The organism is Sediminimonas sp. (genome assembly GCF_024637375.1).
In the GTDB taxonomy this organism is placed as follows: Bacteria; Pseudomonadota; Alphaproteobacteria; order Rhodobacterales; family Rhodobacteraceae; genus Sediminimonas.
In genome coordinates, this window is the sequence record NZ_JAGXFK010000002.1 from 1 (window position 1) to 50813 (window position 50813).

Sequence of the window (50813 nt, forward strand, 5' to 3'; positions counted from 1 at the left end):
CCTCAATCCTGCCCCTGTAACAACCAGACTAACCAACCAAGGCCGAAACCAAAGTGACCGTCAGGCCAACCACCAACACCTCAGCGCCGCCGGTGAAACGCTGTCTACCCACCACAACAACGCTCCGCAACCCCTTTCTAAAAGAAATGTCACTTTTTCTTCATCAAGGCTGAAAACAGCGTGTTCCCATTGCCTTAGGGAAATCCCGCTGCGGCATGACGGACACCCCGGCAGGAGTGCTGCGCCACCTTCGGGCATCACCCGGCTCCCCTCGGCGCCGGGCTGACGCGGCGCCGACGTTCGCGAATCTTGCGTTTGGCGACCACATCGACAAGTATTGGAATATTCTTATTTTTGGGAGGATCCACATGAAACGCCTTTTGACCGCTGCACTTTCCCTGCTGGCCCTGGCGGGCGCCGCCGTGGCCGAAGAAATGGTCACCTACAGCACCGAGCAAAGCTTCGACGATGTGGCGTTCGGGCTGGAAAACGCCATCCTCGACGAGGGGTTGGTGATCGATTCCACCAGCCATGTGGGCGCCATGCTGGAGCGCACGCGCGAGGATGTCGGATCGGACGTGGTGCTGTTCGAGGCGGCCGATGCCTACAGCTTCTGCTCGGCCAAGCTATCGCGGGAGGTGATGGAAGCCGACCCGATGAACATCGCCTACTGCCCTTATGACATCTTCGTGGCGCGCATTGCCGGCAGCGACGAGACCCTGATCGGCTATCGCGCATTTCCCGAGGGCGAGATGCAGAAAATCCAGGCGCTGCTGGACCGCATCGCGCGCAACGCGATCGGCCTCGACTGAGGCACCAACCACGCCGGTCACGAAGACGGCACTGGAAATCCGGCGCGGGCGCGGCTTGGCCGCGCCCGTTTTCGTCAAACCCATAACGCCGGATTACACCCTGAACCGGTGCCCCCTGTCCTTGCGCAGGTCTGACTGCATCGCCCGACAACGGGGGATGAATGAAGACACAGCAAGGTGGCAAACCGACGGTCCGCAGAACCACGCCCTGAGCGCAGCGACGCTGACGCCCGGCCCGGCGCTGGCTGACGGGCATTCCGGGGATATCGTCGAAACCGGCGTCGAGGGCAGCGAAGTTGCCATCGGCACCATGGCCGGGGTCACCGTGGATGACGCGAACGTGGTGCGCGCAGATATCGAGGCCTCGAACGGCGTGATCCATGTCATCGATGGCGTGATCATGCCCGAGTGACCGATTGGCTTGACGGCTTGCATCAAGAAACGAACAAGGCCCGCCGGATCGCTCCGGCGGGCCTAGCTGCTGGCTATCCGCACCACGTCAGTGCAGAACGGCCTCTTCGGAGGGCCGACGCTTGGACGACCCCTCGCGCCCCCCGATGATCAGGCCGTCGGGCCCGGCGGTCACCGCGATGACGTCGCCGTCCTTGACGTCGCCCGAAAGCAGCATCTCGGCCAGCGGGTCCTGCAGGTGGCGCTGGATCACGCGCTTGAGCGGACGCGCGCCGAACACCGGGTCGTAGCCCTCGTCGGCCAGCCACTGCCGCGCGGCATCGTCCAGATCCAGTTGGATCTTGCGCCCGGTAAGCCGCTTGGCCAGCAGCTCCAGCTGGATATCCACGATCCCGCCCATGTCCTGGCGCTCGAGCCGGTCAAAGATCACCGTCTCGTCCAGCCGGTTCAGGAACTCGGGCCGGAAGTGGGCACGCACGGCCTCCATGACCTCGGCCTTGGCCTGGTTCGCATCGGCGCCCTCGGGCAGTTGGCTCAGCGCCTGGCTGCCGAGGTTCGAGGTCAGCACGATCAACGTCTGCTTGAAGTCCACCTTGCGGCCATGACCATCGGTCAGCACCCCGTCGTCGAGGACCTGCAACAGCACGTTGAACACGTCGGGGTGCGCCTTTTCGACTTCGTCGAACAGAATCACCTGGTAAGGACGGCGGCGCACTGCCTCGGTCAGGACACCACCCTCTTCGTAGCCCACGTACCCCGGCGGCGCCCCGATCAGGCGGGCGACCGAGTGCTTTTCCATGAACTCCGACATGTCGATACGCACCATGGCGCTCTCGTCGTCGAACAGGAACTGGGCCAGCGCCTTGGTCAGTTCGGTCTTGCCGACGCCCGTGGGCCCCAGGAACAGGAAGCTGCCCAACGGGCGGTTCTCGTCCTGCAGGCCGGCGCGCGCCCGGCGCACGGCATTGGCCACCGCCCTGACGGCGGTATTCTGGCCGACGACGCGCTTGTGCAGCCCCTCCTCCATGCGCAGCAGCTTGTCGCGCTCGCCTTCCAGCATCCGCGACATCGGAATGCCGGTCCACCGTTCCACGACGCTGGCGATTTGCTCGGTGCGGACGGTCTCTTCGACCATCATGCCCTCGTGTTCGGCCTCTTCGGCCTCGGCGAGCTGCTTCTCCAACTGCGGGATGACCCCGTAACTCAACTCACCCGCCTTGCCCAGATCGCCGGCGCGCTTGGCGTTTTCTAGGTCGATGCGGGCGCGGTCAAGCTGCTCCTTGAGGTCGCGGGCACTGGCCAGCTTGTCACGCTCGGCCTGCCATTGCGCCGTCATCTCTGCCGATCGCTCCTGCAACTCGGCCAGTTCCTTTTCCAGCTTGTCGAGTCGGTCCTTGCTGGCGGCGTCGTCCTCCTTGCGCAGGGCTTCGGCCTCGATCTGCTTTTGCAGGATGTCGCGGTCCAGCGCGTCCAGTTCCTCGGGCTTGCTGTCGACCTCCATGCGCAGGCGCGCGGCCGCTTCGTCAACCAGGTCGATCGCCTTGTCGGGCAGGAACCGGTCGGTGATATAGCGGTTCGACAGCGTCGCCGCCGCCACCAGCGCGTTGTCGCTGATGCGCACACCGTGGTGCAACTCGTATTTCTCCTTGATGCCGCGCAGGATGCTGACCGTGTCTTCGACGGTGGGCTCTTCCACCATCACCGGCTGGAACCGGCGGGCAAGGGCGGCGTCCTTTTCGATATACTTGCGGTACTCGTCCAGCGTCGTGGCACCCACGCAGTGCAATTCGCCCCGCGCCAGGGCCGGCTTGATCAGGTTCGCCGCGTCCATGGCGCCCTCGGTCTTGCCGGCGCCCACCAGTTGGTGCATCTCGTCGATGAACAGGATGATCTCGCCAGCGGCAGCGGTGATTTCGGACAGAATCGCCTTGAGGCGCTCCTCGAACTCGCCGCGATACTTGGCACCCGCCACCAGCGAGCCCATGTCGAGCGTCATAAGACGCTTGTCGCGCAGCGATTCGGGAACGTCGCCGTTCACGATCCTGAGCGCCAGCCCCTCGGCGATGGCGGTCTTGCCGACCCCTGCCTCGCCGATAAGCACCGGGTTGTTTTTGGTACGGCGGCTGAGCACCTGCATCGAGCGGCGGATTTCCTCGTCGCGCCCGATGATCGGGTCGATCTTGCCTTCGCGGGCGGCCTCGGTCAGGTCACGGGCGTATTTCTTGAGCGCCTCGTAGCCTTCCTCGGCGTTGGCACTGTCGGCGGTACGCCCCTTGCGCAGGTCGTTGACCGCCTCGTTGAGCTTCTGCGCGCTTACCGCGCCGGCCTCAAGCGCCTCTTTCGCCGGGCTCTTGACGATGGCCAGGGCCATCAGAACCCGCTCGACCGGGACGAAACTGTCGCCGGCTTTCTTGGCTATCTTCTCGGCCTCGTCCAGCACCTTGCCGGTGGCGCTGTCCAGATAAACCTGGCCGGCATCACCGCTGACCTGCGGGAGCTTGGCCAGCGCCACATCGACGGCCTGGGCCACCTGATCGGGTGCGCCGCCCGAGCGGCGGATCAGGTTGCTCGCCAGCCCCTCTTCGTCATCCATCAATGCCTTGAGCAGATGCTCGGGGGAAAGCCGCTGGTGGTTTTCGCGCATGGCGATAGTCTGCGCCGCCTGAATGAACCCGCGCGACCGTTCCGTGAACTTCTCCAAGTCCATGGTTATTCTCCTTTTCTCAAAGCGCCCGACTATCGGCTGGCGCCCGCTTCGCGGCACGCCCCTTACGGGCCTCATATCACAGATTGTGATGGCCCCCGGCCCGTTCAAGCCCGCCGAGCTAAGAAATCCCGGCAGGCATGCGACGGATCCGCGGCACTTTATCGACAACCGGCTTTTGACGGTGACGGACAAGACTACCACCACAACTTCTGGAGCCACACCATGTACTTCACCCGAATCGACATGCCCGAATTCGCCCTCCCCGCGCAGCCGGGGGCAGCCCTGGCAGGGGTTGGTCGGGGGATCAGCGGCGGCTGTGTGCACCTGCACTGCACCGCCCGAAGCACGGATCGTACCGCGCGCTGCGAGGCGCTTGTGAACGACGCGCTGCGCCAGTTGCAGCGCATGCCCGAATTTCGGCGCGGCGGCCACGACATCACGCTTGCACCGGGGCTGCGGCGAAGGGGCGACATGGCTCGCGCTTGACCCCCGGCGCGCGGCGGGGGATGAAGGGGCGCACAGTGGCCCGGAGACACCCATGACCGCCGATGACCGCCTGATCGTTGCCCTGGACGTGCCCGACGCGCTGGCCGGGCTGAAGCTGGCCGAAACCCTGGGCGATACGGTGGGGTTCTACAAAATCGGCCTGGGCATGCTCACCGGCGGCGGGCTGGCACTGGCAAGCGAACTGAAGCAGAAACACGGCAAGCGTATCTTCCTCGATCTCAAGCTCTTTGACATCGGCGCCACGATCGAGGCGGCCGTGCGCGGGCTGGCGCAGCACGATATCGACTTCCTGACCGTGCACGGCGACCCGCATGTGGTGCGCGCGGCCTGCCAGGGCGCGGCCGGCTCATCGCTACAGATCCTCGCGGTAACCATCCTCACCTCGCTGGACCGCTCCGATCTCGACGACGGGCTGATGCGCGCCGGCAGCGTGCCGGAGCTAGTTGTCGAACGCGCTGCGCGCGCCTTCGACGCCGGCGCCGACGGGGTCATCGCCTCGCCACGGGAGGCCGCCGCCATCCGTGCCCTGCCCGCCGCCGCCGGGCGCCGTATCGTCACCCCTGGCGTGCGCCCCGAAGGCGCGGCCACAGGCGATCAGAAGCGCATCGCCACCCCGGCCCGCGCCATCGCCGATGGCGCCGACCACATCGTGGTTGGCCGGCCGATCCATGCCGCCCCCGACCCGCGCGCCGCCGCCCAGGCGGTGCTGGACGAGCTACCGCCGCGACGCCACTGAAAGGGGAGCGCAACAACGCGGTCGCGCCCGCTGACGTACATGTTATGATGGCCGCATGCCCGCCCTGTGCCGCGATTGCCTGACCACCTTTGATGCCGGCCGGCGCTGTCCCGCCTGCGCCAGCCGGCGTGTGGCCGCACACCCCGAGCTGTTTTCGCTGTCGATCGCACACATGGATTGCGACGCCTTCTATGCCAGCGTCGAAAAGCGCGACAATCCCGACCTGGCCGACAAGCCGGTTATCATCGGCGGCGGGCAGCGCGGCGTCGTCTCGACCGCCTGCTATGTCGCGCGCATCCGCGGGGTGCGCTCGGCCATGCCGATGTTCCAGGCGCTGCGGCTATGTCCCGAAGCGGTGGTCATCCGCCCCCGGATGGAGCTTTACGCCGCCATCAGCCGCGATATCCGCGCCATGATGGAAGATCTTACCCCGGCCATCGAGCCGCTATCGCTGGACGAGGCATTCCTCGATCTGTCGGGCACGGCCCGCCTGCATGGGGCACCGCCGGCGGTGATGCTGGCGCGGCTGGTGCGGCGGATGCGCGACGAGCTGGGTATCACCGGCTCGATCGGGCTCAGCCACAACAAGTTCCTCGCCAAGATCGCCTCGGACCTCGACAAGCCGCAAGGTTTCTCGGTCATCGGGCAGGCCGATACCGATGCCTTCCTGCGCGACAAGCCGGTCAGCCTGATCTGGGGGGTCGGGGCGGCCGCGCGCGCGGCGCTCGAACAGGCCGGCATTCATACGTTCGCCGATCTGCTCCGCTGGGATCGCGCCGATCTTCACGCGCGTTTCGGCAGCATGGGCGAGCGGCTGTGGTCGCTGGCACGCGGGCAGGACAGGCGGCGTGTTTCGCCCGATCACCCGGTCAAGTCGATCTCGAACGAGACCACCTTCGCCACCGACACCGCCGACGGAGACGTGCTTGACGGCCACCTGTGGCGGCTTTCCGAAAAGGTCGCCGACCGCGCCAAGGCGCGCGATCTGGCCGGGCGGGTGGTGACGCTCAAGCTCAAGACCAGCGACCATCGCCTGCTGACCCGTCGCCACAGCCTGCGCGAGGCCACGCAGATGGCCGACACGGTCTACCGCGCGGCACGGGCGCTTCTTGACCGCGGGCGCGCCACCGAAGGCCCGTTTCGCCTGCTGGGGGTGGGGCTGTCCGATTTGTGCCCCGCCGACCAGGCCGATCGCGCGGCAGACCTGCTCGACCCGTCCGCCACCGCCCGCCACGCCGCCGAGCGCGCCACCGACGCCATCCGCGGCCGCTTTGGCGCCGATGCGATCCGCAAGGGACGCGCCCTGCGCTGAGACCGGGCACCGCTACTCGGCGGCCAGCGCGCCGGGCTTCGCCGCGCCGATGGCGGCAATATCGACGACGACGCGGCGCATGAGCTTGGCAAAGTCCGCGAAATCGGCGCGCGGGCGCAGCCGCGCCTCGTCCATGTAAAGACTGCGGTCGATCTCGACCTGGACGACGTGCTGCCGGCACGCGGGGCGGCCGTAATGCTGCACCGTGTAGGCGCCGGCAAACGGGGTGTTGCGCACCACCGTCAGCCCCGCCGCCACGAAGGCTGCCTCGACACCATCGACGATCTCCGCCCCCGCCGATGCACCGAACCTGTCGCCCAGCACCACGTCGGGGCGCGGCACGCCGGCGCGCGCGATGCCGTCCACCGCCTCGTGCGGCATCGAGTGGCAGTCGATCAGGATCGCCTCGCCGAACTCGGCATGCGCGCCCTCCACCAGCCCCGCCAACGCCGCGTGATAGGGGTGCCAGCAAGCGGTGATACGGTGATGCGCCTCGTCTAGCGGGATCTTGCCGCGGTAAATCGCCCGCCCGCCAGCCACCACGCGCGGCACCACGCCCAACCCCGAGGCGATGCGCGGATTGTGCCCGTGCGCGCGCGCGCCCACGATCACCGCAGGGTCAAGCTCATCAGCACCACGGTTGAGGTCGACATACGCGCGCGGCACCCCGGCCAGCAGCAGCGGCGCCCCGCAATCGGGCGCGGCGGCAAACAGCCGGTCGACATAGGCATCCTCGGACGAGCGCACCTCCTCGCCCCGCAGTACCGTGCGGCGCAGAAATTCGGGCGGGTAGTCGCGCCCGCTGTGAGGCGACGCGAAAACCACGCTCGTGCAGCGGCACGCGGGCCGGAGCAAATGAAAGGCTGGGCTGGGCATTCGTCCTCCTGACAGCAAGGTTATAGCGCGATAATCCGCGATGCCAAAAGCCCTTGATCCCTCCGTCGACTCCTTTTATAGGAACCCGACCGGCGCGGGATATCCGCGCCCCTCTTCGTTCGAGGGGCAAGATCGTGTCGGGATCATGGGCGGTTAGCTCAGCGGTAGAGCACTTCGTTGACATCGAAGGGGTCACTGGTTCAATCCCAGTACCGCCCACCATGATTTCACGGCCCCGCCCGCGGGGCACCCGCAACCCAAGGCGCAAGGCCCGCGCCGCGACAGACAGGAGATGACCATGAAGGTCAAGAACTCGCTCCGCTCGCTGAAGAACCGGCACCGTGATTGCCGTGTCGTGCGCCGCAAAGGCCGCGTCTACGTCATCAACAAGACCCAGCGGCGTTTCAAGGCCCGCCAGGGCTGAACCGCCCCGGACAGCTTTTCGGCAGGCCGTCGCCCCCGTGGCGGCGGCCTGTTGCTTTGCGGGCTGTTGCCGTGTGACGGTGCGTCGTCGGGACACACTGTTTTCTTGCCGTCATGGCCCCGACATATGCGCAGGGCACCAATGCCCCGCAAGACAGACCTGGAAAACCGGATACCATGTCCCGACCTGACGACGAAACCGATCCCTTTGCTGCCTTCGACCGCAAGCTGCACGCCGCGTCCGCCAAGCTGACCCAGGGCCTTTCCCCCCATGCAACAGCCGCCGCATGGGCGGACTGGATGGGGCATCTGGCCACCGCGCCGGGGCGGCAGATGGCGCTGGCATTGCGTGCGGCCGAAAACGCATGGGCCGTGGCACACGACAGCGCGCAGGGCACGAAAGCCGGGGAACCACCGTTCAGGCCGTCGCGCACCGATCACCGTTTCACGCATCCCGGCTGGGCCCGACCGCCTTTCCGCGCCTTCGCGCAATCCCACCTCGCGATGCAGGACTGGTGGCAAGCCGCCGCCTCCGACCTGCCCGGCGTGCAACCGCGCAATGCCGAGCGTGTCCGCTTCATGCTGCGCCAGATGCTGGACGCCACGGCGCCCTCCAACCTGCCTGTGCTGAATCCCGAGATCATCGAGGCGGCGACCGACAGCCGCGGAGGCACCCTGCTGCGAGGCATGGCGCACTGGATGCGCGACTCAGGCACCATTGGCCGTGAAACACCCGCCGCCGATGCGGCCGACGAACACCTCGGCCGCGATATCGCCTGCACCAAGGGTCAGGTGGTGTTCCGCAATCACCTGTTCGAACTGATCCAGTACGCCCCGCAAACGGAAACCGTCCACCCCGAGCCGGTGCTGATCGTGCCGGCGTGGATCATGAAATACTACATCCTCGATCTGAGCGCCGAGAACTCGCTGATCAACTGGCTGGTCGGCCAGGGGCACACGGTGTTCTGCATGAGCTGGATCAACCCCACCGCCGAACAGTCCGACCTGTCGCTGGACGACTACCGCCGCGACGGGGTCATGGCGGCGCTGGACGCGGTCACCCGGATCGTGCCCGACACCCCGGTGCATGGATGTGGCTACTGCCTTGGCGGCACCATCCTGTCGATCGCCGTCGCGGCGATGGCGCGCGAGGGCGATACGCCGCTGGCATCGCTGACGCTGCTGGCCGCGCAGACCGATTTCAGCGAAGCCGGCGAACTGCTGCTTTTCCTCGACGAAAGCCAGCTTGCCTTTCTCGAGGACATGATGGCCGAACAGGGCACCCTGAACGGCAAGCAGATGGCCGGCGCCTTCCAGGCGCTCAGGGCCGAAGACCTGATCTGGACGCGCGCGGTGCGCCGCTATTTCCTGGGCGAGGCCGACCAGACCGCCGACATCGCGCTGTGGAACGCTGATACCACGCGCATGCCGGCGAAGATGCATTCGCAATACCTGCGCAGCCTGTTTCTTGAAAACCGCCTCAGCGCCGGGCGGTTCGCGGTTGACGGGCGGGTCGTGGCGCTGCGCAACATCCGGGTGCCGATCTTCGCTCTCGGCACCGAAAGAGACCACATCGCGCCGTGGCACTCGGTCTACAAGATCGCCCTGTTCACCAATGACGATCTGACGTTCTGCCTGACCAGCGGCGGCCACAACGGCGGCGTCGTCAGCCCGCCGGGCCACCCGCGCAGGCACTACCGGCTGGGACACCGCGACGCCAACGCCCTGTATCAGGGTCCTCACACTTGGGCTGACACGCACGACCCGCAAGACGGGTCATGGTGGCCGCAATGGCACGACTGGCTGGCGCGCCACAGCACGGCACCCGCCGCGCCACCCGCCATGGGCAACGCCGATGCCGGGCTTGCGCCGCTCTGCCCGGCGCCGGGCGAATACGTGCGGGTGCGGTAAGCCGGCTCAATCGTAGCTGCGCCGGTCCTCGATCACCTTGCCATCGTTGGGCAGCGTGCCGGGCGCGACCAGTTTGACCGCGCCTTTCAGCTTGAGCACGTCGCGCACGCTGTCGGCATAGTCGCCGGGCTGGCCTTCGGCCACCTCGATTTGCACCGTCATCACATCGCTTTCGCCCTCGCGTGTGGCGATGACGCGCGCGCGTGTGACCTCGTCGTGTCGGGCGACCAGTTCGGCCACCTGCTCGGGGCGCACGAACATGCCCTTGATCTTGGTCGTCTGATCGGCACGGCCCATCCAGCCCTTGATGCGCATATTGGTGCGCCCACAAGGGCTCGTGCCTTCGAGAACCGCGCTCAGATCGCCGGTGGCAAAACGGATCAGCGGGTAATCGGGGTTGAGCGTGGTCACCACCACCTCGCCCACCTGCCCCGGCGCGACCGGGTTGCCGGTGCCGGGGGTGACGATCTCGACGATCACGTCCTCGTCGACGATCATGCCCTCCATCGCCTCGGACTCGTAGGCGATGTTGCCCAGGTCGGCGGTAGCATAGCATTGCAGACACCGGATGCCGCGATCTGCGTATTCCTGGCGCAGCGACGGAAACAGCGCCCCACCCCCGACCGCCGCGCGGGTGATCGACAGCGCGACGCCCATCTCGTCGGCCTTGTCCAAGATCACCTTCAGGTAGTCCGGCGTGCCGGCATAGGCGGTCACGCCGATATCCGCCGCGGCCCGCACCTGCAGTTCGGTCTGGCCGGTGCCGGCAGGCACCACCGCCGCGCCGACCGCGCGCGCGCCGGATTCGAAGATCATCCCCGCCGGCGTGAGGTGATAGCCAAAGCAGTTCTGCACGATGTCGCCCTTGCCGATGCCGCAGGCATGCAGGAACCGCCCCATCCGCCACCAGTCGTGGCTGATGCCGCCGGGTTCATAGATCGGACCCGGCGACTGGAAAACATGCGCGAAATCGCTGGCCGGGCGCGTCGTCAGGCCGCCGAAGGGGCTGCTGTCGGCCTGGGCGCGGCCCAGGTCGGACTTGCGCAGCACCGGCAGCGCGGCCAGGTCCGCGGCGCTGGTGATCCGCTCGGGATCGATCCCGTCCAGCGCGCCTTTGTAGCCAGGCAATTCGCTGGCGCGGGCGATCTGGGCGGGCAGGTCCGACGCGATCGCGCGGGCCCGGTCATCGGCAGAGCGGGCTTCCTTGTCATCGAAATAATGGCTCATGGAAAGAACTCTTCCAGCAGGGGACAAGACGGAGGCGTCTGATCGTGATTCGGGTGACCGGTGGCATGACGGGCGGGCGCGCCGCCTGCGGAAGTCAGCTCAGCCAGCGCTTGCGGCGACGGTAGCTGCGCACGTCGCGGAAACTCTTGCGGCCCTCGTCGGACATGCCAAGGTAGAATTCCTTCACGTCCGGGTTTTCGCGCAAATCGTCGGCGGGGCCGTCCATCACCACGCGACCCGATTCCAGGATATAGCCATAGTGCGCGAAACGCAGCGCCACGTTGGTGTTCTGCTCAGCCAGCAGGAAGGTGTTGCCCTCTTTCTCGTTGAGGCTTTTCACGATGCCGAAAATCTCTTCCACCAGTTGCGGGGCAAGACCCATGCTGGGTTCGTCAAGCAGGATCATCGTCGGTCGCGACATCAGCCCGCGCCCGATGGCGACCATCTGCTGTTCCCCGCCCGAGGTATAGCCGGCCTGACTCTTGCGGCGGTCGCGCAGGCGCGGGAAATAATTGTAGACCATCTCCAGGTCGGCCTCGATCGCAGCCTTGCCGTCCTTGCGGGTATAGGCGCCGGTCAGCAGATTTTCCTCGACGGTGAGGTGTTCAAAGCAGTGACGCCCCTCCATCACCTGCACCACGCCCTTTTCCACCAGCGCGGTCGGGGTCTGATCCTGGACCCCTTCGCCAAGATACTTGATGTTGCCCTTGGTGACCTCGCCGCGCTCGGAATGCAGCAGGTTCGAAATCGCCTTGAGCGTCGTGGTCTTGCCCGCGCCGTTGCCGCCCAGTAGCGCCGTGATACCGCCCTTGGGAACCTTGAGGCTGACACCCTTGAGCACAAGGATGACGTGATTGTAGATCACCTCGATGTTGTTGACCTCGAGAAGGGTCTCGTCTGTGTGACCAGCATCCAGCATGGGGTTCTCTTTCCAAATCTGTCGGGGTGACCCCGGCCGCGCGGACGCGGCCGGGATACGTGTCTGGCTCAGTCGCAGCGCAACTCGATGTCGTTCTCTTCGGCATAAGCCATCGAGTCTTCCTCGATCAGCGGCGCCAGAACCTCCTGGTCCGACTGGTAGTAGTCGGTGATCAGCTCGAACTCGCCCGCTTCGGCATCCCACTGCGACACGGCGCCATAGCCGTTACCGCCGTGGTTTTCGCAGGTCACCTTGAATTCGGGCCCGAAGTTGGGAAGGCCAAGATCGGCCATCTTTTCTTCGGTCATTTCAAGGTTTTCCATGCCGTCCCGCAGCTGTGCCCTGGTGATCTTGGATGTGCCGGCCATTTCCTGCGCGGTCTTGATCGCCTCGGCGGCCAGCATCGCGGCGTACATGCCCCGGTTATAGAGCACCGTGCCGATCTGATCTCCGGCTCCGGCAGCCTTGCCCGCGTCGACGACGTATTCCTGGATATCGTCATAGATCGGGTAGTCGGTGCCGAAGTTGTGGAAGGCCAGCGCCTTGTAACCGTCGGCCTTCTTGCCCGCCGGCTTGACGTCGTTTTCCGACCCCGACCACCAGATGCCGATGAAGTTTTCCATCGGGTAGCGGATGTTCACGGCTTCCTGGATGGCGACCTGGTTCATCACGCCCCACCCCCACATGATCACGTTGTCGGGGCGTTCACGGCGGATCTGCAGCCACTGCGATTTCTGCTCCTGACCCGGGTGATCGACGGGCAGCAGCATCAACTCGTAGCCATGCTTTTCAGCCAGATTTTCAAGCGTGCGGATCGGCTCCTTGCCGTAGGCCGAGTTGTGGTAGACCAGCGCAATCTTCTTGTCGCTGATGTCGCCGTCGTTCTCGTTCAGGATATGGGTGATCGCAATGCTGGCCCCGTCCCAGTAGTTGGCCGGGTAGTTGAACACCCACTTGAAGACCTTGCCGTTCTTGGCCGAAGTCCGGCCATAGCCCAGCGTGTGCATCGGGATGCCATCGGCGGTCACTTTCGGGATCAACTGGTAGGTGATCCCGGTCGAAAGCGGTTCATACAAAAGCGCACCGTCGCCCTCGCTCCTGGTCGCCTCGTAGCACTCGACACCCTTTTCGGTATTGTAGCCGGTTTCGCATTCGGGCATGCGGATCGTTTCGCCGCCGATGCCGCCGTCGCGCTCGTTGAGCAGGGTGAAGTAGTCGGCGTAGCCATCCGCGAACGGAATCCCGTTCGCGGCGTATGGCCCGGTGCGATACGACAACGACGGCAACACCAGTTCCGCCATCGCCGGTGCAGCAGCCATGATGGCAGCGGCAGTGGCCGTGATCAGTTTCAGTTTCATCGGGTATATCCTCCCTTGGTTTTTTCCGATGGTGGTATCGGGGTCACCCCCGAATCGTCAGCCACCCCCGCGCGTCAGTGCGGGAAGGGCCAGAGCCTGAGTTTCTGCTTGGTGACACGCCACAGTTGCGCGATGCCGTGCGGTTCGGCCACCAGGAAGACGATGATAAGCGCGCCGACGATCACCAGTTCGAGGTGTGCGGCCAGGTCGGTCGGCCAGCCCAGGCCGCCGACCAGCGTGTTCTTGAGCAGCACCGGCAGCAACACCAGGAACGCCGCGCCCGCGAACGACCCGAAGATCGACCCCAGCCCGCCGATGATGACCATGAACAGCACCAGGAACGACTTGTCGATCCCGAACGCCTCGCCGACCTCAATCGCGCCCAGGTAGACACCAAAGAAAAGCGCGCCGGCAATGCCCACGAAGAAAGACGACACGGCAAAGGCGCTCAGCTTGGCCTTGAGCGGATCGACCCCGATGATCTCGGCGGCGATGTCCATGTCGCGGATCGCCATCCACTTGCGGCCGACGCTGCCGCGGGTCAGGTTGCGCGCCACGATCGCCGACAGGAACACGAACACGAGGCAGAACATGTAGGGCGCCCACGCACTGGTTTCGGCGCCGGTCACGGGCACGCCGAACACGGTGCGTTCCGGGGCGCTGATCTGCCCCGAAGCCGAGTAGTTGTAGAACCACGGCACCCGGTTGAACAGCCACACCAGAAAGAACTGCGCCGCCAGCGTGGCAACGGCAAGGTAGAACCCCTTGATCCGCAAGCTTGGCAGGCCGAACAGCGCACCGACGACCGCCGTGATCGCGCCGGAGACGATGACCAGGAAAAAGATGTTCACGTCCGGAAAGGCCGTCATCAGCTTGTAGCAGGCATAGGCACCCACGGCCATGAAACCCCCGGTGCCCAGGCTGACCTGCCCGCAATAGCCCACCAGGATGTTCAGCCCGATCGCCGCGATGGCATAGATCAGGAACGGCAGGAAAACAGAGTTCACCCAGTAGTCGTCGATGACGAACGGAACCACCAGGAACGCCGCGAACAGAACGAGATAATACCCGTAGCGGTCGAACTTGATCGGAAAGGTCTGGCTGTCGGCCTGGTAGGATGTCTTGAAATCCCCAGCTTCACGATAGATCATCTGTTCTTACCCTTCCTGTGTGGTATCGGCGTGCCGCGCCGCTTTGTTCGGGGTGCCGCCCGGCGGCACCGAGAGCTTCAGATAGGCGATGATCCCGGTCAGGAACCCGCCACCGGCCAGAACGGCGGCGATGATGATCTGCCTGTCGCTCAGGTCTTGCGCGGTCAGCGCCAGATACCCGAAGGCCCAGAACCCCGACCAGGCGATCACGTTGATGATGGCAATGAGCTTGCGCACGCTACACCCTCTCGATGATCTTTTCGCCGAACAGGCCCTGCGGCCGGAACACGAGGAAGATGAGCGCCAGCACATAGGCGAACCAGTTCTCGGTCGCGCCGCCGACCATCGGGCCGACGATGAATTCGAACATCTTTTCGCCGACCCCGATGATAAGCCCGCCGACGATGGCGCCGGGGATCGAGGTGAAGCCGCCCAGCATCAGCACCGGCAGCGCCTTGAGCGCGATCAGCGACAGCGAGAACTGGACCCCCGACTTGGTGCCCCACATGATGCCCGCAACCAGCGCCACGAACCCGGCCAGCGACCACACCATGACCCAGATGAACTTGAGCGAGATACCCACGCTTAGCGCCGCCTGATGGTCATCGGCCACCGCACGCATGGCGCGACCATGCTTGGAATACTGTGCGAACAACACCAGCGCGATCACCAGAAGCGTGGCGACAAATGTTGCCCACAGGTCAAGGTTGTCGATGAAGAACCCGTAGCCAAACAGGTTGTAGGTGAACTCGTCGATGGTGCCGTTGATCCCCTGTGGCAGACCGACATCAAGTTCCTTGATGTCGCTACCCCACATGATGTCCCCGAACCCTTCGAGGAAATAGGCCAGCCCGATCGTGGCCATGAACAGGATGATCGGCTCTTGCCCCACGAGATGCCGAAAGATGAAGTGGTTCACCAGCCAGGCCAGCGCAACCATCACCCCCATGGTCAACAATATCGCCCCCACCGCCGGGACATTCCATCCGAAATCGTGGACAGAAGTGCCGAAGGTCGCATTGATCATATGGGCGAACGGCACCTGCCCCTCCATGATGCCCACCAGCGTCAGCGCCGCGAACAGCGCCATCACGCCCTGGCTGAAGTTGAAGATGCCGCTGGCCTTGAATATCAACACGAAACCCAGCGCGACCAGCGCATAGAGCACGCCGGTCATGAGGCCGTTCAGGAAGACCTCCATTCCCCAAAGAACCTGTTCAGGCATGGTGCGCGTCCCCCGGATTGAATTGCTTGCATGCGGTTTGTTCAGTCATGGGCGACCCCCAGATAGGCGTCGATCACCGCCTGGTTGTTGCGCACCTCGTCGGGGCTGCCATCGCCGATCTTCTTGCCGTAATCCATCACCACGACCCGGTCGCTCAGGTCCATGACCACGCCCATGTCGTGCTCGATAAGGGCAATAGTGGTGCCGAACTCGTCGTTCACGTCGAGGATGAAGCGGCTCATGTCCTCTTTCTCCTCGACGTTCATTCCCGCCATCGGCTCATCGAGAAGCAATAGCGAGGGCTGAGCGGCCAGCGCGCGGGCCAGTTCGACCCGCTTTTTCAAACCGTAGGGCAACCGCGATACCGGCGTCTTGCGGATATGCTGGATTTCGAGGAAGTCGATGGTTTTCTCTGCGACCTCGCGGTTTTGAAGTTCTTCCGCTTCGGCCTTGCCCTTCCAGATCGCCTGGGAAAACAGCCCCGTCGTCATGTGGTTGAGACGCCCGGTCATCACGTTGTCGAGAACGGTCATCCCCTCGAACAGGGCGATGTTCTGGAAGGTACGTGCGATGCCCTGGCGCGCCACTTCGAAGGGGCGCATCGGCGGGCGCTTCTCGCCGCGAAACCACACTTCGCCCTCTTGCGGCACGTAAAATCCGCTGATCACGTTGAGCATCGAGGACTTGCCCGCCCCGTTGGGCCCGATGATCGCGCGGATCTCGCCCTCGCGGATGTCGAAGCTGATATCGGTGATCGCCTTGACGCCGCCGAACCGCAACGAGATGTTGCGCATCTCCATCAGCGTGCCGCCAATGGTGCGGCCGTCCTCGGTGACGTAGCTCTGTTCTGTCATCTGGTTCATTCCGCTGCCACCTTTTGCGGGGTCACCGGCACAACGGCCGCGTCTCTGATCTCGAGCGTCGCGCTGATCGCGCCCTTGCGGCCGTCCTCGTAGGTCACCTCGGTCGTGGTCGAAACCTCGGTCGAGCCGTCGTAGAGCGCGGTGATCAGGTCGTTGTACTTGTCCTCGACGATGCGGCGGCGCACCTTGCCGGTGCGCGTAATCTCGCCATCGTCGGCGTCCAGTTCCTTGTGCAGGATCAGGAACCGGTGCACCTGGCAGCCCGACAGCATCGAATCTTCGGCGATCGACGTGTTGGCCTCTTCGACATGGCCCTGGACCATCTCCATGACCTTCGGATGGCCGGCCAGCTCCTGGTACGACGAATAGGAGATGTTGTTGCGCTCGGCCCAGTTGCCGACGGCGCTGAGGTCGATGTTGATGAAGGCCATGCACTTCTCGCGTTCGTTGCCGAACACCACCGCCTCAAGGATGTTGGGGTAGAATTTAAGCTTGTTCTCGACGTACTTCGGCGCGAACAGGCTGCCGTCGGACAGCTTGCCGACGTCCTTGGCGCGGTCGATGATCCGCAGATGTCCGCTTTCGGGTTCGATGAATCCGGCATCCCCGGTGGCGACCCAGCCTTCGGGGTCCTTGGTGTCGGCGGTGCTCTCCGCGTTCTTGTAGTATTCCTCGAACACGCCGGGGCTGCGGTAATAGACCTCGCCATTGTCGGCGATCTTCAACTCGACACCCGGGGCCGGCACGCCCACCGTATCGCTTCGCACCTCGCCGTCGGGCTGCACCGTGATGAACACCGTCGCCTCGGTCTGGCCGTAGAGCTGTTTCAGGTTGATCCCCAGCGAGCGGTAGAAATCGAAGATCTCCGGCCCGATCGCCTCGCCTGCGGTATAGCCCACACGCACCCGGCTAAGGCCCAACGTGTTCTTCAGCGGGCTATAGATCACCAGGTCACCCACCATGTATTTCAGGCGATCCCACAGGCCGACCGGCTTGCCGTCAAGCAGGTCCGGCCCCACGCTGCGCGCGTGCGCCATGAAGGTGTCGAACAGCCATTTCTTGACGCGGCCTGCATCCTCCATCCGGATCATCACATTGGTCAACTGCGTCTCGAAAACGCGCGGCGGCGCGAAATAATAGGTCGGCCCGATCTCGCGCAGGTCGATCATCATCGTGTCGGGGGACTCGGGGCAGTTCACGCAGAACCCGCACCAGCAAGCCTGCCCGATCGAGAAGATGAAATCCCCGACCCAGGCCATCGGCAGGTAGGCGAGCACCTCCTCGTTGGGGCCGAGGTTGTCGAACGCGGCGCTGTTCTTGGCGCTTTCGATGACGTTGCGGTTCGACAGCACCACCCCCTTGGGCTTGCCCGTCGTCCCCGAGGTGTACAGCATCACGCAAGTGTCGCCATAGCCCAGCTTGGCACGGCGCCTTTCCAACTCGCGCGTGAACTCGTCGCGCGCGGCGTGGCCCTGTTCCTGGATGTGCTTGAATTCGTGCAGGCGGGCGTGGTCGTATTTGCGCAGGCCCTTCGGATCGAGGTAGATCATGTGTTCGAACTGGTGCAGTTGGTCCTGCACCTCGATCACCTTGTCGACCTGCTCCTGGTCCTCGGCGACGACGAAACGCGCGCCGCAATGATCCAGGACATAGGCCATCTCCTCGGCGGCCGCGTCCTGGTAGACCGGCACCGGCACCGCGCCGACCGACTGCGCGGCGATCATCGACCAGTAGAAATGCGGGCGGTTGCGCCCGATGATGGCGATGAAATCGCCCTCGTCCACGCCCAGATTGATCAGGCCAAGCGCCAGTTTGTCGATTTCTTCGGCAGCCTGTTTCCAGGTCCAGCTTTGCCAGATGCCGAATTCCTTTTCCCGGTAGGCGGCCTTGTGACCGAACTCCGCGACGTTACGCTGCAGCAGCGCCGGAATGGACGCCAGCCCATCCGCCGCCTGTGACGACTGTGCCAAATCTGTTCCTCCCCAGTGCCCGGTCTTGTCGGCCGGGTGCACTCTCGTTGGCGATTCTCCCCCCATCAAGGGTGCAGGTCGCACCGTCGGCGTCAACTTTTTCCTGATCATTTCGCAATTCTTACAAATTGTAACAGGCGCCATGCCCCCTTTGCCTGCCCTGCGCGCGATGATAGCCATGATCCGTCGCGAGAGGCAGAAATGGTCACACGGCTCACCGATACCGCCGCCATGACGATGGCGGGGCTGAACCTGATCCAGCAGGCGCTGTCGATTTATGACAGCGACCTGCGCCTCGTGGTGTGCAACCGTCCGTTCCGAGAAATGTTCGACCTGCCGGAAAAGCTGACACAGCCCGGCGCCGGGTTCGAGGAAACGATCCGCTTTCTGGTCGACCGCGGCGAATACGGCGAGATCGCCGATATCGACGCTGCCGTTGAGATGCGCGTCGAACAGGCGCGCGCGTTCGAACCGCACTACATGGAGCGCACCCGCCCCGACGGACGCACGATCAGCGTCGAGGGCTCGCCCCTGCCACAGGGGGGCTGGGTGACCGTCTATACCGACATCACCCACACCAAGCAGCAGGAGGCGCTGCTGCGCGCGCGTTCCGAAGAGCTGAGCGACCGCGTCCTGTCCTATGCCGAGAAGCTGGCCAGCACCAACCGCAAGCTGGAGTCGACCATCACCGCGCTGGAAGAGGCCAAGCGGCAGCTTACCGAAACCGAAGCGCGCACCCGCCTGACGACCGAGATGATGCCCGCGCACATCTCCCACGTGGACCACGATCGCATCTATACCTTTTCAAACCGCCGCCTGAACACGGTGATGCCGGGCCGCCCGTCGAGCATCGTCGGCTTGCACATCGCCGAGGCGCTCGGGCACGCCGCCCATGCCGCGATACGCCCGCACCTGGACGCGGCTTTTGCCGGCCGCGCGTCGGTCTTCGAGTTCACCGACGAGGACAGCTCGCGCCGCATCCGCGCGGCGTTTACCCCCGACCGCGACCCGGAAGGCGCCGGCATCAATGGCGTCTACATCCTGTCGATGGACGTGACCGAGGAAACCCAGGCACGCACGGCGTTGCAACAGACCCGCCGGCGCGAGATGGCCGCGCAACTGACCAGCGGCATGGCGCACGATTTCTCGAACCTGCTGACCATCATAATGGGCAGCCAATCGCGCCTGCAACGCATGGACCTGCCGGGCGAGGCGCGCGACCTGATCGCGGCCACACTGTCGGCGGCCAATCGTGGCGGCGGGCTGCTCAACCGCATCGCCGACATCACCGGCGCGCGCGAGTGGCACCCCGCGCCGACCGACCTGCCGGCGCTGCTGGCCGACCTGGAAACGCTGGCGACGCCGGCCCTGCCCGCCGACATCACCCTGCGGATCAGCAACGAGATCGCCCACGGCGCGCTGCTGCTCGACAGCGGCATGGTGCAGGATTCGCTGCTCAACCTGATCCTGAACGCCCGCGACGCGTGCGCCGGCGCGGGCGAAATCACGCTGCGGGTTCGCCCGGTGCAGGACACCTGGGCGGAATTCACAGTCACCGACACCGGGCCGGGGTTTTCGCAAACCGCGCTCGACCACGCGTTGGAGCCGTTCTTTTCCACCAAGGGGGGCGAGGGCTCGGGGCTGGGTCTGGCGATGGTCTACGACATGACCAAGCTCGCCGGAGGGCATGTCAGGCTCAGCAACGCAAGCGGCGGCGGCGGGCGGGTCACCATGCGCCTGCCGCTCAGGCCGGCGCCGGCCGCCACCCCCGCAGCGCCGGGGCTGGTGCTGCTGGTCGAGGACAGCCCCGACCTGCGCGAAGGCGTGCGCGCCATGCTGACCGAAGCCGGCCATGCCGTGATCGAGGCCACCAGCGTGGACGAGGCCAGGGTGCTGCTGGCCGAGGTGCCGGGGATCACGCTGGTGCTCTCGGACATCCAACTCGAAGGCGACGCCACCGGTATCGACCTGGCCGATGCGCTGGCCCGGTTGGAGGCGCCGCCGCCCTGTCGGCTGATGACGTCGCTGCCCGCCGAAAACCCCTTGCATGCCGCCGCGGCGGCCCGCGCCCCGGTGCTGCACAAACCGTTCACCGCGGCGGCCCTGTCGAGTTTCCTGCACCTGTCGGATCCGCGGCCATGACCGCACCGCTCGTCACCATCCTCGACGATGAACCGGCGATACGCGCGATGCTGTCCGACGCGCTGGAGGAAGCCGGTTTTCGCACCATGGCGTTTGCCCGCGCGACCGAGTTCGAGGCCGCCCTGCAAAGCGCCACGCCGGATGTCTGCCTTGTCGATCTGTCGCTGCCCGACCGCGACGGGCTGACGCTGGTGCACCGGCTGGCGCTGGAACAGGGCGCGAGCGTGATCATCATCTCGGGGCGCGCGCAGGTGCAGGACCGGGTCACCGGGCTGGAACTGGGCGCCGACGACTACATCATCAAGCCCTTCGACCCGGCCGAGGTGGTGGCCCGCATCCGCGCCCGCCTGCGCCGCGACCGGCCCGCGCAGCAAACCGCCCAAACCGCCCGCTTCGCCGGCTGGACCGCGCATTTCGACAGCTACATCCTGGAAGACGACGCCGGGCGGGAAACCCCGTTCTCCCACGCCGAGGGCGAGGTGTTGCGCCTGTTCCTCGACCGACCCAAGCGCCTGATCAGCCGCGCCATGATGCAAGAGTCGCTTGGCGGGGCGGCGGGCGAAAGCTTTGACCGGGCGATGGACGTGCGTATCTCGCGGCTGCGCACCAAGTTGCGCGAAGACCCTCGCAACCCGCGCCTGATCAAGACGATCTATGGCGCCGGCTATATCTTTCTGGGCGACGTGCACTGGGGCTGAGGGGCCCGCGCGGGCCGCAAGCTTTGTCTTGCCCCGGGCGCGGATTGGCTGTCATATCGAGGCGACTTTCCAGGGCACGGGGCGACCATGACGACAAAGCGCAAGCGCATCTGGGGGTGGTTCTTTTTCGACTGGGCCAGCCAGCCCTACAACACCCTGCTGCTGACCTTCATCTTCGCGCCCTACATCAAGGAATTGATGCAGGACGGCGCGGCAGCGCAATCGGCATGGGGCTTCGGCATCGGTGCCGCCGGCGTCGTCATCGCGCTGCTGGCGCCTGTTCTGGGCGCACTGGCCGACATGTCGGGCAACAGGATGCGCTGGATCTGGCTGTTTTCCGGGGCTTACGTGGTCGGCTCTTTCGCGCTGTGGTGGGCGGCCCCGGGGAATTTCAACCTCTACGTCATCCTCACGTTCTTCGCCCTGGGCATGATCGGGATGGAATTCGCCACCATCTTCACCAACTCGATGCTGCCCGACCTGGGCACGCGAGAGGAGATCGGCCGCATCTCGGGCAACGGCTGGGCGTTCGGATACCTCGGCGGGCTGGTATCGCTGGTGGTGATGCTGGTGTTTCTCGCCGAAAGCGGTGACACTGGCAAGACGCTGGTCGGGATGGATCCGATATTCGGGCTCGACGCGCAGGCGCGCGAGGGCACGCGCGCTGTCGGGCCGCTGACCGCGATCTGGTACGCGGTGTTCATGATCCCGTTCTTCGTCTGGGTGCGCGACCCGAAACCCGCCGGCGCGCCGCCGGGCGCCGTCAAGCGCGCGCTGGCCGAAGTGCTGACAACCCTGCGCGCGCTGCCGCGCACGCCGTCGCTGTTTGCCTACCTCGCCAGTTCGATGTTCTACCGCGACGCGCTCAACGGCATGTATGTCTTCGGCGGTATCTACGCCGCCGGCGTGCTGGAATGGAGCGTCGTCGATACAGGGGTGTTCGGTATCCTGGCCATCATCGCCGGGGCGCTGTTCGCCTGGATCGGCGGGTTCGCGGATGCCCGTTTCGGCCCGAAGCCCGTCATCACGGCCTCCATCCTGGTTCTGACCTTCGTGGCGGTCTCGATCATCTTCGTGTCGCGCGACAGCGTCTACGGCATCCCGGTCGGGCGCGACTCGTCCCTGCCCGACATCACCTTCTACCTGTTCGGCGCGATGATCGGCGCCGCCGGCGGCATCATCCAGGCGGCAAGCCGCTCGATGATGGTGCGCCAGGCCAACCCCGACCGCATGGCCGAGGCGTTCGGCCTCTACGCATTGGCCGGCAAGGCGACCTCGTTCATCGCGCCGCTGTCGATCGGCGTCGTGACAAGCTGGACGCAAAGCCAGCAACTTGGGGTCACACCGTTGATGGTTCTTTTCCTGCTGGGTCTTTTCCTGCTACTATGGGTCAAACCCGATGGAGACAGCAAAGCATGGGACGCCGCGGCCGACTGATCGCTCTTACCGTCCTTCTGGCCGGGTGCACAACGCCCGGCGTATCACCCGAAAGCGCGCAGCTTTCCACCCGGCAGGAGGTTCCGCAGCAATGGCGCGACGTGCCGGCCAAGGCCCTCTTCGGCAAGCAATCGACCGGATCCGAGCACACCCCGGCCGCCTATGGCGGGTATGCCGGCGGGTGCGTGGCAGGGGCGGTGCAACTGCCCGAAACCGGCCCCACATGGCAGGCGATGCGCCTGTCGCGCAACCGCAACTGGGCCCACCCCGACACGGTTGATTTCGTCAAGATGCTCAGCGCCAAAGCGGCGCGGCAACCCGGCTGGGCGGGGCTCTACTTGGGCGACATGAGCCAGCCGCGCGGCGGGCCGATGCTGTCGGGGCACCGCAGCCACCAGTCGGGGCTTGATGCCGATATCTGGATGCGCCCGCCAACGACCCTGACGCTGTCGCGGGCGGAGCGTGAAAGCATCTCGTCCATCTCGATGCGCCGGGCGCGCGGCGCCTATGTGAACGACAACTGGACCGGCGCCCATCACCAGGTCATCAAGGCTGCGGCACAAGACCCGCGCACCGCGCGGATATTCGTCTTTCCGGGCGCCAAGGTGCGCATGTGCCGCGATGAAACCGGCGACCGCGCCTGGCTGCGCAAGATCCGGCCATGGTGGGGGCATCACTACCATTTCCATGTGCGGCTTAAATGCCCCGAGGGCGCGCGCGGCTGTGTCAACCAGCAACCCCCGCCGCCCGGCGACGGATGCGCGGCGGCGCAGCAATGGGTGGACAATATCCTCAACCCGCCGCCACCGGACCCGGACGCACCCAAACCCAAACCGCGCAAGGAAAAGACCCTGGCCGACCTGCCCGGGCAGTGTGTCGGCGTGCTGCAAGGCAACTGAGCGGCAACGCGCATCCGTGCCCACTTGCCAAGCCGTCCCGCGCGGCGTAAACGCCGCCCACCCGGTTCGCACCGGAATCAAGTCGCCGTAACCTTGTCAAAACGGGCACAAAACATCATGCGTAAACACCATATTCCAGGCATCCTTGCCATGGCCGCGATCGTCGTGGCCTCGAACATCCTGGTGCAGTTCCTGTTCGGCCAGTGGCTGACATGGGGGGCGTTCACCTATCCGTTGGCCTTCCTGGTGACCGACGTCATGAACCGGGTCTATGGCGTCACCGCCGCGCGCCGGGTGGTTGTGGCGGGGTTCATCACCGGGGTGGTGTGCTCGCTGATCGGCACGCAGATCGAGGGCGCCTACGGCCCGTTGGTGACATGGCGCATCGCCGCCGGCTCGGGGCTGGCGTTTCTGACGGCACAATTGGTTGATATCGTTATATTCGACCGCCTGCGCGATCAACGCTGGTGGCGCGCACCGCTGGCCTCGACGCTGGTGGGGTCGTCGCTGGACACGGCGATTTTCTTCACCATCGCCTTCTCGGCCAGCCTTGCGTTTCTCGAGCCGGGCAACGACACCGGCTGGGCGGCCGAGGCACTGCCGCTTCTGGGCTTGGGGCCGCAGGTGCCGCTATGGGTGTCACTGGCGCTGGCCGACTGGATGGTGAAGCTGGGCCTCGCGCTGCTTGCTCTTGTGCCGTTCCGCATCATCGTGCGGTCCTTGACCAGGCAGCCCACATGATTTTGTTTTGACTTGTCCGAAATCTGTGGCAAGATTCGAACAGGTTCAACAACGAAAGGAGGTGGTCCAGTGTCTAAAGAGATGTTGGAGAGAGGTATCGGAACAGTTTGGGAGACCGCCGTCTGAGGCAGCCCTTTGACGGGTGGACCCCGAATTGGTGAGAGCCTGACCGGCCCGCCTCCGAATGATCTCATGAGGGCCGCCCGGCGCACGGGCGGCCCTTTTGACTGCCCCGCCATCGTGGCGCAAGAGGCCATCGTGGCGCAAGAGGGACGACATGCTCAGGATCACCGACGACATCGGCATCGAGGACTGGGAGCTGACCGAGCAGTTCGTTCGCGCCTCGGGCCCCGGCGGGCAGAATGTCAACAAGGTGGCCTCGGCGGTGGAACTGCGCTTCGAGGCGGCGCGCTCGCCCAACCTGCCGGGACCGGTGAAGACCCGGCTGAAGCGCCTGGCCGGGCGGCGCTGGACGCGCGACGGCGCGGTGATCATCCAGTGCGACGAAACCCGCAGCCAGGTCCGCAACCGCGAGATCGCGCGCGAGCGACTGACCGAGCTGATCCGCCAGGCGACCAAGCGGCCCAAGCGGCGCATCGCCACCCGCCCCACGCTGGGGGCGAAAAAACGGCGGCTGAAGGCCAAGAAGGTGCGCGGCGAGGTCAAGGCACTGCGCGGCCGTGTGGAAGGCGACGATTGACCGGCGCGGGGCCTTGACACGCCCGTGCACGATGCCCCGGCCCACGGCGGAACTGTCCCACGGGCAGGCCCGCACAACAGCGGTTATCGCCCGGCTTCACCCACCTGTCCGGGCCATCGGACATTCCACGACAATTCGCGCAAATTGCGAACATTAACGCGTTGTTAGCGGCTGCGCGCGACTCTCGTCCCGTCCGGGAAAAGGAGGGCAGCATGGCAGGCGGGGGCAAAAGGAAATGGGCGGATGTGCCGCCGGGGCAGGACAGCCCGCTCAACCACGCGGTTTCGGCGCGCGATCGCGCCAGCCTCGACATGGTCGCCGCGGCGATCCGGCATCGCGAGGTGTTGCTGGCCTTCCAGCCCGTGGTGCGCGCCGACCGCCCCAACATCCCGGCGTTTTACGAGGGCCTGATCCGGGTAATGGACGACACCGGCCGCGTCATCCCCGCCAAGGACTTCATCGACGCCGTCGAGGTGACGGAACTGGGCCGCAAGATCGACTGCCTGGCACTGGAAATGGGGCTGCGGACGCTGGAACGCGAACCGGGGATTCGCTTGTCGATCAACATGTCGGCGCGGTCTATCGGGTATCCGCGATGGATGCAGGCACTCAAGCAGGGGCTCAGGCGCGATCCGACTTTGGGCGAACGGCTGATCCTGGAAATCACCGAACGGTCTGCCATGCAGGTGCCCGAACTCGTGACGCGATTCATGGCTGATCTGCAAAGCCACGGCGTCACCTTCGCGCTGGACGATTTCGGTGCCGGTTATACGTCGTTCGCCTATCTGCGCGATTTCTACTTCGACATCATCAAGATCGACGGGCAGTTCATCCGCGGGGTCCATGCCGACCCCGACAACCAAGTACTGACGCGGGCGCTGGTCGCCGTCGCGCGACAGTTCGACATGTTCACCGTGGCCGAAAGCGTCGAGTCGGGCGCCGATGCCGCCTGGCTGGCCGCGAACGGTGTCGATTGCCTGCAAGGATATCATTTCGGCGCTCCGGCGATGCGGGCGCCCTGGGACGCGGCCGCGTATCGTCGCCGCGAGACGGGGTGAGGGATCGCGCAGTTGCCGCAATGCGGCATATCCACTATGCTCGCGCCAAATCCGCGGGGGCGTCATGCTCCCCGGGCAATCTGGTGGAGGAAAACCATGACCAACGTAGTAATCGCCTCGGCAGCGCGCACGCCTGTCGGCTCATTCGGCGGGGCATTCGCCAACACGCCGGCGCACGACCTCGGCGCGGCGGTGCTGGAGGCGCTGGTGACGCGCGCCGGGATCGAGAAATCCGAGGTGTCGGAAACCATCCTGGGCCAGGTGCTGACCGCCGCACAGGGCCAGAACCCGGCCCGCCAGGCGCACATCAATGCCGGCCTGCCGATCGAATCGGCGGCCTGGGGCATCAACCAGGTCTGCGGCTCGGGGCTGCGGTCTGTGGCGCTGGCGGCGCAGCACATCCAGCTGGGCGACGCCGACATCGTCGCCGCTGGCGGCCAGGAGAACATGTCGATGTCGCCCCATGCGGCCAACCTGCGTCAGGGTCACAAGATGGGCGACATGAAATACATCGACACGATGATCCGCGACGGCCTGTGGGATGCCTTCAACGGCTACCACATGGGCAACACCGCCGAAAACGTCGCCGAGAAGTGGCAGATCAGCCGCGAGGCACAGGACGAGTTCGCCGTCGCCAGCCAGAACAAGGCCGAGGCGGCGCAGACGGCCGGCCGCTTCGACGACGAGGTGACCCCCTTCACCATCAAGGGCCGTAAGGGCGACACGGTGGTGGACAAGGACGAATACATCCGCCACGGCGTCACCCTGGAAGGGATGCAGAAACTGCGCCCCGCCTTCGCCAAGGACGGCACCGTGACCGCCGCCAATGCCAGCGGCATCAACGACGGCGCCGCGGGCGTTCTGCTGATGAGCGCCGACGAGGCCGAGCGGCGCGGTATCGCGCCGCTGGCGCGGATCGCCTCTTATGCCACGGCCGGGGTCGACCCGTCGATCATGGGCGTCGGCCCGATCGCGGCCAGCCGCAAGGCGCTGGAAAAGGCCGGCTGGAAGGTCGAGGACCTCGACCTTGTCGAGGCCAACGAAGCCTTTGCAGCGCAGGCGCTCGCCGTCAACAAGGACATGGGCTGGGACCCGTCGATCGTGAACGTCAACGGCGGCGCCATCGCCATCGGCCACCCGATCGGCGCCAGCGGCGCGCGCATCCTCAACACGCTGCTGCACGAGATGAAGCGCCGCGATGCCAAGAAGGGGCTTGCCACGCTGTGCATCGGCGGCGGCATGGGTGTCGCCATGTGCGTCGAACGCGACTGAGCGTCACGCGCGCGTCATCGGAATGGGGCACCCTGCACGGCCAGCCCCTCGTAGTAAATGTTGAAGCGCCGCAGGAATAGCCTGCGGCGCTTTTCTACAACAATCGCCAGAGACCTATCTGGGAGATATTATCCCATTTGGCCGCTGAGCGAGTAGTAGCATGAAAAACAAAGAGACGCTGACACCAAAAGAAATCGGCGAGGGAATCACTGGCCTCCTGATGATGGGCTTTTTGGTATGGGGCGCCTATGCAGTATGGTCATGGTCAAGCACAGATGATGGGGTCGAAGAGGGAACAGCAACCGAGTCGGAAACCGTTGAACCGACTGAACCAGAAGTCGAATGTGGGCGAGATTTGCAATGCCTCGATAAAGAGCATGGCACAATAGCAAGCCTCAGATGTGAACCCCTGATCGAGGACCTTGCAGAGTATTCACATCGTTGGACGGATACTTGGTTGGAACCCAAGTTTGATCGGATCTCCTGGGCGAACATGCAAGAAAATCAGATCGTCATCATCGGAGACAAAATCGAGTTTCAGAATGGTTTTGGTGCGTTTCAGCGCGTCCTCTACAAATGCGTTTACGACTTCGGGAATGAGACCGTGGTGGAAGCTACTGTCGAGCCATACTCGATCTATAAATGATCACATGAAGTCTCTCTCGTAGATTCTTCCCCGAGCCAGCCCGAGCCGCATGGCCGGCGTCTTCTTGTCCTCCCCAGGGTCGCACCAGTTGTGGTAGAAGCGGTAGATCTCAGCGAGCTTCACCATGGTGTCGGGCTTGTAGAGATACTGGCGCTTCCATGTCTGGCCCACGCTTCCTGAAGATATTGCAGGCCGGGATGCGAAACGCACGTTGCTCCGGAACTTGTGGAAGTATGAGTCGACGCTACGAAGTGTCGCCAGTCGCAACATGCGGGCCGATGACCTGGGTGAGCGACTCGGGCGATCCGTGAGGATCTTGACCTGCTTGTTGGGTTCGGACTTCCGGGGGAATGGATAGTGGAAGCCCATTTCGAGGGGCCGCTGACCGAGGACCTTCATGATGGCGACCTCTTTATCAACGAGATCGGCATAATCCTGATTTGAAAGGTTGCGGAGTTGCGCATGGCTGACCCCTGTCAGGCCAGACAGGAAAGCCTGGCCCGCAGCGACAACCTGGTTGCGTCTGTCATTTGTCATGCCCTTGTCAAAGCTGACAACCGCGAGGTCGGCGCGCCGTTCGCGGATCTCGTTCGCGAAGGCCGACGAGAACGCTTGTTGGAGGCCACGATCATCGTCCATGACGAAGTAGAGAGGCGCATCTGTCGAGGACAACAAGTCCCGTAGCCAGAGAGCATGGGCGTGCTGCAGGATGTCATAACGCACCAGGACACCACGCTGCGGAAGCTGGTAAAGATTGGTAATCTTTACGCTTTTCTGTTTCTGAAGCTTAACCAGATAGGCATCGAACTCGGTCTGGGTCCAAACCCGTGCGTGGTTGCGAAACGCGATGGAGGCATGCTCTTCGTTCGCGTTTTGGGCAATGTCTTCGGCTTCTTGCATGGACATCGACGGGTCAAACTGAAGGCTTGCTTCCATGATATATCCGGATCGCGCATGCGCGGTGCAAAGGTGCTGGATCGCGACGGATGTGCGCTGCCTCCGTGTCGGCCAGTTGATCATGAGGGTTTGGCTGTCGGTCGCGAACCGGGACCCCGACCGGTGGAAATCGACTTCCGAGAAGTCCTCGCGCTCAACGAGGAAACCTCGAACTTGATCATGGAAGAAGTCGATCCTCTTGTAGAGGTCCTGGTATGTCATGCCGGTGATCTTGCAGATCTTGGCAAACGACATGTCGTTGCACAGCATCTGGAAAAGCATCCGGTTCTTGTCGCTGCGCTTCTGCCTGCGTGCCGGCCTGCCCGCGGAAAAGGTCTTCTGGCACAATCGACATTGCCACCGTGGATCTCCCTTGGCCGTCTTTCCGAAGCGCCGGTAGAACTCCGGGTGGTCATGCGTCGGCATCCCTTGTGCGAAGCACCCGGAGGTTCCGCACGCCGGCGCCGAGGGATCTTGAGAACGGAAGCACTTGAGCCGCTTGAACTCCTCCACAACTGCCCGATTGTTCTTGAGACGGGATGTCTTGTTGCATGTCGGGCATTGGAAATACTCTTCATGCTTTTTTCCCGCGACCACGCCTCGCAAAACGCCGGGAGGCGCCGGCGGCGCTCCCTTAGGCCGCTTGAAAGGGTCGGGCTTTATCCCGTATGATGCGCATGTAGGATTTCGACAGAAGTTTAGATCCAAGCCTTCACATGGCTCGGGTATCCTGAGTTCCAGGTCGTATTCTTCTGTCGCAGATATTTTCGAGGCACACGTCACCCGACATCTCCTTCTGAGAAAGCGTCAGGTGTCTTGTTTCAAAGGGAATGTTGGCCGCAATGCGGCCAACAGAAGTGATTATTTCAACATTTTCTACGAGGGGCTGGCCCTGCACGGTGCCCTTTTTCGTTTCGTGATCGCGCTGCGGGTCGACTCGCGGAAATTTCTTCAAGTAACAATGTTGCGCACCACTCTCATACAAAGTAACAGAGTTGCCGAAGCATTCGACCAAATTGGAGGACACCATGGCCAGAACAGCACTCGTCACCGGCGGAACGCGCGGAATCGGCGCCGCCATTTCCAAGGCACTGCGCGACGCGGGTTATACCGTTGCCGCCACCTATGCCGGAAACGACGAGGCCGCCGCCAAGTTTACCGAGGAAACCGGCATCAAGACCTACAAGTGGAACGTCGGCGATTATGACGAGTCCAGGACCGGGATTGAAAAGGTGCAGTCCGATCTGGGCGCCATCGACGTGGTGGTGGCGAATGCCGGAATCACCCGCGATGCACCGTTTCACAAGATGACACCCGAGAAGTGGCAGGAAGTAATCGACACCAACCTCACCGGCGTGTTCAACACCATCCACCCGGTCTGGCCCGGCATGCGCGAGCGCGGCTTCGGCCGGGTCATCGTGATCAGTTCGATCAACGGGCAGAAAGGCCAGTTCGCGCAGGTCAACTATGCCGCCACCAAGGCCGGCGACCTGGGCATCGTCAAGAGCCTCGCGCAGGAAGGCGCCGCCAAGGGCATCACCGCCAACGCTGTCTGCCCCGGCTACATCGCCACCGAGATGGTGATGGCCGTGCCCGAGAAAGTGCGCGAGAGCATCATCGCGCAGATCCCCACCGGCCGCCTGGGCGAGCCCGAGGAAATCGCGCGTTGCGCGACCTTCCTGGCCTCCGACGACGCCGGCTTCATCAACGGCTCGACGATCTCGGCCAATGGCGGGCAGTTCTTCGTCTGACCCCCCACCGACCTGGAAAACCCAAGGCGCCCCTTGCCGGCAGGGGGCGTCTTTTTCGTGCAATTGCGCACAAACTCCGCGCCTTGATGTGTGTTTACTGCGGCAACGCACGCTCCTATATAGGGCACAACCAAGGAGGCACGCCATGACCTACCACATCAACGGGTTGCACCACGTCACCGCGCTGGCCAGCGATGCGCAGACCAACAACGATTTCTTCACCCGCACGCTGGGCCTGCGCCGGGTGAAAAAGACGGTCAATTTCGACGCGCCACAAGTCTACCATCTGTATTACGGTGATCGCACAGGCACACCCGGAACGGTGATAACCCATTTCCCCTTCCCCCATACCCGGCGCGGCCAGCCCGGCACCGGCGAGGTGGGCGAGACGGCCTTTGCCGTCCCGAAAGGCGCACTGGACTACTGGCAGGCACGGCTGTCGCAAAGCGGGGTCGCCGGCCTGACCCGCAGCGATCGGCTGGGCGAGGCGCGGCTGTGTTTCGCGGGCCCCGATGGCGAGGCGCTGGCACTGGTCGAAACCGATGACGCCCGCGCGCCCTGGACCGGGGCCGACGTGCCCGAAGCGCACGCGATTCGCGGATTTCACTCGGTCACCATGTGCCTTGCCGAGGCGGACGCCAGCGCCGCGCTGCTGGCGCGGCTGGGATACGTCGAAACGGGTCGCGAGGGCGCCGTGACGCGCTATGCCCTGCCCGACGGAGGCAACGGTGCCGGGCGCATCGACATCGAACACGCGCCGGATACCGACGAGGCCCGGCAAGGCGCCGGATCGGTTCATCACATCGCGTTCTCGGTGCCCGACCGCGACGCGCAGGATGCCGCGCGGCGTGACATGCTTGACGCCGGCTACCAGGTGACGCCGCCGATCGACCGGGATTATTTCTGGGCGATCTATTTCCGCAGCCCCGGCGGGGTGCTGTTCGAGATCGCCACCGACGTGCCCGGTTTTGACCGCGACGAAGACATCGCGCACCTGGGCGAGGCGCTGAAACTGCCGCGCCAGCACGCACATCTTCGGGCGGAACTGGAACAGCGCCACCTGGCGCCACTCAGCGACTGAGCCACGCGCCGGTGCCTGAAAGCGCGGCCAGCGGCGGGTTGGCGCCAACCCGCCGCGCGCAATTACTCGGCTTGGGCCGTCAGGCGCTCGATCTCTTCCTTCAGGCGCAGTTTCTGCTTTTTCAGCTCGGCGATGTGCGCATCGCTGGTGCCGGGCGCGCGCTGCGCCTCCTCCACCTGATCCGAGAGGGCATGGTGTTTCCTCTTCAGTTCCTCGACATGCGAACTCAAGCTCATGGGCAGTCTCCTCTCATTTCAATGCGTCTGATGAGTGCATCACAAAACTGTCACGCTGTCACGCCGCGGCTGCATTCATTGAGCGGAATTCCCCGCGGCATTTTCAACGCTCAACGCGGCGCCGGCCATGGCAAGGGCGCGGCGTTGCGCAGCACCGCGCGCAGGTCAGCGGTATAGTCCTCGCCGTCGCCCGCGTGGTGGGGGCCGGTGTGCAGGACAAGACCGTCGTGCAGGCGCAGCGCCGCGCGCCCGCCCTTGCGCGCCCTGAGCAGCACCAGCCTCGCCGCGCGCCCGGCGCGCGGGATAAGCGGCAGCACCTCGACACTGCCCAGCCGCGCCTCGACCAGCGGCAGAAGCGCGCCCAGCCGTTCGGCCCGGTGAATCAGCGTGACCTGCCCGCGCGGGGCGGCGCGGCGGCTGGCGGCGTCGATCCAGTCGGCCAGCGGCGTGGCCTCGGCATGGGCGGCCTCGCGGCCCGTGTCTTGCGCGGCGGTGCGCGTGGCAGGCAGGTAATAGGGCGGGTTGGCGATGACGTGGTCGAACTGCCGCTGGCGCAGCGTGGCGGGCATCTGGGCCAGGTCGCCGGTCATCACCTCGAACGTGACACCGGCCTGCGCGGCATTGTCACGGGCCAGTTGGGCATAGCGCGGCTGCATCTCGATCCCGGTCAGGCTCAGCCCCGGCACCCGTGCCGCCAGGGCCAGGCTGGCCACGCCCACACCGCACCCCAGGTCGAGCACGCTTTGCCCCGTTTGCGCCGGCACCGCCGCGGCCAGCAACACCGGGTCGGTCCCGGCGCGATACCCGCGCGCGGGTTGCCAGACCCTGATCCGCCCGCCAAGGAAGGCGTCATGGGTCAGGTCACGGTTGCTCATCCGGCTCCAGCCCATTTTCGCGCAGGGCGCGGGCCGCGGCGGCGTGGTCGGCGTCGGCCACCATCAGGCGGCGCGGCAATATGCCGATCGAGCCTTCCAGCACGCTCATGTTTACGTCCATTTCAAAGCAGTCTATACCCTCGCCCCGAAGCAGCACCTTGGCGAATGCGATCGCGGTTGGGTCGTTTGATCTGAGAAGCTGTTTCATGATGGGGACATAAGAGCATGGCGCCGGCATTGTCGAGCCATGTTGCAGGGGTGTGATGAGCTTGGACAAAGCTGAAAGCAAGCCGCACGAGCAACTGGCCGCCCACCTGGCGGACGGGATGGAGGCGGTGAACGCTCTGATCCGGGCGCGCATGACCTCACGTCACGCGCCGCGCATCCCCGAGGTGACCGCGCACCTGGTCGAGGCGGGCGGCAAGCGCCTGCGCCCGATGCTGACGCTGGCGGCGGCCGATCTGTGCGGCTACGAAGGCGAGCACCACCTGCGCCTGGCAGCGACGGTCGAGTTCATCCACACCGCCACGCTGCTGCACGACGACGTGGTCGATGAAAGCGGCCAGCGCCGCGGACGGCCCACGGCCAACCTGTTGTGGGACAACAAGTCGAGTGTGCTGGTGGGCGACTACCTGTTTTCGCGCGCCTTCCAGTTGATGGTGGAAACCGAAAACCTGCGCGTGCTGGACATCCTGGCCAACGCCTCGGCCACGATCGCCGAGGGCGAGGTCCTGCAACTGACCGCGGCGCAAGACCTGGCCACCGACGAAGACATCTACCTGGCCGTGGTGCGTGGCAAGACCGCGGCGCTGTTTGCCGCCGCCTGCCAGGTCGGCGGCGTGATCGCCGGCGCCGAGGAGGCGCGCGTTCAGGCGCTTTACGACTATGGCGATGCGCTTGGCGTGGCATTCCAGATCGCCGATGACCTGCTTGATTACCAGGGCCAGGCACAGAGTACCGGAAAGAACGTGGGCGACGATTTCCGCGAACGCAAGCTGACCCTGCCGGTGATCAAGGCGGTGGCACAGGCCGACCCCGAGGAGCGCGCATTCTGGGCGCGCACCATCGAGAAGGGGCAGCAGGAGGCGGGCGATCTGGACCACGCCATCGCCCTGCTGCACCGGCACGGCGCGCTGGAGGCCACCCGAGCCGATGCGCTGGCCTGGGCGAGCAAGGCCAAGCACGCCTTGCGGGCACTTCCCGACCATCCCTTGCGGCTGATGTTGACTGAACTGGCCGACTACGTGGTCGCGCGGGTGACCTGAGCCTGCACGCCCCGGCTCAGCGCAGCGTCACCGCCCGCACCCACCATTCGGGGCGCGCCAGCGCGGCGGCGGCGGCGCGGGCCGCGGCACGGCTGGAAAAGAGGCCGAAACAGGTGGCTCCCGACCCCGACATCCGCGCCAGCATGCACCCCGGCTGCGCCCCGAGCGCCGCCAGCACCGCGCCGATCGCCGGAACTTGTACCATCGCCGGGGCCTGCAAGTCGTTACGCTGCGCCGTCAACCAGCCGGTCAGTACCCCGGCATCCGGCCAGCGCGGCAGTGACGCCGGCATCGGCGCGTTGTCGGCGCGTTCCATGGCGGCAAAGACCGGCCCGGTGGGCACGGCGACGCCGGGGTTGACCAGCACCGCGGCGAGCGGCGGGAATGCCGACAGGGGCGCGACAGCCTCACCGATTCCGCGCATCCGCGCGGCGCGCGCGACAAGGCACACCGGCACGTCGGCGCCGAGGCTGGCAAGCGTGGCGGCGTCGGGCACCGGCCGGCCGGTCAGCCGCGCCACCGCGCGCAAGCAAGCCGCCGCGTCGGACGAGCCGCCGCCTATCCCGGCCGCGGCGGGCAGGTGCTTGTCCAGTGTGACATGCACCGGCGCCGCCATCATCCGCACCGCCCGCAACACCAGGTTGTCGCCGCCCGTGGGCACGCCCGCTGCCATCGGCCCGGTCACCGACAAGCCGGGCGTATCGGCCAGCGAGACGGTCAGGCGGTCGCCCACATCGGCGAAAGCCACCAGCGAATCGAGCAGGTGATAGCCGTCGGCGCGGCGCCCGGTGACGTGCAGCGCAAGGTTGATCTTTGCCGGGGCGAACGCCTCAGTTGCCGCCATTGGCAACCTTGAGGGGGGCGGCGCCTTCCTCGGCCAGCACCTTGTCCAGCCCGACCGCGAGCTTGCGACGCACGCGGTCGGCATCGACCTCTTCCGAGGCATCGCCCTGCTCGATGAACGACAGCGCCCGGCGCCACTGGAACTCGGCCTCGCGGATGCGGCCCACGGCCCAGAGCACGTCGCCGAGGTGATCGTTGACCACCGGGTCGACCGGCATCAATTCGACCGCGCGCTCCATGTGTGGCACGGCCTCTTCGTAGCGGTCGAGGCGGTAGAGCGCCCAGCCGAGGCTGTCGACGATATAGCCGCTTTCGGGTTGCGCCGCGACCGCGCGTTCGATCATCGACAACGCCTCGTCCAGCTTGATGCGCCTCTGGACCAGCGAGTAGCCGAGGTAATTGAGCACCTGCGGTTGGCCGGGGTTAAGCTCCAGCGCCTTGCGGAAATCGGCCTCGGCCTCGGGCCACTGGTCAAGGCGTTCATGGGCGATGGCACGGGCATAGAGGATGAACCAGTTGTCCTTGCGCATGTCGTCGTAAAGCGCCAGCGCCGCGTCATAGGCCGCCACCGCCTCGTCGAAACGTTCGAGCTGGCGCATCAGGTCGCCCCGCGCCACATGCACCGAGGGCAGATCGCCGTTGGTACGACCGAGCTGCGCAAGCACTTCGGCAGCGGCATCGGTGCGCCCGGCGTGGCGCAGCGCCTCGGCGCGGCCCAGCTCGGCGCTGGCAAAGGCAGGGTGATCGCGAGGCACCTCGCGATAGGCCTCGACCGCCAGTTCATGGCGACCCATTTCTTCGAGCAGCGCCGCGCTCATCAGCAGCGCGCCGGTGTGATCGGGGCGCAGGTACTGCGCGGCGCCGGCATAGACCAGCGCATATTCCGGTTCGGCCTGTCCGGAGATCGCCATGGCGACGGAATGGAATACTTCGGCCATGCCGTCGCGCGCCGATTGCAGATGCGTGAACGGCAGTGCCTCGCCCGCGGCCAGCTTGGCACGCAGGACCTTCATCTCGGGGTCGGCCTCGCTGCCGGTAGCCCGGTCGATCAACGCCAGTGCGTCATCGTTGCGCCCCAGCTGGCTCAGCACCTGCACCCGCGCGGTGATGCCGCGCCGGGTCGATTGCAGGGCACCGCCATCGCTTTGGGCAAAGATCGCCTCGGCGCCTTCGAAATCGCCGACCGAGGCCAGGGCCAGCGCCTTGTGATAGGTCCCGAACCCGGCCAGCCCGTCTTCCTGTGCGACGGCATCGAAGGCCTTCAGTGCGGCCTCGACATCACCGCCGCCCAGCAGTGCCCAGCCGCGCGCCAGGCCGTCCACCAGCGGGCCGACGCCACGATCCTCGTCGATGCGGGAGATCACCGCCGCGGCATCGCCGATGCTGGCCTCGTGCGCCAACAGCGCCAGGCTGGCCAGTTGGCTGGTGAGGCCGTCGGCCTCGATCTTGCGGGCGATCGGCACCGCCCTGTCCATGTTGCCCAGGGCCAGTTGCGACAGCAGCGCCTGCTCCAGGATTTCGGGGTTGGAGGGGTCGCTGACCAGCGCCCGCGTGAAATACTCGGCCGCGCTCGGGAAATCGCGTGCGGCAGCGGCCTGCCGGGCGGCCAGATAGGCACCCGTATCGGCGCCGGCGTACAGCGGTTCAGCCCCGGTCATGGCCAGCGTGGCCGCGACAGCAAGACCTGCCATTTTCAGTTTCCCGGTCACGCGGTTGCCCCCTTCAGAAATAACCGTTTCGGCGATGCACCCTAGCGCAGACAGCGCCGGATGCAATGCACGGACGGGCGCAGGCGCGCCGCGGGCGGAACGTTGCTGCCCCGGACACGCCTACATGTTGGGGTAGTTGGGCCCGTCGCCGCCCTGCGGAGTGACCCAGTTGATGTTCTGGCTGGGATCCTTGATGTCGCAGGTCTTGCAGTGCACGCAGTTCTGGAAGTTGATGACGAACTTGGGCTCCTTGCCCTCTTCACGGACCACTTCGTAGACACCCGCCGGGCAGTAGCGCTGCGCCGGCTCGTCGTATTTCGGCAGGTTGACCTCGATCGGCACCTCCGGGTCTTTCAGGTGCAGGTGGCAGGGCTGGTTTTCCTCGTGATTGGTCATCGAGAACGACACGTTGGTCAGCCGGTCAAAGCTGAGCCTGCCATCGGGCTTGGGGTAGTCGATCTGCTTGAACTTGTCGGCGGTGCCGGTAGCCTCGGCATCGGTCTTGCCGTGCTTCATGGTGCCGAAGAGCGAAAAGCCCATGGTGTTGGTCCACATGTCGAACCCGCCAAGCGCGAGGCTGGGCAGCAGCCCCCATTTCGACCACATCGGCTTGACGTTGCGAACCCGTTTCAGGTCGCGGCCGATGGCGCCGGTGCGCACCTCTTGCTCGTAGGCGGTCAGCTCGTCGCTGGCGCGGCCTGCCTTGATGGCCTCGTGCGCCGCCTCGGCCGCGGCCTTTCCAGACAGCATGGCGTTGTGGTTGCCCTTGATGCGCGGCACGTTGACCATGCCCACCGAACAGCCCAACAGGGCCACGCCGGGAGCGACCATTTTCGGCATCGACTGCCAGCCGCCCTCGGAAATCGCGCGGGCACCGTAGGCCACGCGCTTGGCCCCCTTCAGCAGGTCGGCCACCATCGGGTGGTGCTTGAATCGCTGGAATTCCATGTAGGGGTAGAGGTGCGGGTTCTCATAATTCAGGTGCACCACGAAGCCCACGTAGACCTGGTTGTTTTCCAGATGGTAGATGAAGCTGCCGCCGCCCGCGTTCGAGCCCAGCGGCCAGCCCATGGTGTGGGTGACCTCGCCCTCGTTGTGCTTGTCGGGGTCAACCTCCCATATTTCCTTCATGCCAAGGCCGAACTTCTGCGGCTCCTTCCCCTTCGACAGGTCGTATTTCGCCATCACCTCCTTGGCGAGGCTGCCGCGCACGCCCTCGGACAGGAACACGTACTTGCCGTGCAGTTCCATCCCCGGTTCGGTGTTCGGCCCGATCGTGCCGTCGGGTTCCAGCCCGAAGACCCCGGCGACCACGCCCTTGACCTCGCCATCGTCGCCATAGACCATTTCGGAGCAGGCCATGCCGGCAAAGATTTCCACCCCCAGTTCCTCGGCCTGCTCGGCCATCCAGCGGCAGACATTGCCCATGCTGACGATGTAATTGCCGTGGTTCGACATCAGCGGCGGCATCGGCCAGTTGGGGACGCGCACATTGCCGCCCTCGCCCAACATGTAGAAGTTGTCCTCGCGCACCGGCGTGTTGAGGGGCGCGCCCTTGTCCTTCCAGTCGGGGATCAGCGCATCCAGGCCGCACGGGTCGAGCACCGCACCCGAGAGGATGTGCGCCCCGACTTCGGAGCCTTTTTCCAGCACCACGACATCCAGATCGGCATCGAGTTGCTTGAGCCGGATCGCCGCGCCGAGTCCCGCGGGCCCCGCGCCGACGATCACCACGTCGTATTCCATTGCTTCGCGTTCAATCTCGGCCACGTCCTGTCCTCCGCCGTTGGCGCGCTGCGCCCAAAAGTTCAGCGGAAACTAGACCAGCTTGCAGGGCGGATCAATCGCTACGCGGCGGCGCAGAATGGAATTGGTGCGCCGCGCCGGGCTGCCCGCGCTCGGGCGCAGGCGGCGACAATCTGCAGACACGGCGACGGCAAAGCGCCGCGCGCGCACCACGGGGCCTTGACTTTGCAAGGTCTAAGCGGATTTACACGGTTTGGTGACAAATCCCGACTTTCATCACGACGCAGGGTAGCCATGGAAAAGATACCGATGACACGCGCGGGGCATTCCGCGCTTGAGGCCGAGCTGAAACAGCTCAAGTCGGTCGAACGGCCGGCGATCATCCGGGCGATTTCCGAGGCCCGCGAACACGGCGACCTGTCGGAGAACGCCGAGTATCACTCGGCGCGCGAGAAGCAGTCGTTCATCGAGGGGCGCATCAAGGAACTGGAAAGCGCCATCTCGCTGGCCGACGTCATCGACCCGGCCAAGTTGTCGGGGCCGATCAAGTTCGGCGCGACGGTCACGGTCGTGGACGAGGACACCGACGACGAAAAGACCTGGCAGATCGTGGGCGAGCACGAGGCCAATATCGAGAAGGGTCTTCTCAACATCAAGTCGCCCATCGCGCGCGCCCTGATCGGCAAGGACGAGGGCGACAGTGTCGAGGTGCGCACCCCCGGTGGGGAAAAATCCTACGAGATCCTGAAAATCGTGTATTCCTGATAGGCGGGTAATCGGGAAGACGGGCGCATGTCCGACAAAAGCGACAGCCGCCCGGCATTGCCGGGCATCCATGACCGGCCCGTGCAGGGCCGCATCACCGGGATCGAAATCACCGCGGTGGTGATGTCGGTGCTGTGGCTGGGCGGCGCGGGTTACTATTTCCTTTTCGCGGGGGACGAAGCCGCGCCGGCGACAGGCGGCGGTTTCCTTCTCACGATGCTGGTGGTGTTCCTGCCCGTGGCGATGATCTGGGTCGCGGCCACGGCGGCGCGCGCCAGCCGCGTGATGCGCGAGGAAAGCCATCGCCTGCAAGCCGCCATCGACGCGATTCGCCACGCCTATGTCGCCCAGAGCCAGATGAACGGCGCGCGCAGTGACAAGACCCTGGCGGCCAAGCTGGAAGAGATCGCCGAGGCGCAGAAAAAGACCGAAACGGCGCTGGCCGTGTTCACCACCACGCGCGAACGCAGCGCCCCGCTGCGCGACGCGCCCCGGCCGGCGGCGGATGGTAGCGGCGACGGCGAAGCGGGCGACGACCAGGCACCGCTGCCGCTGGGAACCCCGGTCGAGGAAATCGGCCCGGCGCTGTCGCGCGCGGATTTCATCCTCGCGCTCAATTTCCCCGAGACAACCGAGGACGAGGCCGGTTTCGCCGCCCTGCGCAAGGCGCTGCGCGACCGCGAGGCGGCGCAGCTTATTCGCGCCAGCCAGGACGTGCTGACGCTGCTCAGCCAGGACGGAATCTACATGGACGACCTGCGCCCCGACATGGCGCGCACCGAGGTCTGGCGCCGCTTCGCCGCCGGCGAACGGGGCGGCGCCGTGGCTGCGCTTGGCGGTATCCGCGACCGCTCGTCGCTGGCGCTGACGGCGGGGCGGATGAAACAAGACCCGATCTTTCGCGATGCCGCGCATCACTTCCTGCGTCGCTTCGACCGGATGCTGGTGGAGTTCGAGCAAACCGCCACCGACACCGACATATCGCAGCTTGCAAGCACACGCACGGCGCGCGCCTTCATGCTGGTGGGGCGCGTGGCGGGTATCTTCGGCTGAGGCCCCCGCCCCTTTCCGGTCACCCGCCCCACATGGCAGGGGGCGTTGCATCCCCTGCGCATCGCGGCTAACCCTTTGCCCGACCCGGTGCATTCCCCGTCTGAGAGGCCGCGCGCATGCCGCTTGAAACCCAGCGATCCGCCTATTGGCGCGGCGTCCGAGACGGGGCGCCGTTTCTGCTGGTGGTCACCCCGTTCGCGATGCTGTTCGGCGTCGTTGCCACCGAGGCGGGCCTGAACCTGGTCGAGACGATGGCGTTCTCGATCGTAGTGATCGCCGGCGCGGCACAGTTCGCGGCGGTACAGTTGATGGTCGACAACGCGCCGACGGTGGTGGTTCTGGCCTCGTCGCTGGCGATCAACCTGCGCATGGCGATGTATTCGGCCTCGTTGACGCCGCACCTGGGGCGTGCACCGCTGTGGCAGCGCGTGCTGGTGGCCTATTTCATGGTCGACCAGACCTATGCCTGCTCGATCGCCAAGTACGAGACCGAGCCCGACTGGGGCGTCGGGCAGAAGATCGCCTATTTCTTCGGCACCATGACACCGATCTGCCCGATGTGGTACGCGATGACGCTGGCGGGGGCGCTGATCGGGTCGGCCATGCCGGCGGGGCTGGCACTGGATTTCGCGGTGCCGATCACCTTCATCGCGCTGATCGCGCCGATGCTGCGCACCGCCGCGCACAAGGTGGCGGCACTGGTCGCGGTGGCGCTGGCGCTGGTGCTGGCGGGACTGCCGTATAACCTGGGCCTGATCCTGGCCGGGATGGGCGGCATGATGGCCGGCGCGCGAGTCGAGATGTGGCTGGAAAGGCGCGGGTTATGGAGCTAGACAGCACACAGGTCTGGGTTGTGATCATCCTGCTGGGGCTGGGCAGTTTCGGGCTGCGCTTCGTGTTCCTCGGTCTGATCGGCGACCGGCCGATGCCGCCATGGGTGCTGCGCCACCTGCGCTACACGGCGGTGGCGGTGTTGCCGGCGCTGGTCGCCCCGATGGTGGCCTGGCCCGGCGCCACCGATGGCCAGCTCGATGCGCCACGCCTGGCCGCGGCGCTGGTCACGCTGGGGGTGGGGTATTTCACCAAGAATGTCCTGGCAGCGATCGGCCTTGGGGCCGCCACGCTTTACGGGCTGCTCTACCTGTTGGGGTGAAGCGCGAAGAGCGACAAGGCCGCAGTGCCGGTGCGGCTGTACGCGCACGCAGGCCGCGCCCTTTTACGCGCGAACAACGCCCTGTGACGACCAAAGCATGGCGTACTGAACGCGCGGGCCGAATGTCGGAAGGCTGTTGCCCTCAGCCCTCTTTTTTCGCGGTATTCCTGTCGGCCCTGGCACGGTCGGCGGCGACGGCCCCGGGGTTATAGGCACGCAGAGCCTTGGTCTTGTCGGCGTCGTCGTATTCGTAAAGCTTGCGCGAGGTCGCTCCGGGCAGGCGACCGAATTGCTCGGCCAGATTGCGCGGGTACCATGTCTGTCTGAAACTACTGCCGACGCCGTCAAGTTGGGCGAGGATGCGCGAGGTGCTTACCGAGCATTGCGCATCGGGCACCTCGCCATAGGCCGTGGCGATCTGAAGTGCCTTCTCCGCGGTGTCGGCCGACACTGGCACCTCCTGCACCTGGACGTGGTACGTCTCGCGGGCGTGGAAGCGGGTGTAGACATCGGCGACCTGTGGTGTCACGCCATAGACGACATCACCGCGCGCCACGATCTTGCCGGCCTTTCGGAACGTTCCGGCCGGGTCGAAGATCACCCGCTGCGAACCGTTGATCATCAGCGACGTGTGTGCGCCCGAGCCGGTGTCGTTCGAAATCATCGTGAACAGTGTCAGCTTCGGCGGGCCGTTGTGGCGGTAGGCGGCGCGTGTCACTGCCTCGTCGCTGACCGGCGGATCGGTCTTGACCGCGCAGCCCGAGACCAGCGTTATCGCGACAAGCGCGGCAATCCAGAAACGCATCGCGATGCCCTTCCCCGTATGTCGGCCCGGCGCGGGAGCCGGTGCTCAGCTATTGAAGATCGCCAGGAAGATCAGCACCGCGATGGCTATGCCGCCCACCCAGGTAGAGGCCTTTATGAAGCCTTCGAAGGTCTTTTCCTTCTCGGTGATGTCCATGTTGCCGTGCTCGTGGTCTGCCATGTTCGCGGTCCTTCCCCTGTTGCGGTTTGCGCGTCGTCCTACCTTATTGCCCAAACCCTGTCACCGGTCAATTTCCCGGGTGTATTTCCGGGTCCGGGCAGTGCCAGATCCATGCGCCGTCGGCGCGGCGGGTGCGGGTGACGAACCCGCCCCCGTGCAGGTGGTTGAGATGCGCCACCGCCTCGACCATGGCCAGCCCGTAGGTGCCGCTGTCGATGCTGCGCTTGAACAGCGGGGCAAAGCACTCCACCGCCGTGCGCGGGGTGGCAAGGTGACGCGCGAGGCGCCCAAGTGCGCCATGGTGATTGTCCTGCAACTGGCGCATCCGCAATGGCAGCCCGGTGAACGGCAGCTTGTGCCCGCCCAGCACCAGGTGATCGGGCCGCGCCAGCGCCTCCAGCCGCGCGCAGGCCTCCAGCCAGTCGGCCAGCGGATCGGCGTCGGGTTCGGTCGGGTGGACGCCGATATTGGGGCTGATCGACGGCAGCATCTGGTCGCCCGCGATGACAAGCGCGTCGTCGCGCGACCACAGCGTCAGGTGTTCGGGCGCGTGGCCGGCGCCAATATGCACGTCCCAGTCGCGCCCGGCGGCGCGGATCACGTCGCCCTGCTGCACCCGGGTGTACCCGACCGGCAGCGGATGCGCGATGTCGGCGAAGTTGAAGGGCCGCTGCGACAGCCGCTCTTGCAGGATGTCGGGGGCCATCCCGGCGGCGCGCCAGAACGCCACCGCCTGCGGGCTGGGGGCATCCTCGGCGTCGAGGATCAGCATCCGCGCCATCAGCCACGCAGTGCGCGTGGTCCACAGCTCGGCGCCATGGTGATCCATGAACCAACCGGCCATGCCGACATGATCGGGGTGGTGGTGGGTCAGGATCACCCGGCCCACCGGCTTGCCGGCCAGCGGGCCGGCCAGCAGATCATTCCACAACTCGGTGCTGCGGCGCGATTTCACGCCGGTGTCAATCAGCGTCCAGTGGTCGCCCTCGTCGAGCGCGTATATGTTGACGTGATCCAGCGCGAAGGGCAGCGGCAGGCGCAGCCACAGCACCCCCGGCGCCACCTCGATCGCCTGCCCCGCCTCGGGCGGGTCGGGCCACGGGTACCGGATGCCGGTGAGCGCCCCATCCATCAAACCGCCAACTCCCGCGTGACAAAGGCGTAGAGGTCGTCGGCCCCGGCGGTGGCATGGGCCAGCAGGCCGGAATGCTCGGGCAGCAGGCGGTTGATATAGAACCGCGCGAGCCGGGTGCGCGGGCCGTCGTCGACGCCTTCGGCCATCGCCGCGCGCAAGTGGTAATGCGCGCCAAGCACCCGCGCGAAGCCTTGCAGGAAAGGCACCGACCCGGCAAAGCGGTCGGGCATGTTGTCCTGTGCCGTCAGCCATTCCACCGCTTCGCGCAGGGTTTCGCCCGCCTGCCAGACCGATTCGGCCATGTCGGGCAGCGCCGCGCGCGCGGTTTCGGCGAGCGATTCGATCTCGTCCACCAGGCGCGCAGCGGCCTCGCCGCCATCGGCCATCTTGCGACCGACCAGGTCCATTGCCTGGATGCCGTTGGTGCCCTCGTAGATGGCAGTGACGCGGGCGTCGCGCAAGAATTGCGCGGCGCCGGTTTCCTCGATGAACCCCATGCCGCCATGCACCTGAACGCCCATCCCGGCCACCGCGATGCCGGTGTCCGAGCCGAATGCCTTGGCGATCGGGGTCAGCAGCGCGGCGCGGGCCTGCCAGTCGGCCTGGCCGGTGGCGCGCGCCATGTCCAGCGCCGCGGCGCAGTTCAGCACGATGGCGCGGGCCGCGAACGTATCGGCCTTCATGGTCAGCAGCATGCGCCGCACGTCGGCATGTTCGATGATCGGGCCCATCTGGTTGCGCTCGGCGGCGTAGGCCAACGCCTGTTGGGTCGCCCCCTCGGCGATGCCCACGCCTTGCGCGCCAACGGCAAGGCGGGCGTTGTTCATCATCGTGAACATCGCGGCCATGCCCTTGTTCTCGGCCCCCACCAGCCAGCCGGTGGCGCCGTCGAACTGCATCACCGCCGTGGGGCTGGCGTGAATGCCCAGCTTTTCCTCAAGGCTGACTACCGACAGCGCGTTGGCGGGCCCAAGGTTCCCTTCGTCGTCGGGGATGAACTTGGGCACCATGAACAGGCTGATCCCCTTGGTGCCGGGCGCCGCGTCGGGCAGACGCGCCAGCACCAGATGGCAGACATTGCCGCCGAAATCGTGATCGCCCCAGGTGATGTAGATCTTCTGCCCGGTGATCGCGTAGGTGCCGTCGTCATTGGGCACGGCGCGGGTTTTCAGCGCGCCAACGTCGCTGCCGGCCTGCGGCTCGGTCAGGTTCATGGTGCCGGTCCATTCACCGCTGATCAGCCGCGGCAGGTAAAGCGCCTTGATGGCGTCGCTGGCGTGGTGTTCCAGCGCCTCGATCTGGCCCTGGGTCAGCAGCGGGCACAGGCCCAGCGACAGGTCGCTCGCCGACATCATCTCGTTAAATGCCGTGGTCAACGAGATCGGCAAGCCCATGCCGCCGTAGTCGGGATCGGCCGAGATGGCGACCCAGCCGCCCTCGGTCAGCGCCTTGAATGCCTCCGGGTAGCCCGGCGGCGTTCGCACCACCCCGTTTTCCAGCACCGAGTGGGTCTCGTCGCCGACCCGGCGCAGGGGCGCGATGACCTCTTCGGTCAGGCGCCCGGCCTCGGTCAGGATGGCATCGGTGACGTCCGGGGTGGCCTCGGCAAAGCGGTCGGTCGCGGAAACGGCCACCATGTCCGAAACGTGGGCGAAGATGAACTTGTAGTCCTCGACGGGGGCGCGGTACGCCATGGCATCCCTCCTTCATGCGAAACGGCTTGGCATCGGACCCGGCCGCTTGTATGCACTGGCTCCTGCCGTGCAACAGTATAAGCACGCGCAGCCCCATCAACCCGGAACGCGGCGTCACGACGAAAATGCCCAGCACCGCCACCCGAACGCTTGCGCCCGACGCGAACGGAATCGCGCAGGCCGCCGCCATTCTGGCACGGGGCGGGCTGGTCGCGCTACCGACGGAAACGGTTTACGGGCTGGGTGCCGACGCGCGCCAGGGCCGCGCCGTGGCGCGCATATTCGAGGCCAAGGGCCGCCCCCGGTTCAACCCGCTGATCGTGCATGTCGACAGCGCCGAAACGGCGCGGCGCTACGTCGCGTGGCCGGCGCAGGCCGAGGCGCTGGCGACGGCGTTCTGGCCCGGGCCGCTGACGCTGGTGCTGCCGCTGCGCGACGACGCGGGCCTGTCGCCGCTGGTGACGGCGGGGCTGGATACGCTGGCCATCCGGGTGCCCGCGCACCCGCTGGCGCGGCGCCTGCTGGCGGCGTTCGGCGGGCCGGTGGCGGCGCCCTCGGCCAACCCGTCGGGGCGCATCAGCCCGACGACGGCTGCGCATGTGCTGGCCGGTCTGTCGGGGCGGATCGAGGCGGTGCTCGACGGCGGGCCCTGCCCGGTAGGCGTGGAAAGCACCATCGTGGGGCTTTCGGGTACGCCGGTTCTGTTGCGCCCCGGCGGCCTGCCGGCCGAGGCGATCGAGGCGGCGCTTGGCACGCCACTGGCCGCGCCGGGGGGTGATGAAACCGCGCCGGACGAAGCCGCGCCCACGGCGCCCGGGCAACTGGCATCGCACTACGCACCGGCGGCAACGCTGCGGCTGGAGGCGCATGCCCCGCGCGCAGGCGAGGTCTACCTCGGCTTCGGGTCCGGCGCTTGTGATCTGAACCTGTCGGACACCGGCGATCTGACCGAGGCGGCGGCAAACCTGTTCGGCCACCTGCACCAACTGGACGCGGGCGGCGCCCGCGCCATTGCCGTCGCCCCCATCCCCCACCACGGGCTGGGCCGTGCGATCAACGACCGCCTGGCCCGCGCCGCAGCACCGCGCGGCTAAGCCGCGGCTCAGGCGCGCCCGGCCGACGACGACAGCGTCATCGCGTCGATGCCCAGCGAGGCCAGCGCCGCTTCCCACTTGCGCGCGTCGGGCGTGGCGAACACCAGTTCCTGCGTGGCCTCGCAGGTCAGCCAGCCGTTCTGCGCCACCTCATCCTCCAACTGCCCGCCGCCCCAGCCGGCATAGCCCAGCATCACCAGCGCGCGTTCCGGGCCCTGCCCATGCGCCATTGCTTCCAGCACATCCTGCGTGGCGGTCATGCCGAAACCGCCGGGAATATCCAGCGTGTTCAGCGGCGAACTGTAATCGGTGCCGTGCAGCACGAAACCGCGCGCGTGTTCCACCGGCCCGCCGATATGAACGGGCTGATCGCAAGCGTCGTCGGTGCGAGCGATGGAAAGCTGATCGAACAGGTCGAACAGGCGCACGTCGGCGGTCGGCTTGTTGACGATTAGCCCCATGGCGCCATCGTCGGAATGGGCACAGATCAGGATCAGCGAGGCCTGAAACCGCATGTCCCCCATCCCCGGCATGGCGATCAGAAGCTTCCCCGTCAGGTCAAACGATTCACTGGTACTGGATGGCATGGCTCGGACTCGGCTCGGGAACAACGTGGCAAACATGGAACGAAGGCCACGACAGTTCAAGCAAAGCCTGCGCAAGAAAGCGCTGGCCGGCGCGTCGCCGCGCATCGCTCGCATGAATGTGAGTTGGCTTTTTCGGCGCGATATCGCATGTCCGGGGGATGACCGGATACCGCCTCGCCCCCCTGTTTCGACTGTTTTCGGTGCTGTCCCTCGTCCTTGCGCTGCCCGCGGTGGCGGCAGCGCAGGAGAGCATGGCGCGCCTCAGTGTCCTGCCCGGCTGGCGGGCCGGGCCGGGGGTGCACGTCGCGGCGCTGCGGATCTCGCTGGCGCCGGGGTGGAAGACCTACTGGCGCGCGCCGGGCGATGCCGGCATTCCGCCCGAGCTTGACCTGCGGGGCGCGCGTAACCTGACGGGCGCGCAGCCGTTGTGGCCAACCCCGATTGTGTTTCGTCAGGGCGGCATGCGCTCGGTCGGCTACAAGGGCGAGCTGGTGCTGCCGTTGCGCGTGGCGGCCAAGGCCCCCGGCAAAGACATCCGCCTGACCGGGCGCTTTGCCATTGGCGTGTGCCAGGATGTCTGCGTGCCGGTGACGCTGGACTTCGACAAGGTGCTGCCGGCGGCCAAGGCGCGCCCCGATCCGCGCATCCAGCAAGCGCTGGCCGACATGCCGCTGACCGCCGCCGAGGCCGGGGTGGGAAAGGTATCGTGCCGCGTCCGGCCGGGCCACGACGGCATGGAGGTAACCGCAACGATCGAGATGTCGCAGGCCGGCGGCGCGGAAATCGTGTTGCTGGAAACCGACGACCCCGAAATCTGGGTCGCCGAAGGCGAAAGCACGCGCCAGGGCGACACCCTGCGACTGCATACGCGGATGGCGCATGTGCTGGGCGACGCCTTCGCCATCAACCGCGCCGGGCTGCGCCTGACAGTGCTGGGCCGCGATCGCGCGGTCGATATCAAGGGCTGTCCGGCGCCCTGAGACCCCCGCGAGGTTACTTGCGCTGCTTGTGTTCTTCGAGCCGGGGCATGATCTCGACGAAATTGCAGGGTTCGTGGCGGTAATCCAGTTGCGGCGCGAGGATCTCGTCCCAGGCATCCTTGCAGGCACCGGGGCTGCCCGGCAGCGCAAACAGGTATGTGCCCTGTGCCACCCCGGCGGTGGCGCGGCTTTGCACCGCGCTGGTGCCGATCTTGTTCATGCTGATGATGGCAAACAGGGTGCCGAAGGCGTCGATTTCCTTTTCGTAGACATCGCGGTGCGCCTCGACGGTTACATCGCGTCCGGTCAGTCCGGTGCCGCCGGTCGAGATCACCGCGTCGATGGCCGGATCGGCGCACCATGCGCGCAGTTGCGTGGCGATCTGGTCGCGCTCGTCGCGCAGGATGCGGCGACAGGCCAGGTGGTGGCCGGCCGCCTCGATCCGGGCGGCAAGGGTGTCGCCCGAGCGGTCCTGCGCAGCATCGCGGCTGTCGGAGACCGTGAGCACGGCGATCCGCACGGGTATGAAATCCTTGGTCATGTCATTTTCGGTCATCCGTTTTCACCCCTTTTGAAAAACTGCCAGCCGCACCGCCAGCGCCGCGAAGATTCCCGCGCTCAGCCACCCCGCGCCGCGCGCGAAGGCGGCGCTGCCGGCCATGCGGCGACCCAGCCCCCCGGCCGAAAGACCAACGCCCGCGTTGACCGCGAAACCGCCCAGGGCAAGCACCGCGCCCAGCCCGGCGAACTGCGCCATCACCGGGCGCGCCGGGTCGACGAATTGCGGCACGAAGGCCAGCACGAAGAGAATCACCTTGGGGTTGGCCAGGTTCACCGCCAGACCCTGCCGGAACGCGGCGCGCGCCGACAGGGCGTCGCCACCACCGGTGACCAGACCGGCGCGCAAGGCGCCGAACGCCAGCCACAGCAAGTAGGCCACCCCGGCCCATCGGATCGCCTCCAGCGCGCCGGGCAGCGCGGCGATCAGCGCTCTCAGCCCCAACCCCGCCGCCAGCGCATGCACGAACACGCCGGCGGATATCCCGGCGCTGGCGGCCAGCGCCGGGCGGGCGCCGGCGCGCATCCCCTGGCCCAGGCAGAACATCATGTCTGCCCCCGGCGTCAGGTTGAGCGCCAGCGCGGCCGGCACGAATGCCAGAAGGGTGGCCGGCTCGATCATGCGCCCGCGCCTTCCCTCAACCTGGCCTGCAAATCCAGAAGATCGGCCCATGCCGCGCGCTTGGCGTGCGGCTTGCGCAACAGGTAAGCGGGGTGGAACATCGGCAGCGCCGGCAGGCCGTAGGCCTGCGTCCACTGCCCGCGCAGCCGCGTGATACCGCGCCGGCCCAACCCCGCCTGGCAACTGATATTGCCCATCAAAACCACCACCTCGGGTGCGACCAGCGCGACGTGCCGGCGCATGAACGGCACCATCATGGCGATTTCCTGTGGCGTCGGGTCGCGGTTCTGCGGCGGGCGCCAGGGCAGGATGTTGGTGAGGTAGACCGCCGCTTCGGGCGTCTCGGCCTTGCGCGACAGCCTGATCGCGTCAAGCATCCGGTCCAGCAATTGCCCGGCACGACCGACGAAGGGCAGACCGGCGCGATCTTCGTCGCGGCCGGGCGCCTCGCCGATGATCATCACGCGGGCGGCCGGGTTACCATCGGCGAACACGAGGTTGCGGGCACCGCGGCGCAGGTCGCAATGGGGGAAATCCGCCAGCGCCGCGCTCAGCGCCGCGAGGTCGGGCGCCGCCTCGGCGCGCTGGCGGGCCTCCTCGACCGGGTCCGCCGGGGCCACGACCTGCGGCGCGACGGGGGCCTGTGGCGCGGTCGCAGTAGCGGCAGAGGCGGCCGTGTGCGGCGCCGGGGCGGTCGCGGCCCCAAGCGCATAGCGGTTCACCGGCGCGTCGCCGATCGCCTCGGTCGCGCCAAGTTCGAGCTGCCATTCCAGCAGCGCCCGCGCGGTTTGATGTTCGAGCCCCGAATCCATGCCCGCAGGCTACTGCGTCTGCCGCCGCCATGGAACACGGTTTGCCATCGCGGTCGCGCGCCTAGCAGCGGCAAACCCGCGGCGACGCTTGCCCCGATGGCCGTTGGTTCCTATAACCGCGCCAGAGCGAGCGGGAGCAGGCCATGTCATTTCCACACCGTCACCTGCTGGGGATCGAACCGCTGGGACCGGCGGCGATTACCGAGATCATCGACCTGGCCGATACCTATGTCGATTTCAACCGCCGCGACATCAAGCACGGCGACGCGCTGGCCGGTCTGACCCAGATCAACATGTTCTTCGAGAACTCGACCCGCACCCAGGCCAGTTTCGAACTGGCGGGCAAGCGCCTTGGCGCCGACGTGATGAACATGGCGATGCAGGCCAGTTCCATCAAGAAAGGCGAGACGCTGATCGACACCGCGATGACGCTCAACGCCATGCATCCCGACCTGCTGGTTGTGCGCCATCCGCAATCGGGCGCGGTGGACCTGCTGGCGCAGAAGGTCAACTGCGCGGTCCTCAATGCCGGCGACGGGCGCCACGAACACCCCACCCAGGCGCTGCTGGACGCGCTGACGATCCGGCGCGCCAAGGGCCGGCTGCACCGACTCAACATCGCCATCTGCGGCGATATCGCGCACAGCCGGGTGGCGCGGTCGAACATGATCCTGCTGGGGCTGATGGAAAACCGCGTGCGTCTGGTCGGCCCGCCCACGCTGATGCCCTCGGGCGTCGGCCACATGGTCGCCGAGATGACCGACGACATGGCCGAGGGGCTGAAGGATGCCGACGTGGTGATGATGCTGCGCCTGCAACGCGAGCGAATGGACGGCGGTTTCATCCCCTCGGAGCGCGAATACTATCACCGCTTCGGGTTGGACACCGAGAAACTGGCTTATGCCGCCGACGACGCCATCGTGATGCACCCC

The 50813-nt window shown here is 66.0% G+C and carries 51 protein-coding genes, 1 tRNA gene and 1 pseudogene; 27 read left to right on the top strand and 26 right to left on the bottom strand.

Going from position 1 to position 50813, the window contains the following annotated elements; genetic code table 11:
• Positions 1–368 precede the first annotated feature (368 nt).
• Together Q0L89_RS00270 and Q0L89_RS00275 are read left to right on the top strand one after the other, a co-directional pair.
• Complete coding sequence (locus tag Q0L89_RS00270; RefSeq protein WP_296761558.1) at positions 369–812, top strand: DUF302 domain-containing protein; 444 nt, start codon at positions 369–371, stop codon at positions 810–812.
• A gap of 265 nt (positions 813–1077) precedes the next feature.
• Positions 1078–1224: pseudogene (locus Q0L89_RS00275) on the top strand (fasciclin domain-containing protein); the annotation flags it as partial.
• A gap of 87 nt (positions 1225–1311) precedes the next feature.
• Here Q0L89_RS00275 and clpB read toward each other — a convergent pair.
• On the bottom strand, positions 1312–3930 hold the full coding sequence (clpB, locus tag Q0L89_RS00280) for an ATP-dependent chaperone ClpB (RefSeq protein WP_296761560.1): 2619 nt from the start codon (positions 3928–3930) through the stop codon (positions 1312–1314).
• Positions 3931–4152: 222 nt separating this feature from the next.
• Here clpB and Q0L89_RS00285 point away from each other — a divergent pair, with 222 nt between their 5' ends.
• From Q0L89_RS00285 to Q0L89_RS00295, 3 genes are read left to right on the top strand one after another with little or no spacing between them, the layout of a single operon-like run.
• Positions 4153–4416 carry a hypothetical protein gene (locus Q0L89_RS00285; RefSeq protein WP_296761563.1) on the top strand — a complete coding sequence of 88 codons (264 nt, stop codon included), beginning with the start codon at positions 4153–4155 and terminating at the stop codon, positions 4414–4416.
• A 52-nt stretch (positions 4417–4468) separates the two neighbouring features.
• Complete coding sequence (gene pyrF, locus Q0L89_RS00290; RefSeq protein WP_296761564.1) at positions 4469–5173, top strand: orotidine-5'-phosphate decarboxylase; 705 nt, start codon at positions 4469–4471, stop codon at positions 5171–5173.
• Between the two features lie 55 nt (positions 5174–5228).
• Positions 5229–6485, top strand: a complete 1257-nt coding sequence (locus Q0L89_RS00295) for a DNA polymerase IV (RefSeq protein ID WP_296761567.1) — start codon at positions 5229–5231, stop codon at positions 6483–6485.
• Positions 6486–6497: 12 nt separating this feature from the next.
• On the opposite strand, the gene Q0L89_RS00300 is transcribed toward Q0L89_RS00295, so the two are convergent.
• Entirely contained in the window at positions 6498–7361 is an 864-nt protein-coding gene (locus Q0L89_RS00300; protein ID WP_296761570.1) for an N-formylglutamate amidohydrolase, read from the bottom strand.
• A 147-nt stretch (positions 7362–7508) separates the two neighbouring features.
• On the opposite strand from Q0L89_RS00300, the gene Q0L89_RS00305 reads away from it, so the two are divergent.
• The 3 genes from Q0L89_RS00305 (at position 7509) to Q0L89_RS00315 (ending at position 9695) form a co-directional block, all read left to right on the top strand.
• Positions 7509–7583: transfer RNA gene (locus tag Q0L89_RS00305), tRNA-Val, on the top strand.
• A 76-nt stretch (positions 7584–7659) separates the two neighbouring features.
• A complete protein-coding gene (gene ykgO, locus Q0L89_RS00310) occupies positions 7660–7785 on the top strand; it encodes a type B 50S ribosomal protein L36 (protein WP_008562923.1) in 126 nt (41 codons plus the stop codon).
• A 176-nt stretch (positions 7786–7961) separates the two neighbouring features.
• Positions 7962–9695: an alpha/beta fold hydrolase gene (locus tag Q0L89_RS00315; RefSeq protein WP_296761573.1), complete on the top strand. Its 1734-nt coding sequence runs from the start codon at positions 7962–7964 to the stop codon at positions 9693–9695.
• A gap of 6 nt (positions 9696–9701) precedes the next feature.
• Here Q0L89_RS00315 and Q0L89_RS00320 read toward each other — a convergent pair whose 3' ends face one another.
• The 8 genes from Q0L89_RS00320 to Q0L89_RS00355 all read right to left on the bottom strand — a co-directional run bounded on the left by Q0L89_RS00320 (position 9702) and on the right by Q0L89_RS00355 (position 18408).
• A complete protein-coding gene (locus Q0L89_RS00320) occupies positions 9702–10922 on the bottom strand; it encodes a phenylacetate--CoA ligase family protein (protein ID WP_296761574.1) in 1221 nt (406 codons plus the stop codon).
• A 94-nt stretch (positions 10923–11016) separates the two neighbouring features.
• Entirely contained in the window at positions 11017–11841 is an 825-nt protein-coding gene (locus Q0L89_RS00325) for an ABC transporter ATP-binding protein (RefSeq protein ID WP_296761576.1), read from the bottom strand.
• Positions 11842–11909: 68 nt separating this feature from the next.
• Positions 11910–13199 (bottom strand): ABC transporter substrate-binding protein, encoded by a 1290-nt coding sequence (locus tag Q0L89_RS00330; protein WP_296761578.1) that lies wholly within the window; start codon positions 13197–13199, stop codon positions 11910–11912.
• A gap of 74 nt (positions 13200–13273) precedes the next feature.
• Positions 13274–14350 (bottom strand): branched-chain amino acid ABC transporter permease, encoded by a 1077-nt coding sequence (locus tag Q0L89_RS00335; protein WP_296761580.1) that lies wholly within the window; start codon positions 14348–14350, stop codon positions 13274–13276.
• A gap of 6 nt (positions 14351–14356) precedes the next feature.
• The gene (locus tag Q0L89_RS00340) at positions 14357–14587 is read right to left on the bottom strand and encodes a hypothetical protein (RefSeq protein ID WP_296761581.1); all 231 of its coding nucleotides are present in this window, start codon (positions 14585–14587) and stop codon (positions 14357–14359) included.
• Between the two features lies 1 nt (position 14588).
• On the bottom strand, positions 14589–15575 hold the full coding sequence (locus tag Q0L89_RS00345; RefSeq protein WP_296761583.1) for a branched-chain amino acid ABC transporter permease: 987 nt from the start codon (positions 15573–15575) through the stop codon (positions 14589–14591).
• Between the two features lie 41 nt (positions 15576–15616).
• Entirely contained in the window at positions 15617–16429 is an 813-nt protein-coding gene (locus Q0L89_RS00350) for an ABC transporter ATP-binding protein (protein ID WP_296761662.1), read from the bottom strand.
• Positions 16430–16434: 5 nt separating this feature from the next.
• On the bottom strand, positions 16435–18408 hold the full coding sequence (locus tag Q0L89_RS00355) for an AMP-binding protein (protein WP_296761584.1): 1974 nt from the start codon (positions 18406–18408) through the stop codon (positions 16435–16437).
• Between the two features lie 201 nt (positions 18409–18609).
• On the opposite strand from Q0L89_RS00355, the gene Q0L89_RS00360 reads away from it, so the two are divergent.
• The 9 genes from Q0L89_RS00360 to Q0L89_RS00400 all read left to right on the top strand — a co-directional run bounded on the left by Q0L89_RS00360 (position 18610) and on the right by Q0L89_RS00400 (position 28001).
• Positions 18610–20550: a PAS-domain containing protein gene (locus Q0L89_RS00360; RefSeq protein WP_296761587.1), complete on the top strand. Its 1941-nt coding sequence runs from the start codon at positions 18610–18612 to the stop codon at positions 20548–20550.
• Complete coding sequence (locus Q0L89_RS00365; protein WP_296761588.1) at positions 20547–21248, top strand: response regulator transcription factor; 702 nt, start codon at positions 20547–20549, stop codon at positions 21246–21248. The genes Q0L89_RS00360 and Q0L89_RS00365 overlap by 4 nt, the downstream gene beginning before the upstream one ends.
• An 87-nt stretch (positions 21249–21335) precedes the next feature.
• A complete protein-coding gene (locus Q0L89_RS00370; protein WP_296761591.1) occupies positions 21336–22685 on the top strand; it encodes an MFS transporter in 1350 nt (449 codons plus the stop codon).
• Entirely contained in the window at positions 22664–23584 is a 921-nt protein-coding gene (gene mepA, locus Q0L89_RS00375) for a penicillin-insensitive murein endopeptidase (RefSeq protein ID WP_296761594.1), read from the top strand. The genes Q0L89_RS00370 and mepA overlap by 22 nt, the downstream gene beginning before the upstream one ends.
• Positions 23585–23701: 117 nt before the next feature.
• Positions 23702–24325, top strand: coding sequence for a queuosine precursor transporter (locus Q0L89_RS00380; RefSeq protein ID WP_296761595.1), 624 nt, complete (start codon positions 23702–23704; stop codon positions 24323–24325).
• A gap of 277 nt (positions 24326–24602) precedes the next feature.
• Positions 24603–25025, top strand: a complete 423-nt coding sequence (arfB, locus tag Q0L89_RS00385; RefSeq protein WP_296761596.1) for an alternative ribosome rescue aminoacyl-tRNA hydrolase ArfB — start codon at positions 24603–24605, stop codon at positions 25023–25025.
• A 212-nt stretch (positions 25026–25237) separates the two neighbouring features.
• Entirely contained in the window at positions 25238–26083 is an 846-nt protein-coding gene (locus Q0L89_RS00390; protein WP_296761599.1) for an EAL domain-containing protein, read from the top strand.
• A 96-nt stretch (positions 26084–26179) separates the two neighbouring features.
• On the top strand, positions 26180–27355 hold the full coding sequence (locus Q0L89_RS00395) for an acetyl-CoA C-acetyltransferase (protein WP_296761601.1): 1176 nt from the start codon (positions 26180–26182) through the stop codon (positions 27353–27355).
• Positions 27356–27515: 160 nt separating this feature from the next.
• Positions 27516–28001: a hypothetical protein gene (locus tag Q0L89_RS00400; protein ID WP_296761603.1), complete on the top strand. Its 486-nt coding sequence runs from the start codon at positions 27516–27518 to the stop codon at positions 27999–28001.
• Here Q0L89_RS00400 and Q0L89_RS00405 read toward each other — a convergent pair whose 3' ends face one another.
• Together Q0L89_RS00405 and Q0L89_RS00410 are read right to left on the bottom strand one after the other, a co-directional pair.
• A complete protein-coding gene (locus Q0L89_RS00405; protein WP_296761604.1) occupies positions 28002–29450 on the bottom strand; it encodes a hypothetical protein in 1449 nt (482 codons plus the stop codon).
• 199 nt (positions 29451–29649) lie between these two features.
• Positions 29650–29988 (bottom strand): hypothetical protein, encoded by a 339-nt coding sequence (locus tag Q0L89_RS00410; protein WP_296761607.1) that lies wholly within the window; start codon positions 29986–29988, stop codon positions 29650–29652.
• On the opposite strand from Q0L89_RS00410, the gene phbB reads away from it, so the two are divergent.
• Both phbB and Q0L89_RS00420 read left to right on the top strand, forming a co-directional pair.
• Positions 29966–30688 carry an acetoacetyl-CoA reductase gene (gene phbB, locus Q0L89_RS00415; protein WP_296761610.1) on the top strand — a complete coding sequence of 241 codons (723 nt, stop codon included), beginning with the start codon at positions 29966–29968 and terminating at the stop codon, positions 30686–30688. The two genes, Q0L89_RS00410 and phbB, sit on opposite strands and share 23 nt — an antisense overlap.
• A 145-nt stretch (positions 30689–30833) precedes the next feature.
• Positions 30834–31769 (top strand): VOC family protein, encoded by a 936-nt coding sequence (locus Q0L89_RS00420; RefSeq protein ID WP_296761612.1) that lies wholly within the window; start codon positions 30834–30836, stop codon positions 31767–31769.
• A 62-nt stretch (positions 31770–31831) separates the two neighbouring features.
• On the opposite strand, the gene Q0L89_RS00425 is transcribed toward Q0L89_RS00420, so the two are convergent.
• The 3 genes from Q0L89_RS00425 to Q0L89_RS00435 form a co-directional block, all read right to left on the bottom strand.
• The gene (locus tag Q0L89_RS00425; RefSeq protein ID WP_296761615.1) at positions 31832–32005 is read right to left on the bottom strand and encodes a DUF465 domain-containing protein; all 174 of its coding nucleotides are present in this window, start codon (positions 32003–32005) and stop codon (positions 31832–31834) included.
• 110 nt (positions 32006–32115) lie between these two features.
• Entirely contained in the window at positions 32116–32880 is a 765-nt protein-coding gene (locus Q0L89_RS00430; RefSeq protein ID WP_296761617.1) for a methyltransferase, read from the bottom strand.
• Positions 32867–33088 (bottom strand): DUF2007 domain-containing protein, encoded by a 222-nt coding sequence (locus Q0L89_RS00435; RefSeq protein ID WP_296761620.1) that lies wholly within the window; start codon positions 33086–33088, stop codon positions 32867–32869. Before Q0L89_RS00435 ends, Q0L89_RS00430 begins: the two co-directional genes overlap by 14 nt.
• Before the next feature lie 55 nt (positions 33089–33143).
• On the opposite strand from Q0L89_RS00435, the gene Q0L89_RS00440 reads away from it, so the two are divergent.
• A complete protein-coding gene (locus Q0L89_RS00440; protein ID WP_296761622.1) occupies positions 33144–34145 on the top strand; it encodes a polyprenyl synthetase family protein in 1002 nt (333 codons plus the stop codon).
• A 16-nt stretch (positions 34146–34161) separates the two neighbouring features.
• On the opposite strand, the gene Q0L89_RS00445 is transcribed toward Q0L89_RS00440, so the two are convergent.
• The 3 genes from Q0L89_RS00445 to Q0L89_RS00455 form a co-directional block, all read right to left on the bottom strand.
• Positions 34162–34989 (bottom strand): 4-(cytidine 5'-diphospho)-2-C-methyl-D-erythritol kinase, encoded by an 828-nt coding sequence (locus Q0L89_RS00445; RefSeq protein ID WP_296761624.1) that lies wholly within the window; start codon positions 34987–34989, stop codon positions 34162–34164.
• On the bottom strand, positions 34976–36697 hold the full coding sequence (locus Q0L89_RS00450) for a tetratricopeptide repeat protein (protein WP_366937886.1): 1722 nt from the start codon (positions 36695–36697) through the stop codon (positions 34976–34978). The genes Q0L89_RS00445 and Q0L89_RS00450 overlap by 14 nt, the downstream gene beginning before the upstream one ends.
• A gap of 120 nt (positions 36698–36817) precedes the next feature.
• Complete coding sequence (locus tag Q0L89_RS00455) at positions 36818–38467, bottom strand: electron transfer flavoprotein-ubiquinone oxidoreductase (RefSeq protein WP_296761627.1); 1650 nt, start codon at positions 38465–38467, stop codon at positions 36818–36820.
• Positions 38468–38737: 270 nt separating this feature from the next.
• Here Q0L89_RS00455 and greA point away from each other — a divergent pair, with 270 nt between their 5' ends.
• The 4 genes from greA to Q0L89_RS00475 all read left to right on the top strand — a co-directional run bounded on the left by greA (position 38738) and on the right by Q0L89_RS00475 (position 41414).
• Complete coding sequence (gene greA / locus Q0L89_RS00460) at positions 38738–39208, top strand: transcription elongation factor GreA (protein WP_296761629.1); 471 nt, start codon at positions 38738–38740, stop codon at positions 39206–39208.
• A gap of 27 nt (positions 39209–39235) precedes the next feature.
• A complete protein-coding gene (locus Q0L89_RS00465; protein WP_296761632.1) occupies positions 39236–40261 on the top strand; it encodes a hypothetical protein in 1026 nt (341 codons plus the stop codon).
• A gap of 116 nt (positions 40262–40377) precedes the next feature.
• Positions 40378–41094, top strand: a complete 717-nt coding sequence (locus Q0L89_RS00470; RefSeq protein WP_296761635.1) for an AzlC family ABC transporter permease — start codon at positions 40378–40380, stop codon at positions 41092–41094.
• Positions 41085–41414, top strand: coding sequence for an AzlD domain-containing protein (locus tag Q0L89_RS00475; RefSeq protein WP_296761637.1), 330 nt, complete (start codon positions 41085–41087; stop codon positions 41412–41414). Before Q0L89_RS00470 ends, Q0L89_RS00475 begins: the two co-directional genes overlap by 10 nt.
• 142 nt (positions 41415–41556) lie before the next feature.
• On the opposite strand, the gene Q0L89_RS00480 is transcribed toward Q0L89_RS00475, so the two are convergent.
• The 4 genes from Q0L89_RS00480 to Q0L89_RS00495 all read right to left on the bottom strand — a co-directional run bounded on the left by Q0L89_RS00480 (position 41557) and on the right by Q0L89_RS00495 (position 45228).
• Complete coding sequence (locus Q0L89_RS00480) at positions 41557–42219, bottom strand: hypothetical protein (RefSeq protein WP_296761639.1); 663 nt, start codon at positions 42217–42219, stop codon at positions 41557–41559.
• A 45-nt stretch (positions 42220–42264) separates the two neighbouring features.
• Positions 42265–42399: an aa3-type cytochrome c oxidase subunit IV gene (locus tag Q0L89_RS00485; RefSeq protein ID WP_296761641.1), complete on the bottom strand. Its 135-nt coding sequence runs from the start codon at positions 42397–42399 to the stop codon at positions 42265–42267.
• Between the two features lie 67 nt (positions 42400–42466).
• A complete protein-coding gene (locus tag Q0L89_RS00490; RefSeq protein WP_296761644.1) occupies positions 42467–43531 on the bottom strand; it encodes an MBL fold metallo-hydrolase in 1065 nt (354 codons plus the stop codon).
• Positions 43531–45228 (bottom strand): acyl-CoA dehydrogenase, encoded by a 1698-nt coding sequence (locus Q0L89_RS00495; protein WP_296761646.1) that lies wholly within the window; start codon positions 45226–45228, stop codon positions 43531–43533. The genes Q0L89_RS00490 and Q0L89_RS00495 overlap by 1 nt, the downstream gene beginning before the upstream one ends.
• A 125-nt stretch (positions 45229–45353) precedes the next feature.
• On the opposite strand from Q0L89_RS00495, the gene Q0L89_RS00500 reads away from it, so the two are divergent.
• Positions 45354–46322, top strand: a complete 969-nt coding sequence (locus Q0L89_RS00500; RefSeq protein WP_296761666.1) for an L-threonylcarbamoyladenylate synthase — start codon at positions 45354–45356, stop codon at positions 46320–46322.
• An 8-nt stretch (positions 46323–46330) separates the two neighbouring features.
• On the opposite strand, the gene Q0L89_RS00505 is transcribed toward Q0L89_RS00500, so the two are convergent.
• On the bottom strand, positions 46331–46909 hold the full coding sequence (locus tag Q0L89_RS00505) for a YqgE/AlgH family protein (protein WP_296761649.1): 579 nt from the start codon (positions 46907–46909) through the stop codon (positions 46331–46333).
• Between the two features lie 158 nt (positions 46910–47067).
• Here Q0L89_RS00505 and Q0L89_RS00510 point away from each other — a divergent pair, with 158 nt between their 5' ends.
• On the top strand, positions 47068–47889 hold the full coding sequence (locus Q0L89_RS00510) for a protein-disulfide reductase DsbD domain-containing protein (protein WP_296761652.1): 822 nt from the start codon (positions 47068–47070) through the stop codon (positions 47887–47889).
• Positions 47890–47902: 13 nt separating this feature from the next.
• On the opposite strand, the gene moaB is transcribed toward Q0L89_RS00510, so the two are convergent.
• From moaB to Q0L89_RS00525, 3 genes are read right to left on the bottom strand one after another with little or no spacing between them, the layout of a single operon-like run.
• A complete protein-coding gene (gene moaB, locus Q0L89_RS00515) occupies positions 47903–48445 on the bottom strand; it encodes a molybdenum cofactor biosynthesis protein B (protein ID WP_296761654.1) in 543 nt (180 codons plus the stop codon).
• Positions 48446–48451: 6 nt separating this feature from the next.
• Positions 48452–49069: a LysE family translocator gene (locus Q0L89_RS00520; protein WP_296761656.1), complete on the bottom strand. Its 618-nt coding sequence runs from the start codon at positions 49067–49069 to the stop codon at positions 48452–48454.
• Positions 49066–49881 carry a uracil-DNA glycosylase gene (locus Q0L89_RS00525; RefSeq protein WP_296761657.1) on the bottom strand — a complete coding sequence of 272 codons (816 nt, stop codon included), beginning with the start codon at positions 49879–49881 and terminating at the stop codon, positions 49066–49068. The genes Q0L89_RS00520 and Q0L89_RS00525 overlap by 4 nt, the downstream gene beginning before the upstream one ends.
• 143 nt (positions 49882–50024) lie before the next feature.
• Between Q0L89_RS00525 and Q0L89_RS00530 the strand changes: the two genes are divergently transcribed.
• A partial coding sequence (locus Q0L89_RS00530; RefSeq protein ID WP_296761660.1) for an aspartate carbamoyltransferase catalytic subunit occupies positions 50025–50813 on the top strand: 789 nt, incomplete at its 3' end.

Coding starts and splice junctions, on each gene's coding strand:
- Q0L89_RS00270 (WP_296761558.1), top strand. CDS start 369: ATGAAACGCCTTTTGACCGCTGCACTTTCCCTGCTGGCCCTGGCGGGC.
- clpB (WP_296761560.1), bottom strand. CDS start 3,930: ATGGACTTGGAGAAGTTCACGGAACGGTCGCGCGGGTTCATTCAGGCG.
- Q0L89_RS00285 (WP_296761563.1), top strand. CDS start 4,153: ATGTACTTCACCCGAATCGACATGCCCGAATTCGCCCTCCCCGCGCAG.
- pyrF (WP_296761564.1), top strand. CDS start 4,469: ATGACCGCCGATGACCGCCTGATCGTTGCCCTGGACGTGCCCGACGCG.
- Q0L89_RS00295 (WP_296761567.1), top strand. CDS start 5,229: ATGCCCGCCCTGTGCCGCGATTGCCTGACCACCTTTGATGCCGGCCGG.
- Q0L89_RS00300 (WP_296761570.1), bottom strand. CDS start 7,361: ATGCCCAGCCCAGCCTTTCATTTGCTCCGGCCCGCGTGCCGCTGCACG.
- ykgO (WP_008562923.1), top strand. CDS start 7,660: ATGAAGGTCAAGAACTCGCTCCGCTCGCTGAAGAACCGGCACCGTGAT.
- Q0L89_RS00315 (WP_296761573.1), top strand. CDS start 7,962: ATGTCCCGACCTGACGACGAAACCGATCCCTTTGCTGCCTTCGACCGC.
- Q0L89_RS00320 (WP_296761574.1), bottom strand. CDS start 10,922: ATGAGCCATTATTTCGATGACAAGGAAGCCCGCTCTGCCGATGACCGG.
- Q0L89_RS00325 (WP_296761576.1), bottom strand. CDS start 11,841: ATGCTGGATGCTGGTCACACAGACGAGACCCTTCTCGAGGTCAACAAC.
- Q0L89_RS00330 (WP_296761578.1), bottom strand. CDS start 13,199: ATGAAACTGAAACTGATCACGGCCACTGCCGCTGCCATCATGGCTGCT.
- Q0L89_RS00335 (WP_296761580.1), bottom strand. CDS start 14,350: ATGATCTATCGTGAAGCTGGGGATTTCAAGACATCCTACCAGGCCGAC.
- Q0L89_RS00345 (WP_296761583.1), bottom strand. CDS start 15,575: ATGCCTGAACAGGTTCTTTGGGGAATGGAGGTCTTCCTGAACGGCCTC.
- Q0L89_RS00350 (WP_296761662.1), bottom strand. CDS start 16,429: ATGACAGAACAGAGCTACGTCACCGAGGACGGCCGCACCATTGGCGGC.
- Q0L89_RS00360 (WP_296761587.1), top strand. CDS start 18,610: ATGGTCACACGGCTCACCGATACCGCCGCCATGACGATGGCGGGGCTG.
- Q0L89_RS00365 (WP_296761588.1), top strand. CDS start 20,547: ATGACCGCACCGCTCGTCACCATCCTCGACGATGAACCGGCGATACGC.
- Q0L89_RS00370 (WP_296761591.1), top strand. CDS start 21,336: ATGACGACAAAGCGCAAGCGCATCTGGGGGTGGTTCTTTTTCGACTGG.
- mepA (WP_296761594.1), top strand. CDS start 22,664: ATGGGACGCCGCGGCCGACTGATCGCTCTTACCGTCCTTCTGGCCGGG.
- Q0L89_RS00380 (WP_296761595.1), top strand. CDS start 23,702: ATGCGTAAACACCATATTCCAGGCATCCTTGCCATGGCCGCGATCGTC.
- arfB (WP_296761596.1), top strand. CDS start 24,603: ATGCTCAGGATCACCGACGACATCGGCATCGAGGACTGGGAGCTGACC.
- Q0L89_RS00390 (WP_296761599.1), top strand. CDS start 25,238: ATGGCAGGCGGGGGCAAAAGGAAATGGGCGGATGTGCCGCCGGGGCAG.
- Q0L89_RS00395 (WP_296761601.1), top strand. CDS start 26,180: ATGACCAACGTAGTAATCGCCTCGGCAGCGCGCACGCCTGTCGGCTCA.
- Q0L89_RS00400 (WP_296761603.1), top strand. CDS start 27,516: ATGAAAAACAAAGAGACGCTGACACCAAAAGAAATCGGCGAGGGAATC.
- phbB (WP_296761610.1), top strand. CDS start 29,966: ATGGCCAGAACAGCACTCGTCACCGGCGGAACGCGCGGAATCGGCGCC.
- Q0L89_RS00420 (WP_296761612.1), top strand. CDS start 30,834: ATGACCTACCACATCAACGGGTTGCACCACGTCACCGCGCTGGCCAGC.
- Q0L89_RS00425 (WP_296761615.1), bottom strand. CDS start 32,005: ATGAGCTTGAGTTCGCATGTCGAGGAACTGAAGAGGAAACACCATGCC.
- Q0L89_RS00430 (WP_296761617.1), bottom strand. CDS start 32,880: ATGAGCAACCGTGACCTGACCCATGACGCCTTCCTTGGCGGGCGGATC.
- Q0L89_RS00435 (WP_296761620.1), bottom strand. CDS start 33,088: ATGAAACAGCTTCTCAGATCAAACGACCCAACCGCGATCGCATTCGCC.
- Q0L89_RS00440 (WP_296761622.1), top strand. CDS start 33,144: ATGAGCTTGGACAAAGCTGAAAGCAAGCCGCACGAGCAACTGGCCGCC.
- Q0L89_RS00445 (WP_296761624.1), bottom strand. CDS start 34,989: ATGGCGGCAACTGAGGCGTTCGCCCCGGCAAAGATCAACCTTGCGCTG.
- greA (WP_296761629.1), top strand. CDS start 38,738: ATGGAAAAGATACCGATGACACGCGCGGGGCATTCCGCGCTTGAGGCC.
- Q0L89_RS00465 (WP_296761632.1), top strand. CDS start 39,236: ATGTCCGACAAAAGCGACAGCCGCCCGGCATTGCCGGGCATCCATGAC.
- Q0L89_RS00470 (WP_296761635.1), top strand. CDS start 40,378: ATGCCGCTTGAAACCCAGCGATCCGCCTATTGGCGCGGCGTCCGAGAC.
- Q0L89_RS00475 (WP_296761637.1), top strand. CDS start 41,085: ATGGAGCTAGACAGCACACAGGTCTGGGTTGTGATCATCCTGCTGGGG.
- Q0L89_RS00480 (WP_296761639.1), bottom strand. CDS start 42,219: ATGCGTTTCTGGATTGCCGCGCTTGTCGCGATAACGCTGGTCTCGGGC.
- Q0L89_RS00485 (WP_296761641.1), bottom strand. CDS start 42,399: ATGGCAGACCACGAGCACGGCAACATGGACATCACCGAGAAGGAAAAG.
- Q0L89_RS00490 (WP_296761644.1), bottom strand. CDS start 43,531: ATGGATGGGGCGCTCACCGGCATCCGGTACCCGTGGCCCGACCCGCCC.
- Q0L89_RS00495 (WP_296761646.1), bottom strand. CDS start 45,228: ATGGCGTACCGCGCCCCCGTCGAGGACTACAAGTTCATCTTCGCCCAC.
- Q0L89_RS00500 (WP_296761666.1), top strand. CDS start 45,354: ATGCCCAGCACCGCCACCCGAACGCTTGCGCCCGACGCGAACGGAATC.
- Q0L89_RS00505 (WP_296761649.1), bottom strand. CDS start 46,909: ATGCCATCCAGTACCAGTGAATCGTTTGACCTGACGGGGAAGCTTCTG.
- Q0L89_RS00510 (WP_296761652.1), top strand. CDS start 47,068: ATGACCGGATACCGCCTCGCCCCCCTGTTTCGACTGTTTTCGGTGCTG.
- moaB (WP_296761654.1), bottom strand. CDS start 48,445: ATGACCGAAAATGACATGACCAAGGATTTCATACCCGTGCGGATCGCC.
- Q0L89_RS00520 (WP_296761656.1), bottom strand. CDS start 49,069: ATGATCGAGCCGGCCACCCTTCTGGCATTCGTGCCGGCCGCGCTGGCG.
- Q0L89_RS00525 (WP_296761657.1), bottom strand. CDS start 49,881: ATGGATTCGGGGCTCGAACATCAAACCGCGCGGGCGCTGCTGGAATGG.